This window comes from Streptomyces sp. YIM S03343 (assembly GCF_054729195.1).
The window spans coordinates 1,202,987-1,253,799 of the sequence record NZ_JBPUKX010000001.1 but is presented as its reverse complement, the minus strand read 5'-3'; the positions used below and the strand labels follow the sequence as shown (position 1 = coordinate 1,253,799).

Genomic DNA, 50,813 nt, shown 5'->3' with positions numbered 1-50,813 from the left:
GCCCAACGAGGGCGGCCAGATGGGCGTCTTCTTCTGGACGCAGTCGGGAGTTCTGGTCGAGACGGACCAGCCGTTCCTGGTCTCCAGCCAGCCGATCAAGTTGTACGCCGACGTGCCGCAGCTCGACGCCCCGGCGGCCACCCGATGAGGCGCTTCCTCCTCGGCCTGGTCCTCGGCGCCTGCACCGGAGCGATCACCAGCGCGATGGAACTCGCCTACCCATGGTGGCTCGTGACCAGCGCCGTGGCCGCGGTCCTCGTCTGGTTCGGCCGGTACGCGGTCGAGCTGCTCGCGGACGTCGTCGACGACCTTCTCTGACCCGCCCCTCGCCCCGCCAGCATCGTCCGGCGGGGCCCCACCCGAAAGGCCACCACCCCATGACACGCCGCCCCCTCAGCCCCGGCGCCAAAACCTGCGGACGCCTCCTCGGCCTCGCCCTGGAACTCCCGCCCGCCGCCTACGTGATGGCCACCGGCCACGCCCCGGACTGGGTGCGGATCTGGCTCGGGGCGTGGCTGTCGATGTGGCTGCTGATCACCGTGATCGCCGCAGGAAACCAGCAGCCCTCCTGACCACCTGAATCGGGCGGCCTCCCGCCGCCCCACCCCGGGGCCGGCATCCCCCAACCGGCCCCGGGGACCCCGGCAGCAGCTACACCGAGAGGAACCCGAACCGTGCACATCCGCCCGCAGGACCTCCCCGAAGCCCGCTCCGAGGTAGTGGCCTACCACCTCGCCAAGGGACCGGCGCTGTTCGACGCATGCATCCGCGCGGGCGCCATGGCAATCCGGCCACCCGGAGACACCCACACGTCAGCCCGGGAACTCGCCCGCCTTGAGGCCGAGCGGGTACGGAACGGCGAACTGTTCTGGGTCAACGGCGACATGACCGAGCTGGTCGCCGCAGCGTCCAAGACCATGCCTGGCTTCACCCTCGCGCCCGACGACATGCCGTCCCCCTGGGGCTTCATGGCCTTCGAGAAGCCCATCCGCACGGTCACGTCGCCGTACACGGGCGAGGCGGTCCCCATCGTTGCTGCCTCATGGGGGCCATGTCCCTTCGCCGACTACAAGGGCGGGGGCGTCTGGGTGAGTTGGTACTCCGACACGGACGTCGTCATCGATAGCGACTCCGACTCGGGGCTTCCCGACGCGGTGAAGGCGATGATGAAGGGCTCGCTGCCGAAGTTCACCTACGACTGCGAGTCTGTGGCGCCGTTCTCGGACACCGAGCTGAAGAGCGTCACGGTCACGGGCGAGGACGCGTCGGAGGACGCGCTCGGGGTGGACCTCCTGAAGGCCGTATGGCTGCTGATGGCCCAGCCCCTCGCGGACGTGACCGAGGTGGAGCCCGACCGCGCGGCCCGCAAGCGTCTGCGCCGGGCGAATCAGGAGCCCAAGCCGGTGCGCGTCATCGAGCTGCGCCGCCCGCAGCGATCCGGCGAGGCCGGGCCAGGGACCCGCGAGTACCACCATGCGTGGGTCGTGCGCGGCCACTGGCGGCAGCAGTGGTTCCCGAGGCGGCAGGTCCACCGCCCGGTATGGATCGCACCCCACATCAAGGGCCCCGAAGGCGCACCGCTCCTCGGTGGCGAGAAGGTCTACGCCCTCAAGCGGTAGCGATCACCGGCAGCACGAAGGCCCCGCACACGGCGGGGCCAGGACGAGAGGAGGGGTGGTGTCAGGACTCGGCGACGTTCCGTGCAGCGCTGAGGTCACGGGCGCGCTTCGGATCGGGCGCGATCTTCGCGACCCACTCGCGCGTCATGCCGGACCAGCGAGCCATGTCCGACGGCCCCACGTCACGGGCGCGCCAGGCCACGAACAGGTTGCGCAGCACTGCGTCATCCCGCTCGAAGGCGGCCTTCGACTCCTCGCGCTTGCGGGCGGCTTCCCGGATCTGGGTCTCGGCATCACTGGTCATGGCTGCCATGGTGCCACGGCAAATCGCGTTCCCGCTACGCGAACGCGGATGGAGGTCGCGAATCTCGTACGCGAACGGTATTCTCGTCTCATGCCTGAAGATCTCCCCGAGGGCCTGGCCACATCTGTGTCCGCGACCCTCCAGCACATCCACCTCATCCAGGCCAAGGCCGACCGCCTCGCCGAAGCCCGCCGCGACGCCCTGGCCCAGATGCTCCACCGGATCGGCACCGAGTACCGGACCGGCGCCATCACCCAGGGCCAGCTCTGCACGACCCTCGCGGCCGTCCGCGACATCCCGATGCCCGGCCGCATGAAGATGTGGGACGAGATCATCGGCGTCCCCTGGAAACGCGTCGTCCAGCTCGCCAGGCAGCTCCCCAACGGACCCGAGGGCAGTTGGGTCGGCGAGTACCCGATCCTCGCCGATGCCCCGCGGCCCATTGCCGGCATCTCCGTGGTCTACGTCCTCTTCGACGAGGCCAACATGCCTTGCTACGTCGGCTCGACGGACAAGTTCAGCGTCCGCATGGGCGCCCACTCGAAGGACGGCAAGCGCTTCGTCCGCTGGCAGGCCCACCCCTGCAAGGACCGCGAACACGCCTACCTCCTCGAAGACCGCCTCCTCCGGCGCCATCTGCCCTACCTCAACCGCAAGGCCAGCAGATGACCTGCCAGCCGCGCGCTGCGCACAACCCCTGATCAGCACGAACGAGAGAAGCGCCTCATGCCCTGGGTCAAGTTGGACGACCGGTTCCCCACGCACCGCAAGGTCGCCTTGGTCTCCGACCGCGCCTTCCGGCTGTATGTCTCCGCGCTTTGCTGGTCCTCCGAGAACCTGACCGAGGGGAAGATCCTCGACCGCGAGCTGCCGCTGGTGGCCCGCATCCGCGGGGTGAAGGCGGCAGCGAAGGAGTTGGAGGACGCCCGGCTCTGGGACCGCATCGAGGGCGGGTGGGTCATCCACGACTTCCTTGAGTACAACCCGGACCGGGCGCGGGTGCAGGCGGACCGGGACGCGAACGCGGCGCGGCAGAAGGCGTTCCGGGAGCGTAAGCGGGCCGAGCGCGAGGCCGCCCGTAACGGCGAGCGTAACGGCGTTACGGGCGAGGCTCAGAACACCGAAGACGACACGACGGCGACGCGACCGCGACACGACGGCGACACGACGGCGCAGCGAACCGACCAGACAAAAGACGAATCGTCGCAGGTCAACGGAATCCGTAACGGCGTTAGTAACGACACCCCGTCCCCGCCCCCATCCCATACCCCTTCTTCTCCTACGGAGAAGAAGCAAGCAAGCAAGAAGCGCGAGCCCGCTGAACCTGATCTCGGCTCGGGCATCCCAGACCAAGCGCGCCCTCTCGTCGACGGCCTCACTGCGGCAGGCGTCATCGTCCGCTGGCCCTTCCAAGGCGACGGCTGGTTCCCCGTCCTCGGGATGATCGCCAACAGCGGCGTGCCCGCCATGGTCGACCACGCCCTCAAGGCCGCAGCCCGGACCAACGTCGAGTCGGCGAAGTACTTCCTCAAGGGCTGGCGCGAACTCCCGCCCATGCCGAGGCCCGGCACCGAACGGCCCCCGCTGCGCGCCGTCGCAGGCGGCTACCAGCCCTACAAGCAGCCCGACCAGTCCGTCTACGAAAACGACCTCGGCTACTTCTAAGGACCCCCCATGCCCGAACCCGAAAGCCTCGCCGAGAACCGGCCCTCCATGCTCGCCCGCCTCATGGCCGGAATCGCCCAGCACGCCCCCAACGTCCCCGCGGGCCCCATCGACGACACCCCCAACCCCGACGAGCCCGGCCACCCCGAATACCACCGCCGCCAGCGCGCCGAGTTCGCCCTCAACCGCTGGACCACCGCCGTCCCCTACCGCTACCGCAACGCCACCGCCGAACACCCGGCCGTCTGCGCATGGGCCGACCGCGCCGCCAACGACTACCGCGAAGCCGGCTTCCTCGTCCTCCACGGCGCCATCGGCACCGGCAAAACCCACCAGGCATACGGAGCCCTCCGCCGCATCGCCGAAGCCGGACCCCGCAACTTCCAGATGATCGCCACCACCGCCCCCGACCTGTACGGGCTCCTGCGGCCCGGCGGCTCCGAGAAGGGCAGCGAACACGAACTGAAGCGGCTCTGCCGAATCCCGCTGCTCCTCCTCGACGACCTCGGCACCGAGAAGCTCTCAGAGTTCACGGAGGAGACGACAACCCGCATCGTCAACCACCGCTACAACGAGTCGCTCCCGCTGCTCATCACCACGAACCTCCCCGTCCGTACCGGCGGGGCAGCGGCCTCGGACCTGGTGACCCGCCTCGGCGACCGGCTCGCATCCCGTCTTGCGCAGACCGCGACCATCGTCAGCTTCGACGGCCCCGACCTCCGCCGCACCCTCAGGAGCGTCTCGTGAACCGCCCCCGCTACACCGCCCCCATGCCCGAATCGCTCCGCCACCAACTCCGCAGCGGACAACACCCCGCCCGCGCCACCCCCTGCCCCCAATGCCACGCCGCCGCACACAAGCCCTGCACCCTCCGCAAGTCCGGCCGGCACCTTCCCGCCCCGCACCCGCAGCGCATCTCCGCGTGGGCCCAAGCCGTCGCCTGCTGCCCGGACTGCCAGGTCGAGCCCGGCACGCCGTGTCACGACGAGGGCCACGCCCGTACGACCGTCCATGCCCGCCGCTACCAGGAAGCCCAGGAGACCGCAGCATGAGCGCCCGCATCACCGTCCACTGCGACCGCATGTGGCGGTACGGCAGCTGCACCAGCCAACTCCTCACCGACGCCACCACCCTCGACGAAGCCCGCGCCGCCGCCCGGTACCGCGGCTGGCACACCACCCCGCGCGGCGACTACTGCCCCGCCTGCTCCGGCCGCGGCCGACAGCCCGCCAGCGCTGTGGTCGCTGTCCTCCACCCGGAACGCACACCGTGAGCGCACTGGACCGGCTGCTCGCCGAGACGATCCCCACCCGGCCCCCGCACCCGCCGCCCCGTACCAGGCGGTGGACAGAAGCCGAGCAAGACGCCCACTGGGCAGCCCTCTGCAACGCGGTCGGCACACCCGGCGCCCAGAGGCCTCGGCTGCGTCTCGTACCGCCCCCAGAGCCCGCAGACGACCTCACCGACAAGGAGATCAGCCAGTGACCACCGAACTCACCGAAGCACAGCGGCACCAGCGCCTGAAGCAGGCCCGCGAGGCCATCACCAAGGCACTCCGCGAAACCCACCACGAATGGCACCGCCTCAACGACGGCGACTGGCACCTCCTCGGAGACATCGCCATCGACGCCCTCGGAGACGTCGCCGCCGAGATCCTCACCGACGGCACGATGATGCGCGCCCTCACCATCCAGAACGGCGTCGCCACCCTCGAACTCGAACCCGCCACCGAGATCCTGAAAATCTTCGTCGCCTCCATGCGCGGCGTCCTCGACGGCTACGGCGCCGAGAACTACCTCGAAACCGACATGCAGGCCCCGTCCGTCTCCATGGACCTCCGCGACGGCAACAACCCCATGGACTCGTACACCGTCACCATCCAGCGCCGAACCCGCCCCACCCCGCACGAGTTCCGGCAGCGCGCCGAGAAACAGCGCGACGACATCCTCCGCATCGTCTCCGGCTGGGTCTGCGAGTCCAACGACACCGGCGGCATCGACGCAGGAGACCTCACCTGGCGCCTCGAACAGGCCGGCTACCAGCTCCCCGAACCCGAGGAGGAGCCGTGACCGACACCGCCCCCGACCTCACCCGCACCCGTCCCGCCGTCACCACCCCATGACAACCCAAACCGCTGGAAACCCGCCCAACACCCCACCGCCCTGCCGGAACAGCCCCACCGAGGAGACCCCGTGAGCCCCCGCCGCACCCTCGACGCCCAAGGCAACGCCTACACCACCGAAACCCTCCAGCAGAAAGCCGACCGCCTCCGCGCCGAGCAGGGCCTCCCGCCCGAGAGCGAGCACTCCGGCCCCCAGCCGTGCCACTGGTACGACGACGGCCACGGCGGCCGCTACCTCATCCCCGGCTGCGCCGCACGCGCCCAGGACCCCGACCGGGCCGACGTCTGCACCTGCCCCGACCTGGCCGACCAACTCGCCAAGGCCCGCCGGGAGATCGAACGTCTCAAGGCGGAACTCCACGGTGCCCGTACCTGGCACGCCTACGTCGCGATGGCCGTGAACGCCCACCGGGACGGCATTCAGATCATGAAGACCGCCGCCGAGCAAGCCGCCCGAAACCAGCCCAACTAGCCTCAAAACATGGGAAAATGAACGCAACCCCCCGATGCACCTGCGGCCACGCCCTCCGCGACCCCGTCTCGGTCGCCAGAGGAATGGGCCCCGTCTGCTGGCAACGCCTCAACGGCCGGCCGCCACGCATCCGCACCACCACCAGCACCGACCAAATGCCCGGACAGGCAGAACTCGCCCTCGAACCCATGCAACCCACCCTCTGGTCGCTGTAGCCCGGCCGCCCGGCCAACCCTGCACCGCACGCCAAGCCACCCAGACCCCCGCCAGACGCCCCCACAGCGCCACAGGAGCCACGGGAGAGGCGCAGCGGACCCGAGGGCCACCAGGCCGCTACGAACCCGCCAGGCGCCCGCACAGCCACGCAACCCGAACCGCCCGAACTCGGAGGACCTGATGACCACTCGCATCAGCCCGCTCTACGCCACACACGCCAGCCCCGAGAGCATCGAGATCGCCATCCGCGAAGCCGAAGCCAAGGCCAGCGCCCTGCGCCGACTCCTCGACGTCCGCCGCGCGCAGATCGCCGCCGGGACGTGGCCGCCGAAGGACGACAGCAGCCCCGTCACCGCCTGACCGCCCCGACCACCCGGAGAACCCGATGACCGAGCCCCTCACCACCCAGCAGCTCGACGAGATCACCGCACGCGCCAAGGACCGCCGCGCCGCCCTCACCGAGTGGATCAACCGCAACTCGCCCCAGCCCGGCCAACAGGCCCTGGAGAACGCGGAGGCGGTCCTGGAGGAGGACATCCCCGCGCTGCTCGCCGACAACCAGCACCTCCGCCAGCAACTGGAGACCGCGCGCAGCCAGGCCATCACCTGGGCCGCCGACCTCATCGACGAGCAGCTCACCGCCGAGCCGGACCACGACCGCGCCTCCGCCCTCTACGAGCTGCTCCTGCGCCTCCGCGGGGAACTGCCGTGCACCTGCGCCCGCTGCGGCGGCCTGCATGCCAAGGAGTGCAGCAAGTACGTGCCCGGCCACGAGCTGATCAGCCGACACGACCAGCTCGCCGTGTACCGCGCCGCTGCCCGTCCGGCCGCCACCACCCAGGACGGTGGGCGATGACCACCAGCCCCGCCCTCCGCGTCCTGTCCCTCGGTGCTGGCGTCCAGTCCACCACCCTGCTCCTCCTCGCCGCCGAGGGCCGCCTCCCCAAGCTCGACGCCGCGGTGTTCGCGGACACCGGCTGGGAGCCAGCCGCCGTGTACGAGCACCTCGACCGGCTGGAGCGCGAGATCGCCCAGCCCGCCGGGATCCCCGTCTACCGCGTGTCTGCCGGGAACATCCGCAACGACGCCCTCGACCCCGAGCACCGGTTCGCCTCGATGCCGCTGTTCGTCAAGAACCCCGACGGCGGCGATGGGATGACTCGGCGGCAGTGCACGGCCGAGTACAAGCTGAAGCCGATCAAGGCGCAGGTCCGGCGACTGCTGGGCTACCCGCACCCCACCCCGATACCGCGCGGCGTGTACGCCGAACAGTGGGTCGGCATCAGCCGCGACGAGTTCGGCCGCGCCAAGGACTCCGGCATCCAGTACCTCAAGTCCTGGCACCCGCTGCTCTACCTCGACGGCGCTGCCGACGGCCGCGAAGGCTGGACCCGCGAGGACTGCCTGCGCTACCTCCGCGCCAACGGCTGGGCGTCCACCCCGAAGAGCGCGTGCATCGGCTGCCCGTTCCACGGCAACCGCCAGTGGCGCGAGCTGCGCGACCACAACCCCGAGGAGTGGGCAGACGCCGTCGACTTCGACCACGCCATCCGCTCCGGCAACGCCCGCGGCAACGCCAACGGCAAGCCGCTGCTCGGCGAGGCGTACCTGCACGCCTCACGGCTGCCGCTCGATCAGGCGCCCATCGATCGCGTCACCTGGCACGAGTGGAAGGGCAGGCAGACGGACCTGTTCGACCAGATCGCCGACATCGAACTGGAGCAGGGCGACCCCGACGGCTGCTCCCCGTGGGCGTGCCGCTCCGGGCAGCCCGTCGACGTCAGCGACGCGGCCTGACCGCGTGACCCACCCCATGGCACCGGCCGGCCGTGTTGGAGCCACGGCCGGCCGGGCGCCCCGACCCTATCTGGAGCAGACCATGACCACCGACCCGACCACCGCGCACGCCGACTGGATCGACGGCCATCCCCAGCTGGAGGCCATCGCCGCCGCGGTCTGGGAGCGCTGCCGTACCGAGGGCACGAGCCTCGTCGTCGACGACCCGCGGAACATCGCCGTGGCCGCGCTGGCCGCGGTGCTGCCTGTGCCGTCGGCCCCGACCACCGACCCGGCAGTCCTCCGCGAGCGGGTCGCTGACGTCCTCGCCGACGCCGACGGCCACCGGTGGGTGCCCGACTACGACAGGCGTCGGAGCCCCGCCTACCAGGCGTACCTGGAGCGCGCCGACCGGGTGGTGGGGCTGCTCGCCGCCTACGACACCACCATGCGCGCCGCCTCGGTGCCGCTGACCGCCTCCGAGCGGGGGTTCCTCGGCTACGCCCTGATGCTCGCCGCCGACCAGATGGCGAACCGGCCCGACGAGTTCGGCCCGGACGACGAGGCCGCGCTGGAACGGCTGCGTCGTCTGGCTGCCGTGGCGCAGCAGTCCGAGCCGGAGACCGCCCGTACCGCCGACGGGGCCACCGCGCTCCGCGACGTTGCTGACTTCTACGAGCGGGTGCTGGAACAGTCCCTCGACCCCGGCAGTGACCCCCGATACTGCACAGCGGTCCGGGACGTCGTGATGGGGCTGCGCTGCAGGGCTGCCGGGGCGCAGCAGCAGCCCACCACCGAGACGCGGCCGTTGGTGTCTGCGGCGGAGACGGCCGACCAGATCGCCACCCGCCTCCGCAACGAGAACTGGCACCAGCGCGCGCAGGGCGCCCAGGACGTCGCCGACATGCTGCACGCCGCCGAACGCATCGACCAGCAGGACGGGGAGCAGCAGTGAGCAGTGGCGGAGGATTCACCGGCATCAGCCTGGCGGGTACATGGGAGTGCGGCGCCTGCGGTGCCACCGGAGACGGCTGGTACGACGAGGACGACGGACTCGTCCTGCACGACGAGGACGGGCAGTCCTTCGACCCCGACGGCCATGTCTGCGGGGAGGTGTGACCGTGATCTGGCTCGCCCTCACCGCCGCCCTCGCCGTCGGCTACCTCATCGGCCGCACCAGGCCGTACGAGCGGCTCGCCGACTGGGCGAACTGGCAGCTGCGGTTCCACCTCGACCGCTGGACGACCAAGCCCCGGCAGGCCGTCTTGTTCACGCTGCTGCTCGCCACCGACCCGGCGCGCACGGTCCACGCGTGGCGGCACCGCCGCGACGACGAGGGGGAGCAGCGGTGATCGCCGAGGTGATAGACGCCGCGACCGCCATCGGCTGGGCGCTGCTCGCGTGGGTCGCCGTGTTCGCGCTCGTGGTGACGGCTGTCGGGTACGCGACCGTCACGGTGCTGTGGCTGGCGGGCCGGTGGGCACGGAAGGGCGCAGCACGGGCCTACGCCGCCGTCTCCCGCACGAACACCCCGCCGTGCGGCTCTCGCGTCGCCGGAACCCCTCCTGAGCCCGCAGACGCCCGCACAGGACCGCACGACTGGAAGGAAGCAGCATGACCCGCGCCGACAACCTCGCCGTCTCCCGAGCCGTCGGCGCCAACGTCGCCGCACTCCGCAAAGCGCGCGGCATATCCCAGCGCACCCTCGCCAGCGAGACACAACGCGTCGGCAAACCGGTCGGGTTCAGCACGATCCGCCGCATGGAGAAGGCCGCCACCCCCGGCGCTTCCCCGGTGGCGATCTACGTCGACGACGTCGTCTCCCTCGCCGCCGTCCTCGGCGTCACCGTCCAACACCTGATCACCACGCCGAAGTGCAACGCCTGCATGGACAAACCGCCCGCTGGATTCGCCTGCCGCACCTGCGGCGCCGCCGCCTGACCCCTCGCCCGCTTCGGCCGCCCCACCCCGGGGCGGCCCCCAACCACGGAGCACCACATGACCCTCACCGCCGCACAGGAACTACGCGCCGCCGCCCAAACCCTCCGCAACGTCGAACCGTTCATCACCGGCCAACTCCAGCGCCTCGCCTTGCCCGTCGCCGAATGGCTGGAACGCGAGGCCCGCGACGAGGAATACCGCCTCGCCGAGTTCGGCCACCGCACCGCCTCACCCGAAGCCATGAAGCTGGCCCGCGTCCTCAACGGGAGCGAGAAGTGACCGACCGCATCCCCTTGGACAATCTCAACAGTGATCAACTCGACGCCCTCTACGACCGGCTCGACAGAGCACGGGACGCCGCCGCTCTCCACCGGAAGGGCCTGATCACCGCCGCCGAGCTGTACGCCGCGATCGAAGCCGAGCCCGAGCCGGACGGCACCGGCCTGTACGAGAAGATCACAGCCATGTTCGGCGGCCCCCTGCCCTGGCCGCCGCCCGCCACGCCCATCTGCGGCGCTCCCGGACCGTGGGGAGACGCCCACGCCTGCATCAAGCCCGCCGAACACCCAGACGCGCACAGGGCGCACGACGGATGCGGATGGCATGACGAGCCCGCGCCCGTTCCGGCAGCGACCGAAGCGACCAACCCGGCCATGATCACCGACCCCGCCTACCTCCACCACCTGTACGCGCAAGCCATCCGCAACACGGCCGCCCGCTACCCCGACGACATCGCCACCGCCGTACTCGCCGTCCGCGACCGGCATGTCGAGCAGCTCCAGCAGCGCCTCCGCCTCGCCGACGCCCAACTCGCCGGCCTGACCGACACCACCACCCTGGAGGACCAGTGAGCAGCACCTACGCGATCCTCTGCCTCTCCCACGACCCCGCCACCCTCCACGGCGAATACACCACCCCCGAAGCCGCCGAGACCGCCATCCGCAACGGCATCGACGGACACCCGCACTGCGACCTGATGATCGGCCGCTTCTCCTACCCGCTCGTCGAGCTCGGCTGCCCGCCCTCCCGCGACCGTAAAGTCCAGCAGCGCTGCTACCACGGCACTACGGTCTGGACCGACAGCGACTGGCTGCGCCTCCTCGCGGCCGCGTACCAGTCCACTGACCCGGCGGTCCTGGCGGCGGTGAAGGCGGGTCATCACGGGTGCCTGCCGTGGGAGCGGCTACGGCGACTGCGTGTGGAGTTGGGGTTCGAATTGAAGGAGGAGCAGCCGTGACCGCCCGCCTCGTCACCCGGCTCCCGCTGCGCACCCGCGCACGGCTCCGTGCCGAGTACCGCATCGACGGCATCGGCGCCCGACTCGTCGAACACGGACACTCCTGGGCTGCTGAGTGGCTGTGGCGGACCTGCCGGATGCTCTGACCCGCCCACTGTCAGCGGCGGCCCGTACCCTGGGTGGTGCGGTCAGCCCGGGTCATGCTGGTCCCACGACCGCGCTACTCAACACGGAAGCCCCGCCGAACTCGTACCGGCGGGGCCTCCGTCTGTGCAGGGGCTCAGCCCCAAGTCGTGTCACTCACGGCGCCCACTCCTCCCGGTATCCAGGCTTGTCAGCGTAGGGCAGGGCGAGTAGACGCAGGGTCGGGCAGGGAAACGCCTGGGGCGGAACTTCCCCGTCGTCGCAGGTGGAGCAAACCCAGCCGTTGAGTGCGTGTTCGGCGATGATCCGCCGCCGGGCGTCGGTCTCCCGCAGCACCCGAACCGGATCATGCGCAGCGAAGTACGCCTTATCCGCGTCGCCGACGTTCAGGCCCCACGCGTCGTGCCCCCAACCCGCCAGCACCTCGACCAGATCACGGCCCTCGCAGCCGTCGTGGCCCTGGCGGATGAGGGTCGGACCGTTCTGGTCCCACACGTCCGTCTCGGGGGTCCACCCCCACGGCCCGGGCGTAGCAGCGCGCGCGATCCGCTCGTCCTCGTCGAGACACGCCCGGAGAAACTCCACCAGATCACTCACCCGACACCTCCTCGACTACGGGCTGTACGTCGATGTGCGTCCACCCGGACCGGTACCGGGATGACCGCTCCGCCAACTCCACACGCAGCGCGTCCGCCTGCTCCCGCGCGGGCGGCAGACCGTCACCGTCCCGGACGGTCCGGCTGTAGTCGCCGATCTTCAGATGCCAGTTCCGGGCACCCCGGTACGCCGTCACCTTGAACACGGCCATTGGGTTCTCCTTCCGGGTGGCGCCCGGCAAAACTACCGGGCGCCGTGGGGTGGGTGGTCAGAACTGGAGCGCCGGATGACAGCCGGAGCAGTACGACCCGTCCCGCATGCGGGTGGTCTCGTCGCAGTCGGGGTGGCCGCAGTGCGGGTAGCGCTCCCAGCCGTCCGGGCGCTCTCCTGCTGCCGCTTGCTGGGCGAGGCGGTCCCAGACGCTGTTGTCGTACGGCGTGTGCTGGCGGCCCTGGAGCTGGTTCGCGACGTCCATCCACCCGGAGACGATGGCGTCGGTCCCGGAGAGCGGCTGTGTGCCTCCTGCGGCGCCTTGGGCGCGCCAGGTGGTCACCCAGTCCGCCAGGTCCCCGTTCGCGGCGACGGTGCGCCACAGGGCGCTGCTGCGAATGCGGTAGTAGTCGGCCGCCCAGGAGATGAACGCCTCCTCCTCGCTGCTCTCGACGAGTCCGGCGGCGCGCACCAGCCGTTGTGCAGTCGTCGGCTGATCGATGGATGCAGAGATCTCTCTCTCATGCACGGGTTCCGGTTCCACGCGCGGAGCGGGGACGGCGGGAGAGAGAGTGTTGATGTCTAGATCTTCCTCATCAGTACTTCCTGGATCACTACTTCTTGAAGAGGTACCGCTCACGGACGTACCGCCGACCGACGTACCGTTCACCGACGTACCGCGAGCGGTACCCCGGTCCTGCGGGACGTCGTACAGCTCCAGCACGGTCACGAAGCGGCCCTTCTCGCCCTTCCGCTTGTGCCGGACCATGTACCCGGCGTCCTCCAACTCGGCGAGCGCCGAGCGCATGGCCCGCCGCCCCTCGCCCCGGCCGTCGCGATGCCGACGGGCGCGCTCGGAGAGGGCATCGGCGTTCGTCTCCCACCCGTTGGGCCGGGACAGCAACTCGGCAAGGACGCCCCGGGCGCAGTAGCTGAGCCGGTCGTCTCGGATGAGTTCGTTCGGGAGGATGGTGAAGTTCCCGGTCGGTTTGGACCGGTGGATGATCAACACGGCGCCCCCTGGTTCACGGGCTGCCGCGTCTGAGCTACGCTCAAGGCCGCGCCTATCTTTCCTAGGGATCTTGGTGCATCAGCCCGGTCGGACTCCACTCCGCCCGGGCTTCTTCTATTCGGCGGGCCTGCTCCGCCCGTCCGTGCTCTCGCCGCGCTTCCGGCGGACGCTTCCGCTCAGACCGACGGCGATTGCCTGAGCCCGCTGGGGGCTGACGCCCAGCAGCGCGCCGATCTCGGGCCACGTCTTGCCCTGAGCCCTCAGCGACTGGACGCGCTTCTGTCGCGCCTCGCGCAGCCGCTTTTGGTACTGCGGCCACTCGTCGAGCGTCTCCGCCACGGTCTTGGCGCACTCGACGTCGTCCTCGATGGCTTCGATGGCCTCGATGGCTTCCACTAGGCGGTTCACCTCCTTCTTCCGTCCGGGCTCATCTGCCACGCCGCGCTCCTTCCTGCGGTGCGACACGCGCAAGTCTCTCATCCCCGGGGTTGCGAACTCAACCCCGGGGATGCGACAGTGAGTCCTGCGAGGCCGCTCCCTTCGGTCTCGTGCACCAACAAGTCGGCCCCCGTCCGGGCTCTCACACACCGGTCGGGGGCCAGCCACCTACCTGATCTCACCAGGGAGACGACTCCGTGAACTGTATCGACAGCCGCCCCGCCGGGCACAGCCCCCGCGCTTGGGACGACGACGACAACGCCCCGTGGCTGCCGAAGATCCCCGGCCCGCGTAAGCCCGGCTACGCCCAGGCCGGTGCCCGATGACCGAGCAGCAGCCCTGGGGGCCGAACACGATCGCCCGCTACCTGACCGTGGCCGGTGCGACCGTCGACCTCACCCACCAGCTCGGCGGGCGGCTCAGCCAGCCCGAGCCCGTCGCGACCCTCGCCACCTGCACCGGCTGCCCGGACTCCCAGCAGTACAGCCACTGGTTCGGCTCCGGCAGCGAGGCCGACGGCACCTACACCGAGGCGCCCGACGAGGCCCGCGCCACCAGGCAGGCCCGCATCTGGGCGCAGGACCACGCCGCGACCTGCCGCGCCCTCCCGAAGCCGGAGGCGGCCCGATGAGCGAGCCCACCCCCGTCGTCGAGGACGCGAACGCCACCAGCGCCGAACTCCTCGCCCGCGCCGCCGACGACCTCGCCGCCGCCAAGGCCGCCCAAGAGCAGAAGGCCCGCGAGGACCGCATCAACGCCCAGCAGGGAGGCCAGCAGTGACCGACCACGCGGGCATCGCCGACGCCCTCACCAAGATGGCCGACGCCCTCGACCGATACCCCGACCTCGACCCCGACCGCGCCCTCCGCATCGCCATCTGGAACAACCCCAACGCCTCCTACCCCGGCCACCACGCACCCGCCGCAGACCTCTACGACGAGACCGTCTCCGCCATCCTCACCGCCGCCGGCATGCGCGGCGCCAGCATCGACAACGTCCCCCGGCCCGCCGCGATCCTCGCCGCCCGTACGGAGGCCGCCCGCTTCCAGTCGTACGGGAGCAGCCGGTGAGCCTCTTCCGCCGCAGCGAGAACCCCGCCGACGACCAAGCACGCACCAGCCGGCTCCTCCAAGGCGTCGAGGACGCCTACGCCGCCCGCACCGGCGACCCGATCAACGGCGGTGACCTCGACCAGTTCGAGGAGACCGTCCTCAGCGCCGCCGCCCCCCAGCACGACAGCCCCTACCCGCCACCCGGTCACGGCTATCCCCGCCGCTGACCCCACAGCGACCGGGCCGCCCGTGATTTCCCCCTCAACCGGGCGGCCCGGTTCCCACTCACACAGGAGCACCCGATGACCCTCCGCCCGTTCGACACCGCCTCCGACCCCCAAGCCCTCGCCGACGACCCGCCGTTCCTGTGGGAGCCCGGCGACCTCGACGACCCCCGCACCCAAGACGACGAGGAGTAGCCCCATGCCGCTGATCAACCCCGAGACCGGCAGCGAGATCGAGGTGGAGGCGGACGGCGACTTCACCGTCACCTTCTCCATGACCTTCCCGCCCCAGCAGCCCGCCGACGACCAGGAGAGCTGACCGGCTGCCCGATCCGCCCGCCCGACACCGTGCGGGCGGTGAGGAGAACCTGCCAGCCACCCCGCCCACCAGCCCGGGAGCCCATGATGCGTCGCCGCCCCGACCACCTCATCCGCAACCTGCTCGCCGCCAGCCTGATCATCCTCGCCGCCATGCACCCCGGCGCAGTCCGCCGCCTCGCCCAACTCGCGACCGGCCTGGTCCTCGCCGTCGTCCAGGGCGTGGCTGATGCCGCGACCGCCCACCCCGGCCCGGCGGTCCTCACCGCCACCGCCATCTGGGCCGTCCACCAGGTCCGCACCCGCCGCCCCGCCACCCGCTAACCCGCCGCCACGGAGCCCCGCCATGCCCAGCCCCGCCCTCCGCCCCGTCACCCGCAACGGGCGCACCCACTACGTCGAAGAGCCGGCCAAGCTGCCGCCCCTCACCCCCGACGAGATGATCATGCGCGGGGTCGGCGCAGCCACCGCCATCGTCGTCACCGGCGCCCTCATCTGGTCCACCGTCAGCGTCGGCGCCATGCTCGACCGCGTCGCCCCCGCATGGGCCGCCTACATGATCGCCGCGATCTTCGACCTCACATGGATCGTGGCCATGGCCACGGAGTACGTCCTCCGCTTCGAACCCGCCCGCCAGCGCGTCCCGAAGACCCTCGGCTGGATCACCCTCGGCATCAGCATGTCCGCGGTCTTCACCCACGCCGCGCTCCTCAACGCCCGCTGGATCGGCCTCTTCGGCGCCCTCGTATCCGCCCTCGCCAAGGGCCTGTGGTGGCTCCTCATGTACGTCACCAGCCGCCGCCTCGACAGGGACACACAGGCGTGGCTGACGCTGGAGCTCGGCGAGGTCCACGCTCGCCGCGCCGAGCAGCTCGCCCTCGCCAAGGTCAACCGCGAGCGCGAGAAGTACGCCGCCGCCCAGCCCACGGACACCGTCCACACCGTTGTCCGGGACAGCCCGGACGAGACGTCCGGACATCCGTCCGCCCGTCCGGACCACGTCCTGGACACGTCCGCCAACAAGCCGCTGGCCAGCGAGGACACCCCTCCGGACCCCCTCCGGACCATCGCGGACGAGGCGTCCGGCCCGTCCGACCTCGTCCGTGCCCTGTCCGGACACGTCCACCAGGACGACCTCATCAAGACCGCCATCCGGCTGCGCCCCGACCTCAACGCCGACAGCATCCGCCGCACCGCCAAACGCCTCGGCAACACGTACATGTAGCCCGCCCGCCCCGCCACGCGCGGGGCCCCGCACCGCCCGGAGCGCCCCGCCATGCGCATCACCCGTGCTGACGCCACCGCCACCTTCACCATCCCCAGCCTCGTCTCCGCCGCCGCCCTCACCGCCGACTGGCAATACGGCACCCACGCCGCAGCTGTCGAGTTCGCCGCCGCCCTCGCCACCGGCGGCGTCGCCTGGACGTCGTTCTCCCGGAAGTGGCCAGCCACCCTCGCCTGGGGAGCCGCGGGCGCAGCAGGCATCTTCACGCAGGCGTGGGCCACCACGGCCATAGGCGGGTGGGCCACCCTCTACGCGTGGCTGGTCGCTGCTGGGGCCACGGCCGCCGCCCGGGGCGTGTACCGGCACCACACGCGGCACGACGGCCTGAAGGTGGAAGCAGAGGCTACGAAGAACCGCATCCTCCTCCTGCGCGAGGAGACCGCCGCCCACCAACTTGCTGTCCGGACAGCGCCGGACACTGTCCCGGCTGGCCCGGACCTGTCCGGACGCACCGTCGAAGAGACGCAGCTGCGCACAGCCGTGTGGGACACCCTCAAGACGGAGCTGTCCGGATGCTTCGTCGAGGCCACGGACGTCGGCTGGAAGGCCGTCCTCGACTGCCCCGCCAGCCTCGACCGGGCCACGCTGCGCGCCCGCTGGCCGCGCGTCGCCGGGGCCATGCGCGTCGACGGCGCGTTCCACCTCGACGACGGCCCGCTCACGAGCCAGCTCGTCGTCAACTACGTCGACGGCGACCCCCTCGACACGCCCGTCCCTTACGAGTCCGAGCACGGAGCCACCTTCCTCGACCCCATCGTCATCGCCCGAGACACCTTCGGACAGCCCGTCGCGATCGAGATGGCCTACAGCCACACCCTCATCGCCGGATCCTCGAAGTTCGGGAAGTCCACGCTGGTCAGGCTCGTCGCGATCCGCCTCGCCGGGCGTCCGGACACCGTCCTGTACGGGGTGGACATGAAACCGGGCAGCCCCGAGCTCTCTCCGATGCTGCCGATCCTCCAGGACCTCGCGTCCACCCCGGAGGAGGCGCACGCGCTGATGGACTGGATGAAGCAGGAGCTCGACGAGCGCGGCACGATTCTCGCCCAGCACGGCGACCAGGAATGGATCCCCGCCAAGCACGGCCGGCCTGCGGTGTACGTCATCGTCGACGAGCACGCCGAGCTGGTCCGGCAGGGCGACAAGGGGTTCAAGAAGGGCGACCGGATCTCGGACAAGGTCGAGAGCTTCCTGGCGTTGAACAGGGCGTACGGCATCCACATGATCTCAGCGACACAGCAGCCGTCGTCCGGCGTGTTCGGCGGGAAGACCGACGCGCGCGGCAACTACGCCAACCGCATCTCGACGCGGATGAACGACAAGGACCACGCCATGTTCGTGTTCGGCCGGTCCAGCGAGTACAAGCCCGGCGACCTCACCAAGCCGGGCGAGATCCTCGTCAACACCCCCGACCACGGCAAGCCGTTCCGGTCGCGGGTGCAGTGGCTGCGCGGGGAGGACTTCCGGCGGGAGATCGCCCGCCTGGCCCGGGAGACGGCGAAGGCGCCGGTGGGGAAGCGCCTGATCCTCCCCGTGCCCGGCGACAGCAATCAGGACCGGGTGCGGGCCGCGCTGACGAAGTACGGCAACTGCACCCGCCGGGAGCTGGAGACAGCGACCGGGCTCGGGGAGAAACAGGTCCTCGACGCGACTAGGGCGCTGCGCCCCGAGATCGAGCGCTGCGAGGACTCCCAGACGTGGCGGATCGTGCCCTCGGAGGCGTGGGAGGCGCAGGCCGTCGCAAGCTGACAAAACCGCAGGTCACAGGCCAAGCGGCGGGGTCGGAAGTGGGGTCGTACCCGGGCGGGTTCCGGGTCGGGCCGGAAGCCGCGACACCGACCCTGCCTCCGACCCCCTCAGACGCCCGCCAGACGCCGCACCCGACCTGAACCAAGCCGCTGAACCAACCCGCTGAAGGAGACACCTGATGGACAAGCAGACAGCCGTTGAGAAGGCCGCCGCCGAGCTGATCGCCCACGGCGGACCCGCCTGCCGTACCGACCCGCACATCCCACTCGACGCCATGGGTGTGGCGTTGGACGCGGGGGCAACGCACGACGAGATCGCCGCCGAGATGCGCCGCCAGCGCGGCGCCTGACCGCCTGCCACACTGGACCATCCCCAAGGAGAACCATGCGTATCGGACCGTTCGAGATCATCATCCGTCGCCGCCGCACCGGCCTGCCGTGCGGAGCCTGCCAGGGCCGCGGCCTGTTCCACACCAAAGGCACCATGGACAAGTACCCGGCGCCCGAGGGATACGACGGCGTCACCCTGTGCGGCTGCGGCACCGCACACGACCTCCTCGCCGACACCGCACGTCGGCGCCGGCAGAGTGGGCGGGAGCAGCGCCGAGGCGTCGCCCCGTTCTGACCCGCCGTGCCACACTGGGCTTGGGTCCGCCGGTCTTCCCCCGTACCGGCGGGCCCTCCCGCGTTTCCAGGCGGCCGGCAGACGCAGGCGGCTACGCTGCGGCGCGTATCCGGATCTAGGGGGATCTCATGCGCACCACCACGCTGCTCGCCGTCACGCTGCTGCTCGCCGGAGCCGCGGTCGGCTGCTCGCCAGAAAGACGCGACACCGCCAAGGCCAGTCTCCCGGCGGAGACCGTCACGCCGTCCACTGAGCCCGCGACGTCGGCTTCCGCGACCAGCGGTTCGGACAAGGTGTTCCCGCTGACGCACACCGTGACCTACGACCACGGCGTGAAGCTCGGCCTGTCAGGGTTCTCCCGCGGCGTGTCCAGTGATGTGGCGTCGCCCGCGAACACGCCATACGTGAAGTTCACCGTGAAGGTCACCAACGGCTCCAGCGGCACCGTGGACACGACGGTAATGTCGGTGAACTGCTCCTACGGGGAAGACGGACAGCAGAGCGAATCGATCTTCGACGACGGGTTGAACGGGGCGCCGCAGACACGGCTTTTGGCGGGCCGGTCGTTGTCGGTGCCGTGGGCGTGCGAGTTGCCGAAGGGCGAGCGGGTGTTGCAGGTGGAGGTGACACCCGATCTGGAGTCGGCTACGGCGATCTTCACGGGCGAGGTGAAGTAGCCGGACATGCCGAGGCCCCGCACCGGACGGAGTGTCCGGGCGGGGCCTTCGTCACGCGGAGGGTCAGATGACCATCGGCTCGACGGCGAGCAGCTCGTGGCCGCGGCGCCGGTACCAGTCGTCGAGCGCGGCGCCAAGCAGCTCGCGCATCTCCTCGACCACATCGTCGGCGTACATCTGCTCGCCGTCCTTGGTGGGGAGGCGGTCGGAGCTGTGGACGGTGCAGGCAATCTCGATACGGCGGAGTTCCTTGCTCACGGTGTCTCCTCGGTGATGGTGTCGCTGAGGTCCCGCAGATCCCGGCACAGCGCCGAGTACTCCCCGGGCCAACGCCGCTCCACCAGCTCGGCGACGTCGAGGAGCTGCTCGCGTGTCTCGTAGTCCTCGCGGCTCATGCCGGTGTGCCGGTAGCCGCTCACGATGGCTCCTCGTCCGGGCGCACCGAACCCGCGCTCGCGCTGAGCCGCGCACGATGCAGCCGCACACCCTCCGCGTCATACGGCGCATCCACGCCCATCTCCTCGTGCACGCGCTGGTACACGCCGTCCTCGATCAGTTCGATGTCCAACTCCGTCCACGGCGTCGGGCCGACGAGCGGGGTCAGCTTCTTGATGCGTTCGACGATCCAGTCGCAATGCATGGACCACTGGCCTTCGTAGGCGCTGCGGCGAGCGGTTTGGAGGTCGGTCCAGAGGTAGGACAGTTCCTCGGCGAGGGCCTCGCGCAGGGTATCCAGCTGCTCGTTCATGTGGTGGTCTCCTCGCCGCCCGCCAGGCGCTCCGGCCCGATCGGCCAGGCCTTCGGGTCCCCGCCACGCGCGATCCACTCGCGGCGCCGCTCGTCGTCTGGGCGTTCCATATACCGACGGAGCTGCGCCTCACCGTCGAGCGGCGTGTTGTCGAGCACCCATTCCAGCGCGCGGGAGGCGGCGTCGACGGAGGCGTCCCAGCCGTGCTCGATGATGTCGTCTTCCAGCGTGTCCCGCATGGCGCTGATCTCTTCGGCGCTCCTCATGCGACCTCCCCGGTCTGGAGTTTGCGCCCGTCCATGATGATGCGGCGCACGGTCTCCCGGCTGTAGCCGGTGGCTTCGATGATGTCCTTCTGCGGCATGTGGTCCGCAGCTTCGGCCAGCGCGCGGGCACGTGTGCGCTCGGCTTCGGCGATCTCCGCGTCGTAGGCCTCGCGGATCTTGGTGACGTCGTCTCGGGTGACCATGCCCCCAATATGCCTCACGAACTAGGCCTAGTCTAGTTGACATGCCTCATGGATTAGGCCTAGAGTATTAGGCATAACGACGAACAAGGGGGCAACACCATGAGGCACACCAAGAACGAGACCACCACCCAAACCCTCACCCGCCTCATCACCGCCCTCGACAAGCAGCAGCCCGTCACCATCACCTACACCAAGGCCGACGGCACCGAGACCATCCGCACCATCGAGATCGCCGACGTCATCGTCACCAACGCCGGCGACATCGTCCTCCGCGCGATGGACCGCGACAGCCTGGAGATGCGCTCCTTCCGGACCGACCGCATCGTCTCCTACACCGTTCACCGCACCGCCTACGTGCTGGAGCGCCCGGCCGCCGACGAGCCCAAGACCCGCCCCGCGCGCGGTCTCGCCACGGTCACCGTCCTGTACCCCGTCGACTGCCCCGCCCTCGCCCGCGTCGACCTCCTCGCCGACGCGCTGGCCGCCTGACCGCCCCAAGGAACGGAGCCCCACCATGTCCACCGCGATCCTCATCACCCCGGAAGCGGACATCGTCCCCATCAACCTCCCCGACAACCCCGACCGCCGGCAGGCCGTCATGCGCGCCGTCATCCGCTGCGACCGGTACGACCTCGTCGCCCTCACCACCCGCCTCGACATGTGGATCGACGACGAGGGCATCTACAACCATCCCGTCAACCAGCTCGCCACGCTCCTCGCCGCGCGCCACGGATTCACCTGGCAGAAGTACCGCGGGCCCGTACTCCTCACCGGGGGCGCCGACGAGGACGGCGGGACCCTGCCGCTCACCCCGGACATGGTCAGCGCGCTCCTGGCCAGCGTGGCCGACATCGTCAGCTGAACCCGTCGACTGCCCCCCACGCCCGCCCACCAGGGGCCGCCCCACCGCCAGGCGGCCCCGCCCGGCCCCCGGATCGGAGCCACCCCGTGAACCTCACCGACGACCTGGCCGCTGTCCGCCGTCAGATCCACCGCCTCCGCGTCGACATGACCCGCCCCACCTACCCGGGTTGGGCGTGGGAGCACCGGCACGGCACGGAGGCCGCGCTCGCCCGGGCGGAGCGCCAGGAGGCCGCGCTCGTCGAGGCCCTGGCCGCCGAGGAGCAGCACACCCTCGCCCTCACCGCCGCGGCCGACGCGTCCGGCTGGCCGCTCCTCTACGCCATCGCCCACGTGGCCGCCAGCACCCGGCCTTCCCTCGCCGCCTAGGAGACCCTGATGCATCTTCCGATTGACCCCAGCCCCGAGGAGATCCGCGCGATCCTCGCCGAGCGCGCCCTCAACCTCCGCATCCGGGAGTCCATCGAGCTCGGCGCCCGACGGGCCGCCATGCGCGCCATCCGGCAGACGCCGCCCGACGAGCCCGAGACCGACACCAACTGACCCACCCGCCGGGGGGCGTGCCGGACACCACCAGCACAGGCCCCGCCTGACCGCCCGACACGACAGGACGAACCCATGACCACCACACCCCAACCCCTCAACTCCGAACGCCTCGCCGCGATCGAGACCGCCATCAACAGCCCCACCGGCCCCTCCACCGACGACCTGCGTGACCTGCTCGCCGAGGCCAAGCGCGCCCGCACCGACGCCGACACCCAGTACGCGGAGGCCGACTACTGGCGTGAGGGCTACCGCCTCGCCAAAGGGCTGAGCCATGAGGAGATCGGCGCCATCATCGCCGTCCGTGACGCGTCCAAGGCCCACCCGCGCCCATGCCGGTTCCCGCACGAGGCGTGCCTCTGCGACGGCTGACCCATGACGGCCCGACACGACAGGATGAACCCCATGACCGAACGCCACGCATTCCCCCTCGCCGACATCCTCTCCGTCACCACGGGAAAGCTGCTCTCCCACCGCCACATGGACGGCATCTACGACATCCTCAGCCACATGACAGGCCAGAGCCTGTTCACCCACCAGCTCGGTGACGCCTGCGACAAGGCCAAGCCCGCGCTGCTGGAGCAGCACCCGCACCTCACCGACGTACGCCCGCCGGACGGACTCGACAAGCACGACCTGCTGGCCTGGCTGGTCGAGACCGAACGCGTCCACGGGGAGACCGCCGAGGTGCAGCCACTCGCCGACTGGGAGCACCGTGACCCGATCGAGGACGCCTGCGACAAGATCGGCGCGGACAAGGTGTTCGTGGTGCCCACCGAGGACTGACGACAACACCCGCGTACGCAGAGGGCCGTATCCCAGCTTCGCCACCAGGGATACGGCCCTCACCCATGCGCACCACCGTCCCACCAGCCTGCGCACAGTTACCATCAAACCACCACCAGCCAGTAACACCAGGAAGGGGCGCACACCATGGCCAAACGTGAACTCCCCGAAGGCTTCCAGGAACACCGCACCGACGGCCAGCGCCGCTGCTGGGCCCGCTCCAAGAAACGCGATGGCGGCCAGTGCGGGGCCACCGCCATGACCGGGCAGAACGTGTGCCGCCACCACGGCGGCGCATCCCCACAAGCCATCGCGAGAGCCGAACAACGCGTCGCAGAGGCCGAAGTCGCAGACGCAACCCGCCGCGCCCTCGCCACCCTCGACATCGCCCCCGTCGACAATCCCCTCACCGCCCTCTCTGAAGTCGCCGGCCAGATCCTCGCTTGGAAGGATCAACTGGCGGCCCGGGTCAACGACATCAGCGACGCGATCCGCTACAAGGACGGCCGTGGCGCCGAGCAGCTCCGCGCCGAGGTCGCCCTGTACGAGCGTGCCCTCGACCGCTCGATCACCGCGCTCTCCGCGATCGCCCGGCTCAACATCGACGAGCGGCTCGCCGCGATCAGCGAGAAGCAGGCCGACGCCGTCATCACGGCGATCGAGGCCGCACTCGCTCATGCCGGCGTCACCGGCGAGCGGTCTGTCGAGGCGAAGAAGGTAGCGGCCCGGCACCTTCGCGTCGTGAGCTGACGGGGCAGGCGAAGTGATCGGCTTCCTCGGACGGGCTGCCGACCTCCTCGACGAGCGGGCCGCGCAGGAAGCTGCGTCGGAGCAGCACGCTTCCGACCCGTGGGCGTGGGCGCGGGACAAGCTCGGCGTTCACCTGTGGTCGAAGCAGGTGGAGATCGCCGAGTCGGTTCGTGACAACCGGCAGACTGCGGTGAAGTCCTGTCACGGTGTCGGCAAGAGTTTCCTGGCCGCGCAGTTGGTGGCGTGGTGGCTCGACATCCATCCGCCTGGCGAGGCCCGCGTGGTCACGACGGCGCCGACCGGTGACCAGGTGAAGGCGATCCTGTGGTCGGAGATCAACGGCGCGTTCACGAAGGCGGAGGCGCGCGGCACGCCGTTCCTGGGGCGGATCAACGAGACTGACTGGAAGCTCGGCAAGCGGCTGATCGCGTTCGGCCGCAAGCCCAGCGACTACAACCCGCACGCCTTCCAGGGCATCCACGCCAAGTACGTCCTGGTCATTCTCGACGAGGCATGCGGTGTGAACAAGCAGTTCTGGACTGCGGCCCGCGCCATCGCCACCGGCGAGCACTGCCGGATCCTGGCCATCGGAAACCCTGACGACCCGGGCGCGGAGTTCGCGCGCGTCTGCGCCAGCACTCGCTGGAACACGGTGAAGGTGTCCGCGTTCGACACCCCCAACTTCACCGGCGAGGCAGTCCCCGATGAGCTGCGCGAGATGCTCGTCAGCCGCTCCTACGTCGAGGAAATGGCACAGGAGTACGGTGAGGAGTCGCCCACCTACATCAGCAAAGTCCTCGGCGAGTTCCCCTCGGATGCCGAGGACGGCGTCGTCCGCCTGTCGAAGGTCCGGGCCTGCTGCCGTCCCCGCGAGACCCCTTGGGCGCCAGACCGGCTAGGGCCTGTCGAGTTGGGTGTCGATATGGGTGCCGGCGGCGACGAGACCGTCATCCGGGAACGTCGCGGTGTGGTGGTCGGCCGTGAGTGGCGGTTCCGTGAGCGGGATCCGAAGAAGGCGGTCGCTCAGATCGTTGAGGCGATCAACGAGTCCCGGGCCGTGACGGTGAAAGTGGATGCGATCGGGATCGGCTGGGGTGTCGTCGGGATGCTCCAGGAAAAGGAATCCGAGGGCTGGCACCGGGCTCATGTGGTGGGTGTGAATGTGTCGGAGTCGTCGACTGACCCGGCCCGGTTCAAGAACCTGCGTTCACAGCTGTGGTGGGAAGTGGGCCGCCAGTTGTCGGAAGACCTCGCGTGGGACATGTCCGGGCTGGACGAGGCGGACCAGGAGCGGCTGGCGTCGCAGCTGACGGCGCCGAAGTACACGACTGACAGCGCTGGGCGGACCGTGGTCGAGCCGAAGGCTGAGACGAAGAAGCGGTTGGGGCGCAGTCCGGACAACGCGGATGCGTTGCTCCTCGCCTTCCACGATGCGGGGCCGCCGCGGGTGAGGTGGCTGTGAACTTGTACGGTTCCTATAAAGACCGCAGCAGTGGGACGAATGGGGTGTTTCGGTGACTGGTCAGCAACAGAGCAGGTTGGCAGGGCGTATGAACGTGGCTATGCCGTATGTGCTTGACGGGACTGGAGCTATGCTCTTGTCGGGATCTGCCATGATGTGGAACGTCGTGGCCGGAACGGCAGCCCTCGGATTGTCGGTGCTCTACATGAGCCACCGCCTCTTCGGAGGACGCCCGTAGCGCGAAGGAGGGGCGTTGGCCAGAACCCTCCTCGGCGACCTCAACAACGCCGCCCGCGCCCTCTTCAACCGCTCCCCGGTCCCCTACACGGCGTCCGGGAACATCAGCATCCCGTGGCGGCAGCCCACCGGCGCCGAAGCGCAGATGCGGGCCATGGGCAGCGTGGGGACGCTGTTCGCCATCGTCAACCGCACCAGCAATGCGACCGCCCTCGTCAACTGGCGGCTCTACCGCAAAGCCCCGTCCGGGCTGAAGGAAGACCGGGTTGAGGTCACACAGCATGCGGCCCTGGACCTGATCAACCGGCCGAACCCGTTCTTCACCCGGCAGGAACTCGTCGAGTCGACACAGCAGCACATCGACCTCACCGGCGAAGGCTGGTGGGTCATCACCCGCAACCCGCGCTCGCCGATCCCCCTCGAACTGTGGCCGGTACGCCCCGACCGGATGGCCCCGATCCCGGACCCCGTCGACTTCATCCGCGGGTACACGTACACCGCCCCCGACGGACGCGAGATCCCCCTCCGGGTTGAGGACGTCATCCAGATCCGCATGCCCAACCCCCTCGACCCCTATCGGGGGATGGGGCCGGTGCAGTCGATCCTCACCGAGATCGACGCCAGCAGGTACTCCGCGGAGTGGAACCGGAACTTCTTCCTCAACTCCGCCGAGCCCGGCGGCATCCTCGAAGTCGACCGGCGCCTGTCCGACGGCGAGTTCAACGAGGCACGCGACCGCTGGTCCGAGCAGCATAGGGGCGTCTCGAACGCGCACCGTGTAGCGATCATCGAGAACGGCCTGAAGTGGGTCGACCGCAAACTCACCCAGCGCGACATGCAGTTCGCTGAACTCCGGCAGGTGTCCCGCGACGTGATGCGCGAGGCGTTCGGCGCGCCGGCGTTCGTCCTCGGCGAGGTCGGTGACGTTAACCGGGCCACCGCCGAAGCATCGAAGGTGCTGTTCGCGGAGCAGCTCACCGTGCCGCGGCTGGAGCGTTTCAAGGGCGCACTGAACAACGACCTCCTGCCCCTGTACGGCAAGGATGCGGCCCGGCTGCTGGAGTTCGACTACGACGACCCGGTACCCGCCGACGCCACCGCCCGCAACGCCGAACTCGCCGCGAAGTCGACCGCCGCCAAGACCCTCATCGACGCAGGCCTCGACCCAGCCGCGGTGCTGGAGTACCTCGACCTGCCGCAGATGGCGCACACCTCGCCGCCCGCCAAGCAGCCCCCGCCAGCTCCGGCGGCTGTGCCCGCGCCGGCGGCCCGCGTGGACCTGCACCACCACATTCCATACCAGCTGCCCGCCCGGCAGCCGTCGTACAACCACGTGCAGGCGCTGCCCCGCCGGAAGGTGCGGGCGCAGGCCGCCGACGATGCCGCGCTGGAGCAGATACGGGAACAGTTCGACATCGCGCTCGCCAGCCTGTTGGACGCGTGGGAGCCGGTCGCTGAGGCGCAGCTGGAGGAAGTGACCGCGCAGATCGAGACCGCGGTCAACGCCGGTGACACGGCGGCATTGGCTGACCTGTCCGTGGACTCCGACGCCGCGGCGAAGGTCCTGCGCTCAGCGCTCGCCGACATGGCGAAGCAGGCTGCGGCGCAGATGGCCGCAGAGGCCGCCGAGCAAGGCGTGAAGGTGAAGCCGCCCCGCCTGGCCCGCTCCCTCACGAACGCCTTCGGTAGCGAGCTGGTGGAGGTTGCCGCGGCCGTTGCCGGGCTGCTGTCCGCAGACGTTGCAGCTTCCGCTGGCCGTGAGGCGCTGCGCCTGCTGGTACCGGGCGCGGACGGCACGGACGTTGCGGGGAAGGTCGGCACGTTCCTGCGGGGGCTGAAGAACTGGTTCCGCCGCGACCACTTGGGTGGGGCTTTGCATCGGGCGCAGAACATCGGCCGGCTTGCGACGTTGGCGGCTGCGCCTCCGGCCCGGTATCGCGCGGACGAGCGCATGGATCAGAACACTTGTTCCCCGTGTCGTGAGATCGACGGCACCGAGTGGGACACGCTCGCCGAGGCACAGGCCGTGTACGGGGCGGGCGGCTACCTGCGGTGCGAGGGCGGAATCCGCTGCCGGGGCACTGTGACGGCTTTCTGGGACACCACGGAGGAGGCCTCAATGGGCCGCACACGACGGGCCTGGAACACCGCCAGCCCCGAACAGATCGCAGCCCGCAGCCGGGCCATGCGCCCCGAACTCGCCCCGCCGGACGGCACCCAGTCCTGGTACCGCATCACCAACGCCATGGACGGCCCGGAAGGCCCGGGCACCCCATGCCTGTACATCTACGGCGACATCGGCTCGTGGGGGATCACGGCCGCGCAGTGCGTACACGACCTCGCGGAGATCGAAGCCCCCGTCATCGACCTGTACATCAACAGCCCGGGCGGAGAGGTCTTCGACGGGCTGGCGATCTACAACGCGCTCCGGTCCCATCCCGCGAAGGTCATGGTGCGTGTCGATGCCCTCGCTGCGTCGATCGCCTCGGTGATCGCGATGGCCGGTGACCACGTGACGATGTCGCCCGGCTCGCAGATGATGATCCACGATGCGAACGGTGTTGCCTGCGGCGAGCCCGACGAGCTGCGCAAGTATGCCGACTTCCTCGACGCGCAGTCCGACAACATCGCCGCCATCTACGCCGAACGTGCGGGCGGCACAGCCAAGCAGTGGCGAGCCCGCATGCAGGCCGAGACCTGGTACTTCGCCGATGAGGCTGTCGCCGCCGGGCTGGCCGATGAGGTCGCTAAGCCTGTCCGGCAGGACACCACCGCCGAAGCCGCAGCGATGGCCGCCTCATGGGACCTCGCGGTGTACAACTACGCGCACACCAGTCGCGACGAGGCGCCCGCCCCTGTGCTGGACTCGGCGTGCCCTACCCATCACACGGCGACGGTCGACTCGCCGTGGGATGCGGGGCCGAACGAGAAGCGTCTGCCGTCGCCGATGCCTCTCGCCACGGCGAAGAAGGCGTACGGCTGGTACGACCCTGCCCAGGTCGACAACGGGGAGCTGCCGAAGACGGCGTGCAAGTTCCCGCACCACGAAGTGTCCGGTGACGGAACCCCAGGCGCCGCGAACCTGGCAGCCTGCCGGAACGGGCTCGCCCGCCTCCCGCAGTCCGACGTACCCGAGGCGCAGCGCGCAGCAGTCGAGCGCCACCTGCGGGCGCATCTCGCCGACGGCGGCAGCAGCGGCAACCACACCGACGCCGATCCGATGGCCGTCGCGTTCGACCCGGCCGCGTTCCGGGCCGCCGCCGTAGCAGCCCTCGACCCGATGCCCGACTACCAGCCCGACCACCTCAGGTCGCTCATGGCCGGGCTCGCCGGTGATGCGCCCGCCGTACCCGCGCCGCAGCGTGTCGAGGCGCCGTACGTACCGCCGCCCGTCGACCAGGCGCCGGAGGCGGACCCGGAGCAGGTTGCGGTGGGCTGGTTCCGGTCCCTGTTCACGGCCGTCGCCAACGACGCCCCCGCCGCGCCACCCCCGGCCGCTCCGGCACCCGCCGCCGAGGCGCCGCCCACGATGTATGTGCCTGAGCCCCCGCGGCCCGCCGACGAGGTGGCCGTGGACTACATGCGCACCCTCATGGCGAACGCCGCCCAAGATCTTGCCGCCCCCGACCAGGCTGCGGCACCCGGCCCGGCACCCGCCGATCCGGTCCCCGCTATCGACCGAACCGCTTTCGAACGCAGCCTCAGGGAGGCACGACTGTGAGCATGTCCAGCACCATCCAGAGGCAGCGCGACACCGCCACAACCAGCATGCGGCAACGCATGCTGGCCCGCGCCGGGTTCGACCCCGCCCGCGCTGGCAAGGCGTACAACCAGGCCCCGGCCGGGGCCGTCGACCCGGAGCGTCTGGCCATCCCGACGGGGCAGGCCGAGCTGGAGTCGATGCTCACCGACTCGGCGAAGATGCAGAAGGTGTTCGCCGACAAGAACGGTGCGTTCGGCGAGTTCGTCACCAACTACGCGCGCGCCGTCCACAACCGGGACCTGTCGATCGCGACGCAGGTGAAGGAGCAGACGGAGCAGATCCTCGCGAACTGGCTGCGGGAGAACCAGCCCGAGGGCGTCGACCGGATCGACCTCACCCCGAAGGCGGTCGTGCAGACCGGGAACGCCCGCAACCACCTGCACAACCCGCGTGCGATGGGTGCTGTCCTGGACCGCGAGTTCAAGAACAGCGCGGAGTATTTCCAGACGATCTGGCACAACGCCAACCGCACCGCGGACATGCAGGCCAAGCTCAGCAGGGTTCGCAACGCGTTCTCCTCCACCGTCCCCAGCGAGGGCGGGTTCCTCATCCCCGAGGTGCTGCGCTCCGAACTCCTCGCGGTGGCGCTGGAGATGTCCGTCGTCCGGCAGCGCGCCCGCGTCATCCCGATGGAAACCCTCCGGGTCCCGTTCCCGGCCATCGACGCCACCTCCAACGTCTCCTCCGTGTACGGCGGCATCGTCGGCTACTGGACCGAGGAAGGCGCCGCGCTCACCGCGTCGCAGGCGGCGTTCTCCCGGATCGTCCTCGACGCGAAGAAGCTCACCGCGTACACCGAGGTCCCCAACGAACTCATCTCCGACTCGGCGATCAGCTTCCAGGCGTTCCTCGACCAGATCTTCCCCGAGGCCCTCAACTTCTACGAGGACCTCGCGTTCCTCAAGGGCACCGGCGTCGGCGAACCCCAGGGCGCACTGTCGACCAACAACAGCGCGATCGTCACCGTCGCCAAGGAGAACAACCAGAACGCGGACACCATCCTGTGGGAGAACATCGTCAAGATGTACGCCCGCATGCTCCCCGGTTCGCTGGACCGCGCCGTGTGGGTCGTCTCCCCCGACACCTTCCCCGAGCTGGCCACGATGGCACTGTCCGTCGGCACCGGCGGCTCCGCGATCTGGCTCAACAACGGCGTCGCCGGCCCGCCGATGACGATCCTCGGCCGCCCGGTCATCGTCACCGAAAAGGCCCCTGGCCTCCTCGGAGACCAGGGCGACATCAGCTTCGTCGACTTCGGTTTCTACTTGATCGGCGACCGACAGGTCATGTCCGCCATGTCGTCCCCGCACTTCAAGTTCCAGAACGACCAAACCGCCTACCGCATCATCCAGCGCGTCGACGGCAAGCCCTGGCTCCAGTCCGCCGTGACGCCGCAGAACGGCGGGGCAACGCTTTCGCCGTTCGTGCAGCTCGCCGACCGAGCCTGACCACGCCAGCCCGGGCGGGCATTGACACCCCCGTCCGGGCCTGATCCGCAGAGGCACTCAACCCCCTCAAGGAGGGCACCCCATGGAAGCACTCGGACGGACGCTCAACGCGATCCAGCTGGCCGACAACAAGTACATCAACCTGAAGGACGGCGCCGGCGTCACCTTCCTCTGCTACCTCGCGGCGGCGGCAGGCGACACCTACACCCTGACCGAGGCGAAGACCGCGGCCGGGGGCAGTTCTCAGGTCCTCGCGACGATCACCCGCTATCACACGTGCACCGGTGACGGTACGGACACGTGGACCAAGCGCACCCAGGCCGCCGCGTCCACGGTCGTCACGGCGGCCGCGGCCACGCAGAACGCGATGGTCGTCGAGGTCGACGGGGTGGAACTCTCCGACGGCTACAAGTACCTGAAGCTCGCATCCACCGGGGCAGGTCTTGTGACCGCGGTCCTGCGGGATCTGACCGTGCAGCGCGCCCCCGCCAGCCTGCCGGCTCTGGGGGTCTGACATGTCGGTTCTCATCCAGGCCAGTCAGCTGCGCCTCATCAACCTCGGCCAGCGCGCGTCCAAGAGCACCGGCACGCTCGCGGCGACGACCGTGCCCCTGTTCACGATCGCGGGTGGCCGGGTCGGTATCACCGCGATCTACGGCTACGTGGGCACGGCGATCACGGTCGCCAACTCCTACAAGCTCGTGTCGAACCCGACGACCGGCACAACCATGGATCTGTGCACGGCCACCGACCTGGGGACCAACGACACCCCGGCCGGGGCCGTGCTGTCCATGACCAGCCCGGCGGCAGCAATCACAGGCGGCTCGACCACGACCGTGTCCACGGTGTCCCTGACGGGCATCGTGCCGATCCCTGTGGGACAGATCGAGTCGGTGTCGGCCGGTACGGACGGCGAGATCACCTGGGTGGTCTTCTGGATCCCCCTCGACGACGGTGCCACGCTGGTGGCGGCCTGATCATGCCGAAGACGACCCGTACCCGCGGCGGCACCGTCAGCGGGACAGCAACAAACCAAGCGCCGGAGCCTCTGCTCCTGGGCGAGCGGCTCATCATCCGCGACGGGCGGATCGAGTTCCTCAACGCCTCAGGCGTGGTTGATGCGGTCCTGTCCCGCGACTCCGCCGGCGTGCTGCGCCTGACCGGGGCGTGGGTGCTGGAGGGTGCCGCGTCGGGTACGGACGTCCTCACCTCCCGGGTGATCGGCGACGCGAACCCGCAGTTCGTCCTCAACGCCAACGGGCAGCTGGAGTGGGGGCCCGGGTCGGGTGCGGTCGATGTGAACTTGTCCCGTGACGGGTCGGCTCGTCTGCACACCGTGAACACGTTCGTGACCGAGGGGGATCTGCACTGTGATGTTGCGGGCGGCGGCCTGAACTTGAAGGAGGGCTCCAACGCCCGCTCGGGTGTGGCCACTTTGGTGGCTGGCGGGGCGGTGGTGGCGACGACGGAGGTGTCGGCGTCCAGCCGGATTCAGTTGACGGTGCAGTCGCTGGGCACGGTGACGGCGCCGAAAGCGATCGGGGTGACGGCCCGTACAGCGGCCACGTCGTTCACGATCACGTCGGCGGACGCCACGGACACGTCGGTGGTGGCCTGGATGATCGTGGAGCCTGCCTGATGGCCCGCTGGAGATGCCCCGACTGCCCCGCCCTGTATGGGGCGTGGCTGTCTCGGTGTCCTCGGTGCGGGTCGGCGAAGGAGCTGGAGATGGCGCTGAACGCGTGCACGTCGTGCACGACGAAGTTCGCGGTAGGGCTACCGCGCTGCCCGCAGTGCGGGTCGACCGAATTCGTGGAGGACGGACAACCCATGGCGAAGATCACGGCCCATGGCGGGCCGTCAGACAAGACCCTGCCAGACGCCGTCGTGCAGACCAATGCGGTCCTGACGGAAGAGCAGGCCGAGGAACTGCGCGACGCCGTGGGTGCCGGAACGGAGCAGCTTCCGTTCCAGGCGGCCGTGGAGTCAACACCGGAGGAGGGAGGCGAGGAGTCATCTCCTGGTACCAGCTCATCGACATCTACCGAGACGCAGCCGCCGAAGTCCGAGCCGAGCAGCAAACCCCGCCGCAAGCCTGCCCGCAAGACGGAGAGCCCCTCCGAGCCGGACCCGACGGAAAGCTCTACTGCCCCTTCGACGGCTGGACAGAAGACGGCAGCTACGTCGGCTGCTGACGACAAGTAGCAGTACCCAAGCAGCAGCAGAGAGGAGGTGACGAGAGATGAGCACACCGTTCTACGCGACCCGCGAGGAGATCAAAGCGGAGCTCGACGTGCGTGAGACGGCCCGCTCCAACACGCGGATCGACCGAGCATTGGCCGACGCCACCGAAGCGGTGCACGGCCTGTGCCGCCGCGTGTTCTACCCGACCCTGGCGACCCGCAAGTTCGACTGGCCGCCGCGTGCTGGCGCAACGCCGTGGATCCTGCGGCTGAACAACAACGAGGTCATCTCCGTCTCCTCCCTCACCTCCGGCGGCACGACCATCAGCGCGTCGGACTACCTGCTGCGGCGGGCGGACGACGTCGACGAGCCGCCTTACACGCGTATCGAGATCAACTTGAGCGGCAGCGCCTCGTTCGGCGGCGGCTCCACTTACCAACAGGACATCGTTGGGACGTGTCTGTTCGGGTTCCGCAATGACGAAACGTCTGTGGGCACGGCGGCGGAGGCCCTGGACGCTTCGGAGACGGGCATCGACGTGGATGCCGCCACCTCGGCCGCCGTCGGCGTCGGATCCCTGCTGCGCATCGACTCCGAACGCGTCATCGTTATCGGCCGGACGCAGCTCGACACCGGGCAGACCCTCGGCGGGTCGGGCCTGACCAACGTCAACAACTCCGTCACCGTCACCGTCGCCTCCGGCGCGGCGTTCGCGACCGGGGAGTCGATCCTGATCGACGGCGAGCGGATGCGCGTCGACGAGATCGCGGGCAACACGCTCGTCGTCACGCGGGCGTGGGACGGCTCGACGATCGCCGCCCACAGCGTCGGCGCCACCATCTACGCACCGCGGACCCTGACCGTCGCCCGCGGCGCGCTGGGGACGACTGCTGCCACTCACCTCACCGCGGCGCCGGTGTACCGGTTCGACTTCCCCGGTCCGGTGCGGCAGTTGTGCGCGGCCGAGGCGCTCACGGATCTCCTGCAAGGCCGCTCCGGATACGCGCGCACCGCAGGCTCCGGGGAGAACGAGCGTGAGGCGACCGGCCGCGGCCTGGCCGACCTGCGCGACCGGGTCTACACCAGCCACGGGCGTAAAGCCCGCATGAGGAGCGTGTAGCCATGCGCCTCGACGTCTCCACCCGCACAGACGGCCCCCTCTTCGACGGCCGCGCCCGCCGCGCCGCCAACGAATACGTGAACCGGTTCGAACGGCAACTCGCCGAGGACGGCCTGAACATCCTCCGCGAGGAGATGCGCGCCGTGTTCCGCAACCCGACCGGCCACTACGAGTCCCGCTGCAAGGTCATCGAAGGACATGTCATCTCGGACTCCCGGGTCGTGTACGGGCCGTGGCTGGCCGGCATCGGCTCCAGGAACTTCCCGGTCACGCGGTTCAAGGGCTACGACCACTGGATCAAGACGCGGCATCGGCTCAACCAGCGCAAACGCGGTATTGGTGAGCGGCTGCTGCGCCGGTACACGGGGCGGATGTGATGCCCCGTGGCTGATCTCGATCTTCTCGCCTACCGCAGCGCGGCCATGTCCCACGCCCAGAGTCTGGGCTTGTTCGGGCAAGTCCTCGGGCACGAGCCCGTGTCGGCGCCCGGGAGCGGGTTGACGTATGCGATGTGGGTCGGCCCGGTCCGGCCGATCCCCTCCCGGTCGGGCCTGGACTCGGTGTCGGCGCGGCTGGAGCTACGGGGGCGGGTGTTCCTGCCCGCGGACACGGAGCCGATGGACGACGTCGACGTCCAGGTGACCGGGGCTGTGTCCGCGCTGATGGGCGCGTACTGCGGTGACTTCACCCTCGGCGGCACGGTCGCGAACGTCGACCTCCTCGGCGCGCACGGAACGCCGCTGGGCTCGGAGGTCGGCTACACGAGCTTCGCGGGCGGCACAACCTATCGGGTGGCCACACTCACCATTCCACTGATCGTTAATGACGTCTGGCAGGAGGCCCCCTAGTGGCGAAATCAAGCGGGCTCGGGGACGGGCTCCTCATCGCCGGATATGACCTGTCCGGCGACATCGGCAGCCTCGGTAGCATCAGCGGCACCGTCACACCTCTCGTCGTCACCGGCATCAACAAGAGTGCGTTCGAACGGATCGGCGGACGCCGTGACGGCGCCATCAGTTTCACGTCCTACTTCAACCCCGCTACCAGCCGCGCGCACCCCAGGCTGTCTACCCTGCCACGCACCGATGTCATCGTGTCCTACCTGCGGGGCACCACCCTGGGCAATGCCGCCGCGAACCTCGTCGCCAAGCAGGTCAACTACGACGGCACCCGCGCCGACGACGGAGCATTCACCTTCTCCGTCGACGCGCAGGGCAACGCGTACGGCATCGAATGGGGACAGCAGCTCACCGCTGGACTTCGCACGGACACCGCGGCAACCAACGGGAACGGCGTGGCCATCGACGCCGACGGGGTGCCCTACCTTCAGCTTCCGGGCACGTCCGGGAACACCGCCACCACCCCCGACGCAGCAGCCCTCGACATCGTCGGTGACATCGACCTGCGGGTGAAGGCCGCCCTCGACGACTGGACCCCGGGAGCAGAGTCCACACTGATCGCGAAGTACACGGCCACCAGCAACCAGCGCTCGTACGCCTTGGCGGTGACGACTGGCGGGAACCTGATCCTGCGCTGGTCTGAGGACGGCACGGTGGAGAAGACCGCGACATCGTCCGCGGCTGTCAGTGTCTCCAACGGCGCCATCAAGTGGGTGCGGGCCACGATGGACGTCGACAACGGCTCCTCGAACGCGGCGATCGTGTTCTACACCTCCGACGACGGCAGCACGTGGACACAGCTGGGCACGACGCAGCTGAACGGGGCCACCACCAGCATCTTCGCCTCAACCGCCGTGCTGGAACTGGGCGGGCGGACGGTAGGGACGACGCACCTCCTCGCCGGGAAGATCTTTGAGGCGCAGGTACTCAGCGGTATCGCCGGAACCTCGGTCGCCCACCCCGTGGCCACCAACAGTGCCCTCTCGGATGCGACGCCCCGCACATGGACCGTCAACGGCACCGCGTTCCTGTCCAACCACAGCTACTTCGGCCTCCAGGCCTACCTCCAGGTCACCGCGTTCACCGGGACAGACGTCACCGTCAAGCTGCAGGAGTCCAAGGACAACGGCTCCACCGACAGCTGGACGGACGTGACCGGCGGCGGCTTCACCGCGGTGACGTCAGGGCCGACAACGCAGCGCATCGCGACCAGCGCCACCCTCCAAGTCGAGCGCTACCTACGGGCCGTGACCACCACCAGCGGCGGCTTCGCCTCGCTCTCCTTCAGCGTGACCGTCTGCCGCAACCTCGTCTCGACGGTCTTCTAGGAGGTGACCTTGATGTCCAGGCCTTTGAACCGGGTCGAGCCGGCCATGCCAGCGGCGGCGTACAAGACGTATCGGATCGTCGCTCCTGTGGCGACGCATTTCCGCCCGGCGTCCTGCGTCGAGGTGGACTGCCCGAACTTCCTGAACGGCTGGAAGGTGCGGACGGACACGCTCGACGCGCAGATGGTTCATGCCGCGACGCATGCGGGGCGGAAGTTCCAGTGGCTCCACGTCTCGGAGATGGAGAACTGGCTGGTCTTCGAGGCTGGGCAGCCCTGTTTTCAGGCGTCCGAGCACCGTACGCGTCTGGACCGGCCGGAGCTGTATGTGGTGCAGGGCGGTGACCATCGTGGTAATCCGCGCGGCACGCAGGCCAGGCGGCATGTGAGTGCGGATGACTGGCGGGATGACTTTGCGGAGCATCAGTCGAAGCTCAGCGACGAACAGAAGAAGGGGTGACCTGACGTGTCCAAATCAAGCGGGCTCGGCTGGACCACACTCAGTGTGGACTTGAGCGACGGAACCACCGCAACCGACATCAGGAACGATGTCACCAACTTCCAGTTCTCCACGCCTCGCGGCGTGCAGGACATCACCGGCGTCGACAAGTCCGCGTTCGAGCGGCTGCTGCTCCTCGCCGACTTCAGCATCACCCTGAACGGCGTCTTCAACACCGCCCTGTCGCACACCGTGTTCAAGACCGTGTCGTCCACCACCGCGGCTCGCACCACGTCCCTCACGGTGTCCAGTCAGAGCCTGCCCAACGAGTGCATGTACACCGACTACGCACTCACGCGGGCCGACAGTGGCGAGCTCACGTGGTCGGCACCTGGCGTTTTGTCGGACGGGACCGTCCCCCTGTGGTCGTGACCGTGGCGGAACACTCCGGCAGCGACCAGGAAAGAAGCTGACCATGGGCTACAAGGCCAAGCTGAAGACGTACCTCATCAAGTTCGACGGGGGCCACGAGTTCCACGGCGCCGAAGCACGCCTCCGCGGCATGACCTACGGCGAATGGGAACAGGCCACGGGCGCCGACGGCGGCGACGGCGACAAGAGCGGCGCCGACTCCGTCAAGCGGTTCGTCGACCACCTCATCGAGTGGAACCTCGACTCACCCGACACGGGCGAGCCGGTGCCGCTCACGATCGAGGGGGCCAGGTCCGTCGACAAGGACCTCGTCGCGGCCATGAACAACGCGTGGATCAACTCCCTGATCGGGGTGCACAAGGACGACCCTTTGCCGGAGAGCTCGCCCTCTGGCGAGCCGTCCCTGGTGGCCTCCGTCCCGATGGAAGCACTGTCACCGAGCCTGGCGAGCTGACCCGAGCCCGGTACCTCCTCGGCTTGTTGGAGAGGTTTCCGGGCTACACCCTGTCCTCCCTGTTGGCGGAGGACACCGAGCTGATGCGTCTCGTAGCGATCGAAGAACTCGGCGGCGCCCGCGACCGAGGGGAGGTGGACGATGTCGGATGACGTGACGATCACAGTCCGCGTCAACAACCAGACCGCGGCCGGGTTCCGGGACGTCAACGGCCAGTTGCGCACGATGGACGGCCGGTTCGCCACAGCCTCGGGCAACATGCGCCGTTCGGGCTCCGCACTGTCGGACACCCTCGTCGACATCCGGGCGTCGCTGCTTTCTCTCGCCCCGGCTGCTGTGCCGGTGGCGGCGTCGTTGGCGCCGATCGCCGCGCATGCGGCGGGTGCCGGCGTGGCGATGGCGGCGTTCGGTGCGGCAGTGATTCCGCAGATTTCGAATCTGTCGGATGCGGCAAAGGCGCAGGACAAGTACACGCAGGCGGTGCAGCAGTACGGGGCGCACAGTAAGCAGGCGGTGCAGGCGCAGCAGCAGGCGGCTCAGGTGTTCGCGGGGATGCCGAGGGCGACGCAGCAGGCGGCGGCTGCTTACTCGAACCTGCGGGATCAGTTCAAGGGCTTCTCCGACAGTACGGCGAAGTTCACGATGGTGCCGGTCGAGCACAGCTTTGCGGTGCTCGGTGCGATCATCCCGAAGCTGACGCCGATGGTTGAGGGCACCTCGACGCAGTTGGACCGGCTGATGAAGGTTGCTGGCGGTGCGGTCAGCACGGGCGGGTTCGACAGCCTGTCGAAGAAGGTGTCCGACTTCGCGAACAACAGCCTGAAGTCCGCGGTGGATGGTGCGATCCACTTCATGCGGGTGATGTCGGAGGGCAATGCGTCGGGCCCGATGACGGAGTTCATGGCGTACGCGAAGGCGCAGGGTCCGGCGGTGAAGGAGCTGCTGTCGAACCTGATGCAGGCCCTTGGGAACATCGCGAAGGGCGCCGCTCAGGCCGGGCCCGGTTTGCTGACCATCGTCAATGCGATGGCCAAACTGGTGGCCGCAGTCCCGCCGGGGCTCATCGGAAACCTGATGCAGGTGTACGCGGCCTTCAAGCTGATCAAACTCGCGGGTGCGGGAATCGGGGCCGTGGCGGGCGGTATCCAAACGCTGGCGGCGAGGATCACGGCGCTGCGTGCTGCGTCGGTCGCCGCTGGTGGGGGGCTGGCCGGTCTGCGGGCCGCGTTCATCGGGCTGGGCGCAGCGACGAAGGCAACGGTCATCATCGCGGGCATCGCGGCGGCCATCGCGGTCATCGGGAAGCTGTCGAGCCTGGGCAAGTCGGCGCCCCCGGATGTCGACAAGCTGAGCTCCTCGCTGGCCCGGCTCGGCAGCACCGGGAAGGTCACCGGTGAGGCGGCGAGCAAGTTCGGGACGCACTTCGAGAAGCTGAAGTCCCAGATGGATAAGGTGCTCGACCCCAGTGTGGCGGAGAGCATCAACAACTGGGGGCACAGCATCTCGGGGGGCATGCTCAAGGGCGGCGATGCCACGGAGGAGCTGACCGGCTCTTTCAAGGCGATCGATGAGTCCCTTGCTGGTCTGGTCAAGGGTGGCAAGGCCAAGCTGGCGGCGGCGGCGCTCAAGGACATGTTCAAACACATGAACCCTGAGCAGGTCAAGAAGCTGAAGGAGAGTATCGACGGCTACAAGTCCGCGCTCGCGGACCAGGCCCTCGAAGCGAAGTTGACGGCTGAGTCGCAGGGGTTGTTCGGTACGGCGGCGCAGGAGACGGCGGCGAAGCTCGACCAGCAGAAGGCGTCCGCGGACGGGCTGCGGGGCGCGATCCAGGCGCTCAACGACGTGAACCGTCAGGGTCTCGGCGGGATGATCGGATTTGAGGCGGCGGTCGACGCCGCTGCGAAGGCAGCGAAGGACAACGCGGGCGCGCTGTCCATGTCCGGCGGCGTGCTGAACCTCAACTCGGAGAAGGCCCGCAACGCCGCGTCCGCGCTGCAGGACCTCGCGGACAAGACCGACTCGGCTGCCGCTGCAAACCGCGAGTCAACTGGCTCTTGGGAAGGCGCCATCGCCATCTACCAGCGAGGCCGCTCCCAGCTGATCAAGAACGCGCAGGCGATGGGCCTGACCAAGAGCGAGGCGGCGCAACTCGCGGATCAGATCCTGAAGATCCCGGACAAGACAGCCCGCGTGAAGATGAACACGGAGGATGCGCGCGCCGGGCTGAACGCGTTCAACGCGGCCGTGAAGCGTTCACCGGGCTCGAAGTCGGTGACGCTGAAGACCCTGAGCAAGAGCGCCGAGCAGATCCTGGAAGCGTTCGGATACAAGGTCACCCACCTCAAGAACGGCAAGGTCAAGGTCACCGCAGCCACCGGTGGCGCCTTGTCTGGGATCCAAAACGTGTCATCAGCACTTGCCGCCCTGGACGGTAAGACCGCGACCACGACGATCAACTCCATCCACAACGTCATCACCAACAGCAAGACCTACCGCAGCGTGCATGACATCGTCGGCAAAGCCTCCGGCGGTCTGGTGCGCGGCTACGCGGGCGGCGGGGACGTCCAGTCCTTCCCCGACGGCGGGTTCGTCCAAGGCCCCGGCAGCGGCACGTCGGACAGCATCCTCGGATACATGGGCTCGGGCGCCGTCGCCGCGGTATCAAACACCGAGTACGTCATGAAAGCCGCCGCCGTCCGCAAGTACGGCGTCAAGATGATGGACGCCCTCAACGAAGGCCGCCTCCCCATCGCCCGCCTGGCGCGCGGCGGTGTGACGAAGGCGGAGCGGGAGGCCCGTGCGCAGGCCCGCGGGGACCTGACCATCAGCCACTTCGGGCAGATGGCCGGATACCAGCGTTCCGAGTTCGGGTCCGCGCTCGGTAAGCCGGACTCCATCAGCAGCCTGGTGAACGCGCTGAATCAGTGGCGTGCCACCATCCTGAAGGCCACCCACGGGGCGACCGAGAACCGGCTGCTGAAGCAGCTCGACAGCACGGGCAAGCAGCTGTTGAAGTACGAGAAGCAGCTCGGCTCGGTGACGAAGTCGCTGGAGAAAGCGCGCGACAAGCTCAACAGCCTGAAGGACGCCGCCTCCCAGCTCGCCTCGTCGGTGAAGGGGAACATCCTCTCCTCCGCGAACATCACCCGCGGCGCCTCGGGTGAGGGCACGGTCACCGTTGCCTCGATCATGGGCGGCCTCACCCAGTCGCGGGACAAGGCCACAGCGTTCGCGGACGCGCTGAAGCAGTTGAAGGGCAAGGGCCTCTCCTCGTCGCTGATCCAGCAGATCGCGGAGGCCGGCATCGAGGGCGGCGGCCTGGAGTCTGCGGGCGCGCTGCTGGGGGCGTCCGGTAGCGAGATCCAGTCGCTGAACAACCTCCAGGGCCAGATCTCGAAGGCGGCCGGGGCGGCGGGCAAGGCCACGGCGGATGCCGTGTACGGGGCGCAGATCAAGGCGCAGCAGAAGCTCGTCAACGACCTCGCGGCCCAGCAGAAGAAGCTGACCTCCGCCATGGACAAGTTGACGAAGGCCATGGAGAAGGCGATCAAGTCGGCGTTCGGGAAGAAGGCGTCGGGCGGGATCGTCGGGGCTGCGGCGTCGGGTGGGATGCGGTCCGGGCTGACGTTGGTGGGCGAGTACGAGCCGGAGCTGCTGCAGTTGCCAGCGGGTGCGCGGGTGTGGTCCGGGCCTGACACCCGGCGGAAGTTGGCGGCTGCGCAGGCGCCTTGGCCGTCGATGCTGACCGCCCCGCGCCGAGCACCCCACCCCGCGGCTGCTGGCGCTGCTCCAGTGGCGGGTGATGGGCAGCCGATCGTGATTCAGGTCCGCATCGGCGAGCGCGACTTCGGCGAGCTGTGGGTGGACACGGGCCGTCGTGCGGTGAAGACGCGCGGCTCGATCGAGGCGACACTCCGGCCACCGCGCCGGTAGAGAGAGGAACGCGAAGTGCCTTACACGACGTGGAACGGTCCCATGCCGACGACTGCTGCGCAGCAGTCGGTGACGACGGGGACCGCCATCAAGACGATGCTCCAGCTCGCCACGCCGGCGACCCGCATGGTTCAGATCCTGGAGTGGGGGTTCAGCCTGGACGACCCGCCCGGCGCCGACGGTGTGATCGAGCTGCTGCAGACCGACGTGGCCGCGACGGTGACGGCGCATGTGGCGTCCGGTGTGCCGAACCTCGACCCGAACGGCACGACCACGCTGCTCACCCTCGGTACGTCGGCGACCGGCTACACCTCGTCGGCGGAGGGCACCACGACGGCGGCCCGCGTGTTCGACGTGGTGTCGCTGAGCTCCGTGTCCGGCGAGTCCGGCCTGTCGTACGTGCGGACGTTCATGCCGGACGACCGGCCCATCGTCGCCGTGTCCAAGTTCCTCAGGATCAGGGCGACCACGCCGACGACAGCGTCTGACATGCGGTGCTTCGTCACCTTCCAGGAGGTGGGCTGACCCATGCCGGGGCTCGTCTCTCAGATCGCCGGGCTGCGGCGTCGCCTGACGCTGCTGCCCGCCCCGGCGCGGGCGGTTGGTGAGGCGTCCAACGGTGAGCCCGTCATGGTGGAACTCCTCGTCGACGGCGTCTGGGTGGACGTGACCGGCTACGCCCTGGTCCGTGATGACAGCGGCAGCATCAGCATCACCAAGGGCATCCGCGACGAGGGCTCACAGACCGAGGTGGGCACCTGCAGCCTGGAGCTCAACAACCGCGACGGCAGGTTCAGCCCCCGCAACCCCAGCGGCCCGTACTACGGCCTGATCGGCCGGAACACCCCCATCCGCGTCAGCGTGCCGGACGGTCTGGGCGGCAAGTCCTACCGGCTGTGGGGCGAGGTCTCCGAGTGGGCCCCCAACTGGGACACCAGCGGCAGCGATGTGTGGACGGACGTGTCCGCCAACGGCATCCTCCGCCGCCTCGCCCAAGGGCCTGCACCCGCCAACTCTGTCCTGACCACCGCGCTCACCACCCCCACCCCCTCACCCAGCCTCCGCGCCTACTGGCCGATGGAAGACGCTTCCGGTGCTACCTCGCTGGCGTCGGCGCTCACCTCCGGGTCGACGATGACGTGGACCGGCACACCGTCTCTCGCCGGATACGACAGCTTCCCCGCATCCGACCCCGTTCCGGCCCTGACCTCCACTGTCCTGTCCGGCGGTGTCCCCAAGTACGACGACCCCGCCGCGACGCAGGTCCGGTTCTTGTGCTACATCCCGCCTGCCGGCCTGACCAACGGGACGGTGGTCTGCGCGATCGACCAGGTCGACTACTCGGCAGGCAGCGTCCAGTTCTGGGAGCTGTACTACGGCAACTTCGGCGCGACGGGCCGCGGACTCACGCTGCACGCACTGGCGTCGGACGGCACCGACCTAGGCGCCGACCTGGAGAACACCTACGACGTACGCGGCCGACTGCTGTACGTCAGCGTGGAGTTCCAGGAGTCCGGCGCCTCCATCACCCGCGCCCTGCGTATCTACGACCTGACGAGCCAGACCAGCCACGACGTCACCGACACCGAGGCGGCCTCTCAGCTCACCCGCGTCACCAAAATCCAGTTCGGTCCGGCGAGCCGGTCGGCTGCGAGCCCGCACGGCAGCACGGGTCTGACGGGCTGCGCGATCGGGCACGCCACGGTCGAGGACACCATCACCCCCGTCACCACGCTGGGGGCGCGCCTCAACCCGATCGGGGAGGCGGCGGGGCGCCGGATTCAGCGGCTGTGCGCTGAGCAGGGCATCGCGTTCGACGCGATCGGTGATCTCGACGACACCACGGCGCTCGGCGCGCAGGGCAAGTCCAATCTCCTGACCCTGCTTCAGGAGGCGTGCCTGGCGGACGGCGGCATCCTGTACGAGAACCCTGCGGTCCTCGGGCTTGGCTACCGGACGCGGGCCAGCCTCTACAACCAGGCCACCGCCCTCACCTTGGACTACACCGCGGGGAGTCTGGCGCAGATCCCGGTTCCGGTGGAGGACGACCGGTACGTCCAGAACCGCGTCACCGTCACCTGCAACGGCGTCAGCGGCACCTACGAGGAGACCACCGGCACCCTGTCGACCGCGTACCCGCCCGCTGGGGTGGGTCCGTACGGGGAGGAGGTGACGCTGAGCCTGGCGTCGACGGACACGGCGACGCTGCGGGATCAGGCGGCGTGGCGGGTGCACCTCGGGACGGTCGACGAGGCCCGCTTCCCGCAGATCAGCGTGAACCTCTCCCACCCCAGCATCACGGCGGACATGCGGCGGGCCATCATCGGCCTGCGTCTCGGTGACCGCGTCCAGATCCTCAACCCTCCGGTGTGGTTGCCGCCGGACACCATCGACCAGCTCGTCGTCGGCATCGCGGAGACGATCACCCGCTTCGAGCACAAGCTGACATTCACCTGCCAGCCCGCCTCCCCGTACTCGCACATCGGTGTCCTCGACGCGGCGGACGCCCGCATCGACCTCGACGACTCCGTCCTCCAAGCCGACGCCACGTCGGGCGCGACGAGCATCGACGTGACGCCCGAATGGGACATGAGCATGCTGTGGACCACCGACAGTGCCGAGGTTCCGTGGGATGTCCGGGTCGGCGGCGAAGTCATGCGCGTGACCGCGGTCTCGCCGTGGGCCTCTGATACGTTCACCCGCGTCACAGCGTCCGGCTGGGGCACCGCGGACACCGGACAGGCATGGTCCACGTCGGGCGGCTCGGCGACCGACTACGCCACCAGCGGCACGCAGGGCACGCACTCGCTGGGATCAGTCAACGTCTCCCGCTACACGCTCGTGACGGCGCCGTCGGCGGATGTGGACCTGCGGATCGAAGTCGCGACCAGCGCCCTCGCCACCGGCGGCCCGCAGTATGCCGGCATGGTGGCCCGGTACGCGGACGCCAACAACAGCTACACCGCGAGGGCTGCGTTCAATACGGACCAGACGGTGACATTGGTCCTGCAGAAGCGGGTGGGCGGCACGCAGACGGACATGGTCTCGCTGACCGTGCCGGGCACCCACGCCGCCGCCAGTTTCTTCGTCATCCGCCTCCAGGCGCAGGGCGCCGTCCTGCGCGCGAAGTGCTGGCCGCTGGGTGAGGTTGAGCCGGGCTGGCAGGTGACGGTGGCGGACGGTTCGCATTCGGCGCCGGGCTCGGTGGGGGTGCGGTCGATTCTCAGCAGCATCAACACCAACGTCCTGCCGGTGACGTTCACTTACGACAACTTCCAGCAGGTCAACGTGCAGACGATGACCGTCACCCGTTCGATCAACGGCGTCGTCAAGGCGCACAGCGCGGGCGAGGACGTCCGCCTCGCCTACCCGACGACCATCTCCCTGTAAGGAGGCACCCCTATGGCTGAGGCATACCCAACGTTCCTTGGTGGCCAGCGGCTCACCGCGAGCCTCCTGCGGTCGTCGCAGTGGCAGGTCGCCCGGAAGGGCGCCGACACCGCCCGGTCGGCCACGACCGCGACGACTGCGGATCCGCACTTGCAGTTCGAGGTGGTCGCGAACGCCGTGTATGCGTGGCACGGCTGGATCAAGTACGACGGCCCGACCGCAGCCGACATCAACATCGACTTCAGCGCCCCAACCAACTCGCTGGGCGAGTGGACCGCGATCGGGCCCGGACACTCCCCGGTCATCGGCGCGAGCGCGGCACCTGCGCTCATCACGGACACGCAGGACGCACGCGGCTACCTGATGCGCATCGAAGCCAACGACGTCACCGCGGCCAGGAGCTTCGGCACGCTCGGCACGGGCAACGTGCCGATCACGATGCAGTTGTACGGCATGCTCCGCGTCTCCTCGACTGCGGGGACGTTCAGCCTGGACTGGGCGCAGTTCGCCAGCAATGCGACCGCGTGCACCTTGTACACGGATTCGACCCTGTTCATGCTCCGAATTGCTTAGGAGGACACATGGCGACATACACCGTGACCGGGCGCAACAGCGAGGTGATGCCGATCGTGTCGGTGTCGATCGCCTCGATAGACCAGGAGCAGCAGGTCGTGCCTGAGATGACGATCGTCGACGCTGTCCGCACCTGCATCGGTGCGGTGCCAGGGGTGCAGTCGGTGGTGGCGAAGAAGTACGAGCAAGTCATAACGGTCGTGTAAGGGGGCTGTGATGCGCGTGTGGTCGCAGCTGTGGCCGAACCTCCTTGCTAACGCCCTGTGGGTGCCTCTCGTCGCGTGGTGGACGCGGTCTCGGCTGCGCCGGGAGGCGGTTGAGCACAGGGCGCAGGTCGAGCATCTGCTGCGGGAGCACCGCCAGGAGCTGCACCTGTACCTCGGCAAGCAGCCCGGCAAGGGCTGACGAACTTCAACGCCTCAGAAGGGAGGCAGCATGCTGAAGGGAATCGACGTCTCCGCCTACCAGCCAGCGACGTACGACGTGACGGGGCTCGACTTCGTGTTCACGAAGATCAGCGAGGGCCTGTCGTACATCAACCCCCGTTGGGCGCAGCAGCGTGACCACGCGAAGAGTGAGGGCCTCGTGTGGGGCGCCTACCACTACCCGCACATGGCCAACGACCCGCGCGCGGAGGCGGACTACTTCCTGCGTCAGGTGGCGTGGCAGCCGGGGGACATCATCGTCCTCGACTGGGAGGGCTACGACACCGCCAACAAGGGCGTCAGCAAGGCCCGGCAGATCGCCTACCGCGACGCCTGGCTGACCTACGTCAAGGGCAAGATGCCCGGCCACCGAGTCGGCATGTACTGCAACACCGACTACTGGCTCAACGTCGACAAGACCTCGACCTGCGGCGACTTCCTGTGGATCGCCACCGGCGACAAGCCCGCAGGTCAACCCGGCATCAACTACCGCTGGACGTTCCACCAGCACAGCACCGCAGGTGGCATCGACCACGACGTCGCCGCGTTCACCGACCGCGCCGCACTCGCCGCCTGGGCGACCGGCACCAGCTCCCAGGAGGACGACATGACCCCGGACCAGGCCGCCCAGTTGCAGGCGCTGCACGACAACCTGCTCAGCATCGGGTCGCTGACGGAGAAGGACGCGAAGGGCAACCCGGTCGTCCACGGCGCCGGCTACTACCTGGCGCACACGCACTACGACGCGTTGAAGATCTACGCCCTGGAGACCGCGCAGGCTGCGGCGATAGCGAAGCTGGCGGGTCTGGTCGGTTCGGGGGTGGACACGGCGACGGTGGTGGCGGCGGTGCAGAAGGCCATCGCGGACGCGGTGGTGAAGGTGTCGGTCGACGTGACCGGCCCGCAGGGCTGAGGAGGTCTGATCATGGGTGAGTCGTTGTTTCCGTCGGTGATGCGTACGGTCGTGCCGCTGCTCGCCGGGTGGGTCCTGACCGTCACCGGAGCGCTCGGTGTGCATGCGGACTCGGTGGCGGTGGCGTCGGGTGTGACCGTGCTGGTGACGGGCGTCTACTACCTCGCGTTCCGGCTGGTGGAGCACGCCGCTGGGCGGCTGTCGTGGGAGCCGTTGCGGGTGGCTGCCGGGCTGTTGTTGGGGTGGGCTCGGCCGCCGAAGTACAGCGGGGGCGCGTCGTGACGCCTCCGGACGCGGTGGCGCTGGAGCTGGAGCGGCTCCGCAGCACGTGCGAGAAGGGGTTCGCCGAGGTCAAGGGATCGGTCGCGTTGCTGGTGCAGCGGTCGGACCGGACGGAGAAGGATCTCGACGAGCTGGAGTCGCGGGTGACGTCGCTGGAGAAGGGACGCTGGCCGCTTCCGGCTGTGACTGCGGTGTGTGCTGTGGCGGCGACGGTGATCAGTCTGGTGTCGCTGTCTCGCTGATGGGGTGGAAAGCCCTGCCCTGCGGGGTGGGGCTTTCTGCTGTACTGGGCGGCATGAGCGATGAGCAGCAGCCCAGGAGCGCCCGCGAGAAGCTGGTCCGCTTCGCCGAGGAGAACGAGCCGAACTACGGCAACACTGCCGCGTATGACCCTGAGACGGGCTTTCAGTTGGCGGGGGACGAATACCTGCAGCACGTCAACAAGCTGCTCGACGAGTACGCGCACGAGATCATTGAGCGGACGCGTCGTGGCGTGGCCGTGATGGAGGAGAGCCTCGGCGCCTATCAGTGCGCGAAGGACGTCCGCGACATCCTCGACGTCGTCGACCCCACCACACAGGACCCCGGCGGCTGGGACTTCTGATGGACCCCGTCCCCATGTCCGCCTTCGCCCGTACGGGCGCGCTGTGGCTGCCCGCCCAGACCGCCCCGGCGGCCAAGCCCGAGCCGCCTGCGACGATCCGTCTCATCGGCGGGCGCCGGATGCAGTGCAAGGACATCCCCGACGAGGCGTTCCTCGACGCCGTCCGCCGAACGCCAGCCTGTGACGGCTCGCTCGCGCCAGACAGGTGGCGGATGCGGTGGGAGGTCCAGGCCGAGTTGGAGAAGACGCTGGGACCGATCCCGGAGAACCTGTTCCTGGCGAAGGCTCGGCGGCTGGGGCGGCGGAAGTTGCTGGGTGGCTGTACGGAGTGCACGTGCCGGGGTGACTACCACATCGCGGCGGACTGTCCGTGGCCTGACTGCTGCGGCTGACTACTCGCCTTGTACGGCGGCCGACCACTCCTCCAGCAGCCGCTCGTACACGGTCCGGTCCTCCTCGCCCAGCCGCCCGCCCGAGGCCGAGAGGAGGGCGCGTATGGCGTCGTTGACGGCCGCAGCCGAGCGCACGGAACCACAAGCGGGGGTTGGGGGCATACGCCCAGCCTATCGACCGGCAGCCCCAATCACTCATGCGGTCGGAGGCTCGTCGGCAACGAAAGTGCCGATGCCGGTCTCGCCGCGCAGCCAGCCCTCGCGCCGCAGGTGGGCCAGGGCCTTCTGGCTCGTCGACGCGGCGATACCCAGCTCGGTGGCGAGCTCCAACGTGGACGGAACGCGCGTTCCAGGCGGGTAGGTGCCGTCCTTGATGCGGCCGATGACGATCTGCGCCACCTGCCGCCACACGGCCCGCGTCCGATCAAGATCCTCACCCATGCGGCGAACGTAGGCACCTGCGCCATACCGCGCGACCGCAGCAACCCTCGGCATACCTCGGTAAGGCGCGGTATGGTCTGGGTCACGAGAAAGCCCCCGCGGCCTGCCAGGGCCCGGGAGCGCGGCCGACGCTTTAGGGAGCACCGACGTGGCAGAGCCTACCCAGACCACCCCCACCGAAGAAGTCCCACGCACCTACGCCCGCTGCAACTGGTGCAAGCAGCTCGCGGCCGGGGCGCGTCTCGTCGCCATCGTCGAGCAGGGCAGCGGCCGCGGTGCGAACCTCTTCGCCTGCAAGCCCTGCCGCGACCTGTACAGCCTGGTCCCGCTCACCGACCGGCCATGACCTGCCCGCCGTTGCCCTCCGCCTGCGATCTCACCGGCCCGCAGTACAGCGGCCACGCATGCGTCTGGTGCAGCACACGCCTCCAGCACGGGGCCGTCAGCCAAGGCCGAGCCACGGGCCGCATAGGCGCCCACATCATGGACGTCGAGGTGTACGCCTGCCCCCGCTGCGCCGAAGCCCCACAGACTCCCGGGACCGGAGTGAAGGCCGGAACCGGGACGCGGCCCCGTACAACCCCGTAGCGGGCGCCGCAAGCCCGCCGCCGGCCGCCCCTGGCCGGTGGCGGGTCACCTCACCAGATCGGCGAGGGGGACATCGAGCGCCGCGGCAACCAGGAGCAGATGGTCAACCAGCGTGGAGTGGGTGCCCTGCTCGATCCGGTTGATGGTCTTCCGGTCCAGTCCTGCGGCCTCGCCGAGCTTCTCCTGGCTCAGCCCTCGCGCGGTACGCGTGGCGCGGACGTGGTCCCCGATGGCCCGGCGGCGGGCGAGCGCCCAGTCGGGCAGGGGATCGGACGGCACGGGTCCACGCTGGTGCCCGTGGTGATCTTTGTCTGTACCATCGTTGGGACATCGTGAGTGCGGTTGCCGCCAGGAATGCAAGCCGGTCTGTACATAAAACACTCGTTCGAGTGGCGTGACATAAGACGCGTTGTCAAGACCTCAACGAAGCCCCGACGATCTACGTGTAACCCGCACACATCAGCAACAGGCGGCCGTACATGACCGATGAGCCGTCCCCCACGGGACCTCTCACCAGCACTCAGCGCACCCGCATCGACTGCGCCCGCCGCGACTACGAGCAGGCCCGCGCAGAAGATCTCGGCCGTCTCAGCGACGCCGCGCTGATCCTTCTCGTCGCCCGCATCCTCACCCGCCTCGGCGACGCCCTCGACCTCATCGACGAGATCACCGACCCCAGCTGAAACGCCGAATGGGCCCGCCACCACCCCCGTGTGGCGGGCCCAGCCGTGGGCCGAGAACACCCCCTCCGGCAGGTGCCTAAACAGCATCTTCCCCCGAAGGCTGCGTCCTCGGCCTTTCCCCCGGCGCCGGACCGTGGTCCGAGGTTCCGGATGCTACGGCCGTGCCGTCACCAGCACATGACCGCCGTCTGGCCCGAACCCCAGGTGGAGTACAGGCGCACCCGGACGACATAGCGTCGGCCCCTGACGAGGCGGACGTCGAGCAGTGCGTTGTGCGGGGTGCCGCCGTCGTCCCGGCCCGCGAGATAGCGCGGCTCGCCGTCGCGCTCCTCGAAGACCACGACCACCGCGTCGCACGCCCCGAACGTGCCCACCGAGTACTCGCGCGTCTCCGTCGGCTCCACGGCGAAGTCGGCCTGCTCGCCAGGCCCGAGCCGCAGCGGCGCGGAGCGGAACGGCTCCAGCACGACCGGTTCCGGACGCTCGGCGGGCGGATACCAGCGCAGTACGAACTCCTTGTCGGCCGGCGACAGCGAGCCCGGCGGGTGCACACCCCCGCGGTACTGCTCCGGCTCCAGGATCAGCCCGGCCCCGAACTGGTACTCCATGACGGACAGCGGGTCCCAGACGGAGCCGTTCACCTCGTCAGGGTCCAGTTTGCGCAGGATGTTGAAGTGCGTCTTGTTCCGGCTCCAGTAGTTGGGCGGGCCCGCCAGATCTGCGTACACGGCCTCGTCGTCCCAGTGGATACCGGCGAACGGGCTCTGGTGCTCGTGCAGCATGCCGAGCGCGTGCCCTATCTCGTGCAGCGCCGTCCAGCGCTGGCCCGGCGCCGTCAGGTCCCAGCCGAAGTTCATGGTGCGCTCGGTCAGCCCGACCGCCAGCGCCTCCCTGCCCACCGCCGACCAGGAACCGTCGCCCCACTGGAAGCCGACCCGCAGCTCGGCCTCGGAGCGGACGCCGACCTCGGCGAACGACACGC

General features: G+C 69.3%; 85 protein-coding genes (2 of these 85 running past the window's edge). 71 read left to right on the top strand and 14 right to left on the bottom strand.

Features of this window, described 5'->3' with window-relative positions; all coding sequences use genetic code 11:
- From ACSYGN_RS05590 to ACSYGN_RS05575, 4 genes are all read left to right on the top strand, one after another.
- On the top strand, positions 1-148 hold the 3' end of the coding sequence (locus tag ACSYGN_RS05590; protein ID WP_460392439.1) for a hypothetical protein. The gene continues 425 nt to the left of window position 1, outside the view; only the last 148 of its 573 coding nucleotides appear in the window; its start codon lies off the left edge, out of view; its stop codon occupies positions 146-148.
- On the top strand, positions 145-318 hold the full coding sequence (locus ACSYGN_RS05585; protein WP_460392437.1) for a hypothetical protein: 174 nt from the start codon (positions 145-147) through the stop codon (positions 316-318). The genes ACSYGN_RS05590 and ACSYGN_RS05585 overlap by 4 nt, the downstream gene beginning before the upstream one ends.
- Before the next feature lie 59 nt (positions 319-377).
- Positions 378-572 carry a hypothetical protein gene (locus tag ACSYGN_RS05580; RefSeq protein WP_460392435.1) on the top strand — a complete coding sequence of 65 codons (195 nt, stop codon included), beginning with the start codon at positions 378-380 and terminating at the stop codon, positions 570-572.
- Between the two features lie 102 nt (positions 573-674).
- Positions 675-1,619, top strand: coding sequence for a hypothetical protein (locus tag ACSYGN_RS05575; protein WP_460392433.1), 945 nt, complete (start codon positions 675-677; stop codon positions 1,617-1,619).
- 61 nt (positions 1,620-1,680) lie between these two features.
- On the opposite strand, the gene ACSYGN_RS05570 is transcribed toward ACSYGN_RS05575, so the two are convergent.
- The gene (locus ACSYGN_RS05570) at positions 1,681-1,923 is read right to left on the bottom strand and encodes a hypothetical protein (RefSeq protein WP_460392431.1); all 243 of its coding nucleotides are present in this window, start codon (positions 1,921-1,923) and stop codon (positions 1,681-1,683) included.
- A gap of 90 nt (positions 1,924-2,013) precedes the next feature.
- Here ACSYGN_RS05570 and ACSYGN_RS05565 point away from each other — a divergent pair, with 90 nt between their 5' ends.
- From ACSYGN_RS05565 to ACSYGN_RS05465, 21 genes are all read left to right on the top strand, one after another.
- Positions 2,014-2,592, top strand: a complete 579-nt coding sequence (locus ACSYGN_RS05565; RefSeq protein ID WP_460392429.1) for a GIY-YIG nuclease family protein — start codon at positions 2,014-2,016, stop codon at positions 2,590-2,592.
- A gap of 57 nt (positions 2,593-2,649) precedes the next feature.
- Positions 2,650-3,588: a hypothetical protein gene (locus ACSYGN_RS05560; RefSeq protein ID WP_460392427.1), complete on the top strand. Its 939-nt coding sequence runs from the start codon at positions 2,650-2,652 to the stop codon at positions 3,586-3,588.
- Between the two features lie 9 nt (positions 3,589-3,597).
- Positions 3,598-4,335: an ATP-binding protein gene (locus tag ACSYGN_RS05555; RefSeq protein ID WP_460392425.1), complete on the top strand. Its 738-nt coding sequence runs from the start codon at positions 3,598-3,600 to the stop codon at positions 4,333-4,335.
- A 23-nt stretch (positions 4,336-4,358) separates the two neighbouring features.
- The gene (locus tag ACSYGN_RS05550) at positions 4,359-4,640 is read left to right on the top strand and encodes a zinc finger domain-containing protein (protein ID WP_460392423.1); all 282 of its coding nucleotides are present in this window, start codon (positions 4,359-4,361) and stop codon (positions 4,638-4,640) included.
- The gene (locus ACSYGN_RS05545; protein ID WP_460392421.1) at positions 4,637-4,861 is read left to right on the top strand and encodes a hypothetical protein; all 225 of its coding nucleotides are present in this window, start codon (positions 4,637-4,639) and stop codon (positions 4,859-4,861) included. The genes ACSYGN_RS05550 and ACSYGN_RS05545 overlap by 4 nt, the downstream gene beginning before the upstream one ends.
- Positions 4,858-5,073, top strand: coding sequence for a hypothetical protein (locus ACSYGN_RS05540; RefSeq protein ID WP_460392419.1), 216 nt, complete (start codon positions 4,858-4,860; stop codon positions 5,071-5,073). Before ACSYGN_RS05545 ends, ACSYGN_RS05540 begins: the two co-directional genes overlap by 4 nt.
- Positions 5,070-5,657, top strand: a complete 588-nt coding sequence (locus ACSYGN_RS05535; RefSeq protein WP_460392417.1) for a hypothetical protein — start codon at positions 5,070-5,072, stop codon at positions 5,655-5,657. Before ACSYGN_RS05540 ends, ACSYGN_RS05535 begins: the two co-directional genes overlap by 4 nt.
- Before the next feature lie 123 nt (positions 5,658-5,780).
- Positions 5,781-6,182 (top strand): hypothetical protein, encoded by a 402-nt coding sequence (locus ACSYGN_RS05530; protein ID WP_460392415.1) that lies wholly within the window; start codon positions 5,781-5,783, stop codon positions 6,180-6,182.
- A gap of 17 nt (positions 6,183-6,199) precedes the next feature.
- Positions 6,200-6,397 carry a DUF6011 domain-containing protein gene (locus ACSYGN_RS05525; RefSeq protein WP_460392413.1) on the top strand — a complete coding sequence of 66 codons (198 nt, stop codon included), beginning with the start codon at positions 6,200-6,202 and terminating at the stop codon, positions 6,395-6,397.
- Between the two features lie 181 nt (positions 6,398-6,578).
- Entirely contained in the window at positions 6,579-6,758 is a 180-nt protein-coding gene (locus ACSYGN_RS05520; RefSeq protein WP_460392411.1) for a hypothetical protein, read from the top strand.
- 25 nt (positions 6,759-6,783) lie between these two features.
- Positions 6,784-7,254 (top strand): hypothetical protein, encoded by a 471-nt coding sequence (locus tag ACSYGN_RS05515; protein ID WP_460392409.1) that lies wholly within the window; start codon positions 6,784-6,786, stop codon positions 7,252-7,254.
- Positions 7,251-8,195 (top strand): adenine nucleotide alpha hydrolase family protein, encoded by a 945-nt coding sequence (locus ACSYGN_RS05510; RefSeq protein ID WP_460392407.1) that lies wholly within the window; start codon positions 7,251-7,253, stop codon positions 8,193-8,195. The genes ACSYGN_RS05515 and ACSYGN_RS05510 overlap by 4 nt, the downstream gene beginning before the upstream one ends.
- Before the next feature lie 82 nt (positions 8,196-8,277).
- The gene (locus ACSYGN_RS05505) at positions 8,278-9,129 is read left to right on the top strand and encodes a hypothetical protein (protein WP_460392405.1); all 852 of its coding nucleotides are present in this window, start codon (positions 8,278-8,280) and stop codon (positions 9,127-9,129) included.
- Positions 9,126-9,293 carry a hypothetical protein gene (locus ACSYGN_RS05500; RefSeq protein ID WP_460392403.1) on the top strand — a complete coding sequence of 56 codons (168 nt, stop codon included), beginning with the start codon at positions 9,126-9,128 and terminating at the stop codon, positions 9,291-9,293. The genes ACSYGN_RS05505 and ACSYGN_RS05500 overlap by 4 nt, the downstream gene beginning before the upstream one ends.
- Positions 9,294-9,295: 2 nt before the next feature.
- Positions 9,296-9,526, top strand: coding sequence for a hypothetical protein (locus ACSYGN_RS05495; RefSeq protein ID WP_460392401.1), 231 nt, complete (start codon positions 9,296-9,298; stop codon positions 9,524-9,526).
- Positions 9,523-9,792 carry a hypothetical protein gene (locus ACSYGN_RS05490; protein ID WP_460392399.1) on the top strand — a complete coding sequence of 90 codons (270 nt, stop codon included), beginning with the start codon at positions 9,523-9,525 and terminating at the stop codon, positions 9,790-9,792. The genes ACSYGN_RS05495 and ACSYGN_RS05490 overlap by 4 nt, the downstream gene beginning before the upstream one ends.
- Positions 9,789-10,115 (top strand): helix-turn-helix domain-containing protein, encoded by a 327-nt coding sequence (locus ACSYGN_RS05485; protein ID WP_460392397.1) that lies wholly within the window; start codon positions 9,789-9,791, stop codon positions 10,113-10,115. Before ACSYGN_RS05490 ends, ACSYGN_RS05485 begins: the two co-directional genes overlap by 4 nt.
- A gap of 57 nt (positions 10,116-10,172) precedes the next feature.
- Positions 10,173-10,394 (top strand): hypothetical protein, encoded by a 222-nt coding sequence (locus ACSYGN_RS05480; protein WP_460392395.1) that lies wholly within the window; start codon positions 10,173-10,175, stop codon positions 10,392-10,394.
- Positions 10,391-10,966: a hypothetical protein gene (locus tag ACSYGN_RS05475; protein ID WP_460392393.1), complete on the top strand. Its 576-nt coding sequence runs from the start codon at positions 10,391-10,393 to the stop codon at positions 10,964-10,966. Before ACSYGN_RS05480 ends, ACSYGN_RS05475 begins: the two co-directional genes overlap by 4 nt.
- Positions 10,963-11,352: a hypothetical protein gene (locus ACSYGN_RS05470; RefSeq protein ID WP_460392390.1), complete on the top strand. Its 390-nt coding sequence runs from the start codon at positions 10,963-10,965 to the stop codon at positions 11,350-11,352. The genes ACSYGN_RS05475 and ACSYGN_RS05470 overlap by 4 nt, the downstream gene beginning before the upstream one ends.
- On the top strand, positions 11,349-11,498 hold the full coding sequence (locus ACSYGN_RS05465) for a hypothetical protein (RefSeq protein ID WP_460392388.1): 150 nt from the start codon (positions 11,349-11,351) through the stop codon (positions 11,496-11,498). Before ACSYGN_RS05470 ends, ACSYGN_RS05465 begins: the two co-directional genes overlap by 4 nt.
- 154 nt (positions 11,499-11,652) lie before the next feature.
- Here the strand turns inward: ACSYGN_RS05465 and ACSYGN_RS05460 are convergent, their stop codons facing one another.
- The 4 genes from ACSYGN_RS05460 to ACSYGN_RS05445 form a co-directional block, all read right to left on the bottom strand.
- Positions 11,653-12,093 (bottom strand): DUF6221 family protein, encoded by a 441-nt coding sequence (locus tag ACSYGN_RS05460; RefSeq protein ID WP_460392386.1) that lies wholly within the window; start codon positions 12,091-12,093, stop codon positions 11,653-11,655.
- Positions 12,086-12,304 (bottom strand): hypothetical protein, encoded by a 219-nt coding sequence (locus ACSYGN_RS05455; RefSeq protein WP_460392384.1) that lies wholly within the window; start codon positions 12,302-12,304, stop codon positions 12,086-12,088. Before ACSYGN_RS05455 ends, ACSYGN_RS05460 begins: the two co-directional genes overlap by 8 nt.
- A 57-nt stretch (positions 12,305-12,361) precedes the next feature.
- Positions 12,362-13,315, bottom strand: coding sequence for a hypothetical protein (locus tag ACSYGN_RS05450; protein ID WP_460392382.1), 954 nt, complete (start codon positions 13,313-13,315; stop codon positions 12,362-12,364).
- Between the two features lie 114 nt (positions 13,316-13,429).
- Entirely contained in the window at positions 13,430-13,753 is a 324-nt protein-coding gene (locus ACSYGN_RS05445) for a hypothetical protein (RefSeq protein WP_460392380.1), read from the bottom strand.
- Between the two features lie 197 nt (positions 13,754-13,950).
- On the opposite strand from ACSYGN_RS05445, the gene ACSYGN_RS05440 reads away from it, so the two are divergent.
- From ACSYGN_RS05440 to ACSYGN_RS05390, 11 genes are all read left to right on the top strand, one after another.
- On the top strand, positions 13,951-14,079 hold the full coding sequence (locus ACSYGN_RS05440) for a hypothetical protein (protein WP_460392378.1): 129 nt from the start codon (positions 13,951-13,953) through the stop codon (positions 14,077-14,079).
- Complete coding sequence (locus ACSYGN_RS05435; protein WP_460392376.1) at positions 14,076-14,384, top strand: hypothetical protein; 309 nt, start codon at positions 14,076-14,078, stop codon at positions 14,382-14,384. Before ACSYGN_RS05440 ends, ACSYGN_RS05435 begins: the two co-directional genes overlap by 4 nt.
- Complete coding sequence (locus ACSYGN_RS05430; RefSeq protein ID WP_460392374.1) at positions 14,381-14,533, top strand: hypothetical protein; 153 nt, start codon at positions 14,381-14,383, stop codon at positions 14,531-14,533. Before ACSYGN_RS05435 ends, ACSYGN_RS05430 begins: the two co-directional genes overlap by 4 nt.
- Positions 14,530-14,823, top strand: a complete 294-nt coding sequence (locus ACSYGN_RS05425) for a hypothetical protein (protein WP_460392372.1) — start codon at positions 14,530-14,532, stop codon at positions 14,821-14,823. Before ACSYGN_RS05430 ends, ACSYGN_RS05425 begins: the two co-directional genes overlap by 4 nt.
- Entirely contained in the window at positions 14,820-15,032 is a 213-nt protein-coding gene (locus tag ACSYGN_RS05420) for a hypothetical protein (RefSeq protein WP_460392370.1), read from the top strand. The genes ACSYGN_RS05425 and ACSYGN_RS05420 overlap by 4 nt, the downstream gene beginning before the upstream one ends.
- A gap of 402 nt (positions 15,033-15,434) precedes the next feature.
- Positions 15,435-15,671 carry a hypothetical protein gene (locus ACSYGN_RS05415; RefSeq protein WP_460392368.1) on the top strand — a complete coding sequence of 79 codons (237 nt, stop codon included), beginning with the start codon at positions 15,435-15,437 and terminating at the stop codon, positions 15,669-15,671.
- A 22-nt stretch (positions 15,672-15,693) separates the two neighbouring features.
- Positions 15,694-16,572 carry a hypothetical protein gene (locus tag ACSYGN_RS05410; RefSeq protein ID WP_460392366.1) on the top strand — a complete coding sequence of 293 codons (879 nt, stop codon included), beginning with the start codon at positions 15,694-15,696 and terminating at the stop codon, positions 16,570-16,572.
- A gap of 51 nt (positions 16,573-16,623) precedes the next feature.
- Complete coding sequence (locus ACSYGN_RS05405) at positions 16,624-18,381, top strand: FtsK/SpoIIIE domain-containing protein (protein WP_460392364.1); 1,758 nt, start codon at positions 16,624-16,626, stop codon at positions 18,379-18,381.
- Positions 18,382-18,559: 178 nt separating this feature from the next.
- A complete protein-coding gene (locus tag ACSYGN_RS05400) occupies positions 18,560-18,730 on the top strand; it encodes a hypothetical protein (RefSeq protein ID WP_460392362.1) in 171 nt (56 codons plus the stop codon).
- 35 nt (positions 18,731-18,765) lie between these two features.
- Positions 18,766-19,005 carry a hypothetical protein gene (locus ACSYGN_RS05395; protein WP_460392360.1) on the top strand — a complete coding sequence of 80 codons (240 nt, stop codon included), beginning with the start codon at positions 18,766-18,768 and terminating at the stop codon, positions 19,003-19,005.
- A 128-nt stretch (positions 19,006-19,133) separates the two neighbouring features.
- Complete coding sequence (locus ACSYGN_RS05390) at positions 19,134-19,682, top strand: hypothetical protein (RefSeq protein WP_460392358.1); 549 nt, start codon at positions 19,134-19,136, stop codon at positions 19,680-19,682.
- A 63-nt stretch (positions 19,683-19,745) separates the two neighbouring features.
- Here the strand turns inward: ACSYGN_RS05390 and ACSYGN_RS05385 are convergent, their stop codons facing one another.
- From ACSYGN_RS05385 to ACSYGN_RS05365, 5 genes are read right to left on the bottom strand one after another with little or no spacing between them, the layout of a single operon-like run.
- Entirely contained in the window at positions 19,746-19,940 is a 195-nt protein-coding gene (locus ACSYGN_RS05385) for a hypothetical protein (protein ID WP_460392356.1), read from the bottom strand.
- Positions 19,937-20,101 carry a hypothetical protein gene (locus ACSYGN_RS05380; protein WP_460392354.1) on the bottom strand — a complete coding sequence of 55 codons (165 nt, stop codon included), beginning with the start codon at positions 20,099-20,101 and terminating at the stop codon, positions 19,937-19,939. The genes ACSYGN_RS05385 and ACSYGN_RS05380 overlap by 4 nt, the downstream gene beginning before the upstream one ends.
- Entirely contained in the window at positions 20,098-20,430 is a 333-nt protein-coding gene (locus ACSYGN_RS05375; RefSeq protein ID WP_460392352.1) for a hypothetical protein, read from the bottom strand. Before ACSYGN_RS05375 ends, ACSYGN_RS05380 begins: the two co-directional genes overlap by 4 nt.
- A complete protein-coding gene (locus ACSYGN_RS05370; protein ID WP_460392350.1) occupies positions 20,427-20,696 on the bottom strand; it encodes a hypothetical protein in 270 nt (89 codons plus the stop codon). Before ACSYGN_RS05370 ends, ACSYGN_RS05375 begins: the two co-directional genes overlap by 4 nt.
- Positions 20,693-20,899 (bottom strand): helix-turn-helix domain-containing protein, encoded by a 207-nt coding sequence (locus ACSYGN_RS05365; RefSeq protein ID WP_460392348.1) that lies wholly within the window; start codon positions 20,897-20,899, stop codon positions 20,693-20,695. Before ACSYGN_RS05365 ends, ACSYGN_RS05370 begins: the two co-directional genes overlap by 4 nt.
- Before the next feature lie 99 nt (positions 20,900-20,998).
- Between ACSYGN_RS05365 and ACSYGN_RS05360 the strand changes: the two genes are divergently transcribed.
- From ACSYGN_RS05360 to ACSYGN_RS05200, 33 genes are all read left to right on the top strand, one after another.
- Complete coding sequence (locus ACSYGN_RS05360; RefSeq protein ID WP_460392346.1) at positions 20,999-21,388, top strand: WYL domain-containing protein; 390 nt, start codon at positions 20,999-21,001, stop codon at positions 21,386-21,388.
- A 25-nt stretch (positions 21,389-21,413) separates the two neighbouring features.
- Positions 21,414-21,761 (top strand): DUF3846 domain-containing protein, encoded by a 348-nt coding sequence (locus ACSYGN_RS05355; RefSeq protein ID WP_460392344.1) that lies wholly within the window; start codon positions 21,414-21,416, stop codon positions 21,759-21,761.
- Positions 21,762-21,847: 86 nt separating this feature from the next.
- Complete coding sequence (locus tag ACSYGN_RS05350; RefSeq protein WP_460392342.1) at positions 21,848-22,129, top strand: hypothetical protein; 282 nt, start codon at positions 21,848-21,850, stop codon at positions 22,127-22,129.
- A gap of 9 nt (positions 22,130-22,138) precedes the next feature.
- A complete protein-coding gene (locus tag ACSYGN_RS05345; protein ID WP_460392340.1) occupies positions 22,139-22,303 on the top strand; it encodes a hypothetical protein in 165 nt (54 codons plus the stop codon).
- Between the two features lie 75 nt (positions 22,304-22,378).
- The gene (locus tag ACSYGN_RS05340; protein ID WP_460392338.1) at positions 22,379-22,675 is read left to right on the top strand and encodes a hypothetical protein; all 297 of its coding nucleotides are present in this window, start codon (positions 22,379-22,381) and stop codon (positions 22,673-22,675) included.
- A 33-nt stretch (positions 22,676-22,708) separates the two neighbouring features.
- Positions 22,709-23,089 carry a DUF7736 domain-containing protein gene (locus ACSYGN_RS05335; protein WP_460392336.1) on the top strand — a complete coding sequence of 127 codons (381 nt, stop codon included), beginning with the start codon at positions 22,709-22,711 and terminating at the stop codon, positions 23,087-23,089.
- A 147-nt stretch (positions 23,090-23,236) separates the two neighbouring features.
- Positions 23,237-23,839 (top strand): hypothetical protein, encoded by a 603-nt coding sequence (locus ACSYGN_RS05330; RefSeq protein ID WP_460392334.1) that lies wholly within the window; start codon positions 23,237-23,239, stop codon positions 23,837-23,839.
- A gap of 13 nt (positions 23,840-23,852) precedes the next feature.
- Positions 23,853-25,301, top strand: a complete 1,449-nt coding sequence (locus tag ACSYGN_RS05325; protein WP_460392332.1) for a terminase large subunit domain-containing protein — start codon at positions 23,853-23,855, stop codon at positions 25,299-25,301.
- A 253-nt stretch (positions 25,302-25,554) separates the two neighbouring features.
- Complete coding sequence (locus tag ACSYGN_RS05320; RefSeq protein ID WP_460392330.1) at positions 25,555-29,259, top strand: head maturation protease, ClpP-related; 3,705 nt, start codon at positions 25,555-25,557, stop codon at positions 29,257-29,259.
- Between the two features lie 2 nt (positions 29,260-29,261).
- Complete coding sequence (locus ACSYGN_RS05315) at positions 29,262-30,749, top strand: phage major capsid protein (RefSeq protein ID WP_460392328.1); 1,488 nt, start codon at positions 29,262-29,264, stop codon at positions 30,747-30,749.
- Positions 30,750-30,831: 82 nt separating this feature from the next.
- A complete protein-coding gene (locus tag ACSYGN_RS05310) occupies positions 30,832-31,263 on the top strand; it encodes a hypothetical protein (protein WP_460392326.1) in 432 nt (143 codons plus the stop codon).
- A gap of 1 nt (position 31,264) precedes the next feature.
- Positions 31,265-31,726: a hypothetical protein gene (locus ACSYGN_RS05305; protein WP_460392324.1), complete on the top strand. Its 462-nt coding sequence runs from the start codon at positions 31,265-31,267 to the stop codon at positions 31,724-31,726.
- 2 nt (positions 31,727-31,728) lie between these two features.
- Complete coding sequence (locus tag ACSYGN_RS05300; protein ID WP_460392322.1) at positions 31,729-32,388, top strand: hypothetical protein; 660 nt, start codon at positions 31,729-31,731, stop codon at positions 32,386-32,388.
- Between the two features lie 89 nt (positions 32,389-32,477).
- Complete coding sequence (locus tag ACSYGN_RS05295; RefSeq protein ID WP_460392320.1) at positions 32,478-32,954, top strand: hypothetical protein; 477 nt, start codon at positions 32,478-32,480, stop codon at positions 32,952-32,954.
- 37 nt (positions 32,955-32,991) lie between these two features.
- On the top strand, positions 32,992-34,053 hold the full coding sequence (locus ACSYGN_RS05290; protein WP_460392318.1) for a hypothetical protein: 1,062 nt from the start codon (positions 32,992-32,994) through the stop codon (positions 34,051-34,053).
- Positions 34,054-34,055: 2 nt separating this feature from the next.
- Positions 34,056-34,430, top strand: a complete 375-nt coding sequence (locus tag ACSYGN_RS05285) for a hypothetical protein (protein ID WP_460392316.1) — start codon at positions 34,056-34,058, stop codon at positions 34,428-34,430.
- Between the two features lie 6 nt (positions 34,431-34,436).
- Positions 34,437-34,901, top strand: a complete 465-nt coding sequence (locus tag ACSYGN_RS05280) for a hypothetical protein (protein WP_460392314.1) — start codon at positions 34,437-34,439, stop codon at positions 34,899-34,901.
- Positions 34,901-36,280, top strand: a complete 1,380-nt coding sequence (locus tag ACSYGN_RS05275) for a hypothetical protein (protein WP_460392312.1) — start codon at positions 34,901-34,903, stop codon at positions 36,278-36,280. Before ACSYGN_RS05280 ends, ACSYGN_RS05275 begins: the two co-directional genes overlap by 1 nt.
- A 12-nt stretch (positions 36,281-36,292) precedes the next feature.
- Positions 36,293-36,739, top strand: coding sequence for a hypothetical protein (locus tag ACSYGN_RS05270; protein WP_460392310.1), 447 nt, complete (start codon positions 36,293-36,295; stop codon positions 36,737-36,739).
- Positions 36,740-36,790: 51 nt separating this feature from the next.
- Complete coding sequence (locus ACSYGN_RS05265) at positions 36,791-37,150, top strand: hypothetical protein (protein ID WP_460392308.1); 360 nt, start codon at positions 36,791-36,793, stop codon at positions 37,148-37,150.
- A 43-nt stretch (positions 37,151-37,193) separates the two neighbouring features.
- Positions 37,194-37,604, top strand: a complete 411-nt coding sequence (locus ACSYGN_RS05260) for a hypothetical protein (RefSeq protein WP_460392306.1) — start codon at positions 37,194-37,196, stop codon at positions 37,602-37,604.
- A gap of 26 nt (positions 37,605-37,630) precedes the next feature.
- Positions 37,631-37,756, top strand: coding sequence for a hypothetical protein (locus tag ACSYGN_RS05255; protein WP_460392304.1), 126 nt, complete (start codon positions 37,631-37,633; stop codon positions 37,754-37,756).
- Between the two features lie 202 nt (positions 37,757-37,958).
- A complete protein-coding gene (locus ACSYGN_RS05250; RefSeq protein WP_460392302.1) occupies positions 37,959-41,540 on the top strand; it encodes a phage tail protein in 3,582 nt (1,193 codons plus the stop codon).
- A gap of 42 nt (positions 41,541-41,582) precedes the next feature.
- On the top strand, positions 41,583-42,065 hold the full coding sequence (locus tag ACSYGN_RS05245) for a hypothetical protein (RefSeq protein WP_460392300.1): 483 nt from the start codon (positions 41,583-41,585) through the stop codon (positions 42,063-42,065).
- Between the two features lie 3 nt (positions 42,066-42,068).
- Entirely contained in the window at positions 42,069-44,930 is a 2,862-nt protein-coding gene (locus ACSYGN_RS05240) for a hypothetical protein (protein WP_460392298.1), read from the top strand.
- A 12-nt stretch (positions 44,931-44,942) separates the two neighbouring features.
- Positions 44,943-45,503 (top strand): hypothetical protein, encoded by a 561-nt coding sequence (locus ACSYGN_RS05235; protein ID WP_460392296.1) that lies wholly within the window; start codon positions 44,943-44,945, stop codon positions 45,501-45,503.
- Positions 45,504-45,511: 8 nt separating this feature from the next.
- The gene (locus ACSYGN_RS05230; RefSeq protein ID WP_460392294.1) at positions 45,512-45,709 is read left to right on the top strand and encodes a hypothetical protein; all 198 of its coding nucleotides are present in this window, start codon (positions 45,512-45,514) and stop codon (positions 45,707-45,709) included.
- A gap of 10 nt (positions 45,710-45,719) precedes the next feature.
- Positions 45,720-45,908, top strand: a complete 189-nt coding sequence (locus ACSYGN_RS05225) for a hypothetical protein (protein ID WP_460392292.1) — start codon at positions 45,720-45,722, stop codon at positions 45,906-45,908.
- Between the two features lie 30 nt (positions 45,909-45,938).
- On the top strand, positions 45,939-46,841 hold the full coding sequence (locus ACSYGN_RS05220; RefSeq protein WP_460392290.1) for a glycoside hydrolase family 25 protein: 903 nt from the start codon (positions 45,939-45,941) through the stop codon (positions 46,839-46,841).
- Positions 46,842-46,853: 12 nt separating this feature from the next.
- Entirely contained in the window at positions 46,854-47,123 is a 270-nt protein-coding gene (locus ACSYGN_RS05215; protein WP_460392288.1) for a hypothetical protein, read from the top strand.
- On the top strand, positions 47,120-47,365 hold the full coding sequence (locus ACSYGN_RS05210) for a hypothetical protein (protein WP_460392286.1): 246 nt from the start codon (positions 47,120-47,122) through the stop codon (positions 47,363-47,365). Before ACSYGN_RS05215 ends, ACSYGN_RS05210 begins: the two co-directional genes overlap by 4 nt.
- A 53-nt stretch (positions 47,366-47,418) precedes the next feature.
- Positions 47,419-47,727 carry a hypothetical protein gene (locus tag ACSYGN_RS05205; protein WP_460392284.1) on the top strand — a complete coding sequence of 103 codons (309 nt, stop codon included), beginning with the start codon at positions 47,419-47,421 and terminating at the stop codon, positions 47,725-47,727.
- Positions 47,727-48,119 (top strand): hypothetical protein, encoded by a 393-nt coding sequence (locus ACSYGN_RS05200; RefSeq protein WP_460392282.1) that lies wholly within the window; start codon positions 47,727-47,729, stop codon positions 48,117-48,119. The genes ACSYGN_RS05205 and ACSYGN_RS05200 overlap by 1 nt, the downstream gene beginning before the upstream one ends.
- On the opposite strand, the gene ACSYGN_RS05195 is transcribed toward ACSYGN_RS05200, so the two are convergent.
- Positions 48,120-48,281, bottom strand: a complete 162-nt coding sequence (locus tag ACSYGN_RS05195) for a hypothetical protein (RefSeq protein ID WP_460392280.1) — start codon at positions 48,279-48,281, stop codon at positions 48,120-48,122. It abuts the gene before it with no gap.
- A gap of 33 nt (positions 48,282-48,314) precedes the next feature.
- Positions 48,315-48,560 (bottom strand): GntR family transcriptional regulator, encoded by a 246-nt coding sequence (locus ACSYGN_RS05190; protein WP_460392278.1) that lies wholly within the window; start codon positions 48,558-48,560, stop codon positions 48,315-48,317.
- Positions 48,561-48,708: 148 nt separating this feature from the next.
- On the opposite strand from ACSYGN_RS05190, the gene ACSYGN_RS05185 reads away from it, so the two are divergent.
- On the top strand, positions 48,709-48,906 hold the full coding sequence (locus tag ACSYGN_RS05185; protein WP_460392276.1) for a hypothetical protein: 198 nt from the start codon (positions 48,709-48,711) through the stop codon (positions 48,904-48,906).
- Positions 48,907-49,193: 287 nt separating this feature from the next.
- Here ACSYGN_RS05185 and ACSYGN_RS05180 read toward each other — a convergent pair whose 3' ends face one another.
- Positions 49,194-49,427, bottom strand: a complete 234-nt coding sequence (locus ACSYGN_RS05180; protein ID WP_460392274.1) for a helix-turn-helix domain-containing protein — start codon at positions 49,425-49,427, stop codon at positions 49,194-49,196.
- Between the two features lie 200 nt (positions 49,428-49,627).
- Here ACSYGN_RS05180 and ACSYGN_RS05175 point away from each other — a divergent pair, with 200 nt between their 5' ends.
- Positions 49,628-49,831, top strand: a complete 204-nt coding sequence (locus tag ACSYGN_RS05175; protein WP_460392273.1) for a hypothetical protein — start codon at positions 49,628-49,630, stop codon at positions 49,829-49,831.
- A 167-nt stretch (positions 49,832-49,998) separates the two neighbouring features.
- On the opposite strand, the gene absR1 is transcribed toward ACSYGN_RS05175, so the two are convergent.
- Positions 49,999-50,813, bottom strand: the 3' portion of a protein-coding gene (gene absR1 / locus ACSYGN_RS05170) for a beta-glucuronidase AbsR1 (protein WP_460392271.1). It continues 271 nt past the right edge of the window; only the last 815 of its 1,086 coding nucleotides appear in the window; its start codon lies off the right edge, out of view; its stop codon occupies positions 49,999-50,001.

What these genes read in the sequence shown, in the direction of transcription:
- ACSYGN_RS05585 (WP_460392437.1), top strand. Translation starts at nt 145, where the DNA reads ATGAGGCGCTTCCTCCTCGGCCTGGTCCTCGGCGCCTGCACCGGAGCG.
- ACSYGN_RS05580 (WP_460392435.1), top strand. Translation starts at nt 378, where the DNA reads ATGACACGCCGCCCCCTCAGCCCCGGCGCCAAAACCTGCGGACGCCTC.
- ACSYGN_RS05570 (WP_460392431.1), bottom strand. Translation starts at nt 1,923, where the DNA reads ATGACCAGTGATGCCGAGACCCAGATCCGGGAAGCCGCCCGCAAGCGC.
- ACSYGN_RS05565 (WP_460392429.1), top strand. Translation starts at nt 2,014, where the DNA reads ATGCCTGAAGATCTCCCCGAGGGCCTGGCCACATCTGTGTCCGCGACC.
- ACSYGN_RS05560 (WP_460392427.1), top strand. Translation starts at nt 2,650, where the DNA reads ATGCCCTGGGTCAAGTTGGACGACCGGTTCCCCACGCACCGCAAGGTC.
- ACSYGN_RS05555 (WP_460392425.1), top strand. Translation starts at nt 3,598, where the DNA reads ATGCCCGAACCCGAAAGCCTCGCCGAGAACCGGCCCTCCATGCTCGCC.
- ACSYGN_RS05550 (WP_460392423.1), top strand. Translation starts at nt 4,359, where the DNA reads ATGCCCGAATCGCTCCGCCACCAACTCCGCAGCGGACAACACCCCGCC.
- ACSYGN_RS05545 (WP_460392421.1), top strand. Translation starts at nt 4,637, where the DNA reads ATGAGCGCCCGCATCACCGTCCACTGCGACCGCATGTGGCGGTACGGC.
- ACSYGN_RS05525 (WP_460392413.1), top strand. Translation starts at nt 6,200, where the DNA reads ATGAACGCAACCCCCCGATGCACCTGCGGCCACGCCCTCCGCGACCCC.
- ACSYGN_RS05520 (WP_460392411.1), top strand. Translation starts at nt 6,579, where the DNA reads ATGACCACTCGCATCAGCCCGCTCTACGCCACACACGCCAGCCCCGAG.
- ACSYGN_RS05515 (WP_460392409.1), top strand. Translation starts at nt 6,784, where the DNA reads ATGACCGAGCCCCTCACCACCCAGCAGCTCGACGAGATCACCGCACGC.
- ACSYGN_RS05510 (WP_460392407.1), top strand. Translation starts at nt 7,251, where the DNA reads ATGACCACCAGCCCCGCCCTCCGCGTCCTGTCCCTCGGTGCTGGCGTC.
- ACSYGN_RS05505 (WP_460392405.1), top strand. Translation starts at nt 8,278, where the DNA reads ATGACCACCGACCCGACCACCGCGCACGCCGACTGGATCGACGGCCAT.
- ACSYGN_RS05485 (WP_460392397.1), top strand. Translation starts at nt 9,789, where the DNA reads ATGACCCGCGCCGACAACCTCGCCGTCTCCCGAGCCGTCGGCGCCAAC.
- ACSYGN_RS05480 (WP_460392395.1), top strand. Translation starts at nt 10,173, where the DNA reads ATGACCCTCACCGCCGCACAGGAACTACGCGCCGCCGCCCAAACCCTC.
- ACSYGN_RS05455 (WP_460392384.1), bottom strand. Translation starts at nt 12,304, where the DNA reads ATGGCCGTGTTCAAGGTGACGGCGTACCGGGGTGCCCGGAACTGGCAT.
- ACSYGN_RS05435 (WP_460392376.1), top strand. Translation starts at nt 14,076, where the DNA reads ATGACCGAGCAGCAGCCCTGGGGGCCGAACACGATCGCCCGCTACCTG.
- ACSYGN_RS05430 (WP_460392374.1), top strand. Translation starts at nt 14,381, where the DNA reads ATGAGCGAGCCCACCCCCGTCGTCGAGGACGCGAACGCCACCAGCGCC.
- ACSYGN_RS05415 (WP_460392368.1), top strand. Translation starts at nt 15,435, where the DNA reads ATGCGTCGCCGCCCCGACCACCTCATCCGCAACCTGCTCGCCGCCAGC.
- ACSYGN_RS05410 (WP_460392366.1), top strand. Translation starts at nt 15,694, where the DNA reads ATGCCCAGCCCCGCCCTCCGCCCCGTCACCCGCAACGGGCGCACCCAC.
- ACSYGN_RS05405 (WP_460392364.1), top strand. Translation starts at nt 16,624, where the DNA reads ATGCGCATCACCCGTGCTGACGCCACCGCCACCTTCACCATCCCCAGC.
- ACSYGN_RS05400 (WP_460392362.1), top strand. Translation starts at nt 18,560, where the DNA reads ATGGACAAGCAGACAGCCGTTGAGAAGGCCGCCGCCGAGCTGATCGCC.
- ACSYGN_RS05395 (WP_460392360.1), top strand. Translation starts at nt 18,766, where the DNA reads ATGCGTATCGGACCGTTCGAGATCATCATCCGTCGCCGCCGCACCGGC.
- ACSYGN_RS05390 (WP_460392358.1), top strand. Translation starts at nt 19,134, where the DNA reads ATGCGCACCACCACGCTGCTCGCCGTCACGCTGCTGCTCGCCGGAGCC.
- ACSYGN_RS05375 (WP_460392352.1), bottom strand. Translation starts at nt 20,430, where the DNA reads ATGAACGAGCAGCTGGATACCCTGCGCGAGGCCCTCGCCGAGGAACTG.
- ACSYGN_RS05370 (WP_460392350.1), bottom strand. Translation starts at nt 20,696, where the DNA reads ATGAGGAGCGCCGAAGAGATCAGCGCCATGCGGGACACGCTGGAAGAC.
- ACSYGN_RS05365 (WP_460392348.1), bottom strand. Translation starts at nt 20,899, where the DNA reads ATGGTCACCCGAGACGACGTCACCAAGATCCGCGAGGCCTACGACGCG.
- ACSYGN_RS05360 (WP_460392346.1), top strand. Translation starts at nt 20,999, where the DNA reads ATGAGGCACACCAAGAACGAGACCACCACCCAAACCCTCACCCGCCTC.
- ACSYGN_RS05355 (WP_460392344.1), top strand. Translation starts at nt 21,414, where the DNA reads ATGTCCACCGCGATCCTCATCACCCCGGAAGCGGACATCGTCCCCATC.
- ACSYGN_RS05345 (WP_460392340.1), top strand. Translation starts at nt 22,139, where the DNA reads ATGCATCTTCCGATTGACCCCAGCCCCGAGGAGATCCGCGCGATCCTC.
- ACSYGN_RS05340 (WP_460392338.1), top strand. Translation starts at nt 22,379, where the DNA reads ATGACCACCACACCCCAACCCCTCAACTCCGAACGCCTCGCCGCGATC.
- ACSYGN_RS05335 (WP_460392336.1), top strand. Translation starts at nt 22,709, where the DNA reads ATGACCGAACGCCACGCATTCCCCCTCGCCGACATCCTCTCCGTCACC.
- ACSYGN_RS05330 (WP_460392334.1), top strand. Translation starts at nt 23,237, where the DNA reads ATGGCCAAACGTGAACTCCCCGAAGGCTTCCAGGAACACCGCACCGAC.
- ACSYGN_RS05315 (WP_460392328.1), top strand. Translation starts at nt 29,262, where the DNA reads ATGTCCAGCACCATCCAGAGGCAGCGCGACACCGCCACAACCAGCATG.
- ACSYGN_RS05310 (WP_460392326.1), top strand. Translation starts at nt 30,832, where the DNA reads ATGGAAGCACTCGGACGGACGCTCAACGCGATCCAGCTGGCCGACAAC.
- ACSYGN_RS05305 (WP_460392324.1), top strand. Translation starts at nt 31,265, where the DNA reads ATGTCGGTTCTCATCCAGGCCAGTCAGCTGCGCCTCATCAACCTCGGC.
- ACSYGN_RS05300 (WP_460392322.1), top strand. Translation starts at nt 31,729, where the DNA reads ATGCCGAAGACGACCCGTACCCGCGGCGGCACCGTCAGCGGGACAGCA.
- ACSYGN_RS05295 (WP_460392320.1), top strand. Translation starts at nt 32,478, where the DNA reads ATGGCGCTGAACGCGTGCACGTCGTGCACGACGAAGTTCGCGGTAGGG.
- ACSYGN_RS05290 (WP_460392318.1), top strand. Translation starts at nt 32,992, where the DNA reads ATGAGCACACCGTTCTACGCGACCCGCGAGGAGATCAAAGCGGAGCTC.
- ACSYGN_RS05285 (WP_460392316.1), top strand. Translation starts at nt 34,056, where the DNA reads ATGCGCCTCGACGTCTCCACCCGCACAGACGGCCCCCTCTTCGACGGC.
- ACSYGN_RS05270 (WP_460392310.1), top strand. Translation starts at nt 36,293, where the DNA reads ATGTCCAGGCCTTTGAACCGGGTCGAGCCGGCCATGCCAGCGGCGGCG.
- ACSYGN_RS05260 (WP_460392306.1), top strand. Translation starts at nt 37,194, where the DNA reads ATGGGCTACAAGGCCAAGCTGAAGACGTACCTCATCAAGTTCGACGGG.
- ACSYGN_RS05245 (WP_460392300.1), top strand. Translation starts at nt 41,583, where the DNA reads ATGCCGACGACTGCTGCGCAGCAGTCGGTGACGACGGGGACCGCCATC.
- ACSYGN_RS05240 (WP_460392298.1), top strand. Translation starts at nt 42,069, where the DNA reads ATGCCGGGGCTCGTCTCTCAGATCGCCGGGCTGCGGCGTCGCCTGACG.
- ACSYGN_RS05235 (WP_460392296.1), top strand. Translation starts at nt 44,943, where the DNA reads ATGGCTGAGGCATACCCAACGTTCCTTGGTGGCCAGCGGCTCACCGCG.
- ACSYGN_RS05230 (WP_460392294.1), top strand. Translation starts at nt 45,512, where the DNA reads ATGGCGACATACACCGTGACCGGGCGCAACAGCGAGGTGATGCCGATC.
- ACSYGN_RS05225 (WP_460392292.1), top strand. Translation starts at nt 45,720, where the DNA reads ATGCGCGTGTGGTCGCAGCTGTGGCCGAACCTCCTTGCTAACGCCCTG.
- ACSYGN_RS05220 (WP_460392290.1), top strand. Translation starts at nt 45,939, where the DNA reads ATGCTGAAGGGAATCGACGTCTCCGCCTACCAGCCAGCGACGTACGAC.
- ACSYGN_RS05215 (WP_460392288.1), top strand. Translation starts at nt 46,854, where the DNA reads ATGGGTGAGTCGTTGTTTCCGTCGGTGATGCGTACGGTCGTGCCGCTG.
- ACSYGN_RS05205 (WP_460392284.1), top strand. Translation starts at nt 47,419, where the DNA reads ATGAGCGATGAGCAGCAGCCCAGGAGCGCCCGCGAGAAGCTGGTCCGC.
- ACSYGN_RS05200 (WP_460392282.1), top strand. Translation starts at nt 47,727, where the DNA reads ATGGACCCCGTCCCCATGTCCGCCTTCGCCCGTACGGGCGCGCTGTGG.
- ACSYGN_RS05195 (WP_460392280.1), bottom strand. Translation starts at nt 48,281, where the DNA reads ATGCCCCCAACCCCCGCTTGTGGTTCCGTGCGCTCGGCTGCGGCCGTC.
- ACSYGN_RS05190 (WP_460392278.1), bottom strand. Translation starts at nt 48,560, where the DNA reads ATGGGTGAGGATCTTGATCGGACGCGGGCCGTGTGGCGGCAGGTGGCG.
- ACSYGN_RS05175 (WP_460392273.1), top strand. Translation starts at nt 49,628, where the DNA reads ATGACCGATGAGCCGTCCCCCACGGGACCTCTCACCAGCACTCAGCGC.